The organism is Tropicimonas sp. IMCC34011, from assembly GCF_003390865.1.
In the GTDB taxonomy this organism is placed as follows: domain Bacteria; phylum Pseudomonadota; class Alphaproteobacteria; order Rhodobacterales; family Rhodobacteraceae; genus Tropicimonas_B.
In genome coordinates, this window is the sequence record NZ_QMEJ01000003.1 from 1 (window position 1) to 55547 (window position 55547).

Genomic DNA, 55547 nt, shown 5'->3' on the forward strand with positions numbered 1-55547 from the left:
CCCGCCGCGCCTGTTGACGGGGACTCTCCCATGCGGATACCCCTTGTTTTACTGAGGCAGAGCGCCGAGGTGAGGCCTGTAACGAGAACACAACCCAAGAGTGACCGATCTCCTGGGCACCAGTTCTTCAGGTAACTCCTTGGTTCTCCTCAGCTTTTCTTGAGCTGATCAGAGGCGTAGTACCATCCCATGGCTACGCTGCTGCGGTCAGCCACTTGGCCAGCACCTCCAGCGGGTATCCTCTGCCGTAGCCATGGCCAACGCCTTCAGTCTGCCACCCGCCGATCTGGTCTACGATGTCCGAGGGGCATTCGACTGCGCGGAGACGGTCGCGCATTGAGTGGCGGAAGCTGTGCATGGTGCAACGCTCAGGGACGTGCGGTTTCAACCATTTGTTCAGCGCGGCACTGGCTGAGTTCGCGTTGGTGGTCTCGCCCTTGTTGTACCGAGGGAAGGCGAAACGGTCTTCCGTCTGGGCTGCGACGATCCGCTCTGCCGCCCAACTTGCCTCTCCGACGAGAGGGACCAGGCGAGCACTGGTTGAGGTCTTCAAGCGCCGCCACGGATGCTCCTTGATGACCACATGCTGGACGGTTGCGGTTAGCTTGATATCGTCAACCTGAAGACCAGCCGCCTCGGCCAAGCGCATCCCCGTGTCGGACACCAGAGCGACCAGCCACCGAGCCTCGTCGTCCTTCACACGGCACTTCTCTTGAATGGCCCGAATGTCATCCAAGGTCAGCGGCTCGCGCTCTTCAACGCCAGCCTTCCGGTCGTAGTAGACGCCAGCGAACGGGTTGGTCAGCGTGATGCCGATCTCTGCAGCGGCAAAGTTGATGACGGACCGGACGGTGCCGAAGACCCTCGTGATGCTACTTCCCGATAGCTTGCGGGCGATCAGGTCGTCCCGGAAGGAGTTTGCATCGGATCGCGTGTAAGCGGTGATGTCCTTGTCACCGCACTTGTCTATGACATAGCCGCAGGAGCGCTCTGCAGCGCGATGGAACGTGGCAGGACGGTTCGCTCCCTTGAGTCGCAGGTACACCGCCACAGCTTCGCTGAGTGTGATCCCTGGCTCATCCTGCGGTGATTGCTCAGCGGCACTCGCTGGTCCCGCTGGGCGGTAACCACCCATGCGCAACATGTGCTTCCCTGGCAGGTCCATGTTCTGCATCCGCAGGAAGTGCCAGTGTTCGTCGAGCTGCTGGGAGGCCTTGGTCGCTCTCGCCTTGGCGACAGCGGTCCTCCGAGTGCGGAGCGAGAAGGAGATGCGGCTGCTTGTGTATTGGTCGCGAAGGTCGTTCGGGACCTTTCTCGCGAAGTAGAAGATGCCCTGTTTCACAAATGTGAAGGGAACCGTTTGGTACTCCATTTGGTACTACGCCTCTGATCAGCTCAAAAAAGCTGAGGAGAACCAAGGATTTACCTGAAGAACTGGTGCCCAGGAGAGGACTCGAACCTCCACGTCCATACAGACACCAGCACCTGAAGCTGGCGCGTCTACCAATTCCGCCACCTGGGCAGGTGTCGTGAGCGGGGGATCTATAAGGAGGGCGGGGGGCTGTCAACGGCGATTTGAGAGCTAATCTTTCGCTGCGGCGGAGCAGCGCAGATACGAAGCTTGCGACTTGTTCCCCGACGGGCCTACCGGTAATCCCTAACCGGTCAAAAGCAGATGGAGCGCGCGGCATGACCAGGCTGGTGACGATCTTCGGCGGATCGGGATTCGTTGGACGATACATCGCGCGCCGTGCGGCCGCGGAAGGCTGGCGCGTCCGTGTCGCCTGCCGCCGACCGGAGGAAGCGGGCTTCGTCCGCACCTACGGCGTGGTCGGGCAGGTCGAGCCGATCTTCTGCAACATCAGGGACGATGCCTCCGTCGCGCAGGCCCTCAATGGCGCCGATGCGGTGGCGAACTGCGTCGGAGTTCTCGACGAATCCGGCAAGAACACCTTCGAGGCCGTTCAGGACGAGGGCGCGACCCGCATCGCGCGGCTGGCCGCGGCCGATGGGGTCCGGGACTTCGTCCAGATCTCGGCCATCGGGGCGGAGGCAGACTCGGACAGCGCCTATGCGCGCACCAAGGCCGCCGGCGAGGCGGGCGTGCTGCAGCACATGCCGCAGGCCGTGATACTGCGCCCGTCCATCGTGTTCGGTGCAGAGGACGAGTTCTTCAACCGCTTCGCCGGCATGACGCGGTTCGGCCCGGTCCTGCCGGTCGTGGGTGGCGATACGAAGTTCCAGCCGGTCTGGGTGGATGATGTCGCTCGCGCTGCGATGGCGGGCCTTTCCGGGACGGCGAAGCCGGGCATCTACGAGCTCGGCGGCCCCGATACCCATACCTTCCGGGAGCTGATGCAGCAGATGCTGCACGTCATTCGCAAGAACCGGTTCGTCGCAAACGTGCCGTTCGGCATCGCGAACCTGATGGCCAGCGGCTTCGGGGCTGTGCGAGCGCTGACCTTCGGGCTGATCAAGGGCCCGATCACCCACGATCAGGTTGCGAACCTGCGGCAGGACAACGTGGTGTCCGGCACTCACATGGGGTTCGACGATCTCGGCATTCAGCCGGCCGCCATGGAAGCTGTCCTGCCGGACTACCTGTGGCGCTTCCGCCCGTCGGGCCAGTATTCGACGGTCAAGGAATCCGCGAAGAAGCTGCGCAACCAGATCTGAGGCGCCGCCTGGCGCTCAGCCGGCGCCGAGCCGCTCCCGCAGCTCCCTCAGGACCGGTAACGCGGTACGCACGCGCTCCGGTCCGATTTCCTCCACGACCTGCGCCACGATGGGCGCGATAGCCTGTAGCGCCGCATCCCGCGCCTTGCGACCGGCAGGGGAGACGGAGACCCGCTTGCGCCGGGCATCCTCCCAATCGGGGCGGACATGGATGTGCCCCGCCCATTCCAGCTTCGCCAGAGTGTTGCTCATCGCTGCCCGCGTGAGTTGGAAGGACTGGGCGAGCTGCGCGGGGCTGCGCTCTTCTTCCAGCCGGGCAAGGTGGTTGAGGACCGCGAAGTGACTGAGTTCCATCCCCCGCGGCATCGCGCGGGAAAGACGGTTCCGTGCAAGCTGGTCGACCGTGAAGATCTCGCTGAAGAGCGCGACAGCGAGACTGTCCGTCCGTTCGCTCAACGCCTCTCCCCCATGACCCGCACGTCGAATTCCGCGTCTGCGTGCACGGAGGGGACCTTGCGGCGGGCCTCGGCGACGGCGGCGAGGTCGATCTCGGCGAAATGGACGCCGGGCTCGGTGCCGGCATCGAGCAGGACTTCGCCCCAGGGGGACACCACGAGCGAATGACCGTGCGTCCGCCGCTCCCGGCCCGATGTCGCGCTGTGCGTTCCGGTTTGTGCCGGGGCGAGGACGAAGGCCCCCGTCTCGATGGCGCGTGCGCGCAGGAGCGGCTCCCAGTGCATCGGGCCGGTGCCGGGAGAGAAGGCGGCGGGGACGGTAAGGATCTCCGCCCCTTCCTGCGCGAGCTTGCGATAGAGATGCGGGAAACGGACGTCGTAGCAGATCGTCATTCCGATCGCGCCGATCTCAGTCCGTGCCAGGATCGCCTCGCTGCCGGGACGATATCCGGCCGATTCGCGGTACGTCTCCTCTGGCGAGACGTCCACGTCGAACATGTGGATCTTGTCGTACCGGGCCCGCACCTTGCTATCCGGCCCGATCAGGAAGGAGCGGTTGGCGAAGCGTCCGTCCGGATCGCCCGATTGCAGCGCCAGCGATCCGATCAGCAACCAGATCCCGTACTCCTTCGCGGCCGCCGCGAGGGCAGACAGGGTCGGATCCTCCTCCTCCCGCCGCAGCACGGAGGTTTGCCGGCTGCGGCTGGCGGAGACGCAGTTGGTGACCTCCGGGGTCAGGACGAACGTCGCACCGCCCCTGGCGGCCTCCACGATCATGTCGCGGGTGGCGGCAAGGTTTCGGGCAGGATCGTCCGACGCGTTGGTTTGGAGGAGCGCGATGCGCATCCTCTCAAGCCGTCAGGAGAGGATCGAGCTTGCCCTCCCGCTCGAGCCCGGCCAGCTCGTCGAAGCCGCCGATGCCCTGACCGTCTATGAAGATCTGCGGCACCGTGCGGCGCCCGCCGGCCTTCTCCATCAGACGCTCCCGCGCCTCGCCGTCACCGGTCACGTCGATCTCGGTGAACGGAACGTCCTTCTGCTTCAAGAGCCGCTTCGCCGCGTGGCAGAAGCCGCAGGTCTGGGTCGTGTAGATTTCGACAATCGCCATGGGTCGCCCTTCCTGGTCCTGGTTGGGTCTTACTTAGGCGCTGGGGAGGGCCCTTGCCAACGCCAGCACCGAAACCGAGGCCGCGCCACCGGCGAGACAGGCCTCCGTCGCCGCGGCGAAGGTCGCTCCGGAGGTCATCACGTCATCGACGAGGACGATATCGCGCCCCTCCGCCGCCCCTCCGCGTCGCGGATGCAGGGCGAGGCGGTCCATCACATTGGCGAAACGCCCGTCATAGCCGCGGCCCGCCTGCGTCGGCGTGTACTGGGTGCGGGTGAGGAGGTCTGGAACGCACTCTGCTTCCGCGTGGCGCGCGACGGACTGCGCGAGAAGGGCGGCCTGATTGTACCGGCGTCCGGCGAGACGGGTCCAATGGAGGGGAATGGGCGCGATCAGGGGAGCCCCGCTCAGCAGATCCGCCCCGGCCGCGGCCATCCAGCGGCCTGCCGGGCGTGCCAGTTCCGTCCTGTCTCCGTGCTTCAGACCGAGGACGATGCGCCGCGCGCTCCCGCCATAGACGAGCGCCGCACGACCCCTCGCCCATGGTCGCGCAAGGGACAGGCAGGCGTCGCAGATCGCGCCGGTCGCCTCCTCCTCGCCCCCGACCGGAGCACCGCACAGCTCGCAGATTGCGCCCGATATCACCTCCAGTCCGGACCAGCAGCCTGCGCAGAGGCCGCCATGGTCGGCCACCGGGGCGGGGCAGCAGAGGCAGTGCGGCGGATAGACTTGGCTCAGGAGGGTTTGCATTCGCGCCAGCAATGTCTAGCTCCGCTTGCATGAGTGAACGCCCGCTTCTGGCCGACCGCCCGGCCCTCGCCCTCAGACGCGACCGCGCCCTTCGCGCCGGTCTTGCCGATTTCCTGCACTTGGCCGTCGCCGACGAGGCCGATGAAAGACTGATGGACGTTAACAGGACGTTTACAGCGCCTGCCGTCATCTCCCCCTTTCCTGAACTCTGGTCCAATCTGCGGCCCGGAAGCATGTCCGTCGCGGATGCCGAGACGCTGCCGCTGTCGTCGGGGGCTCACGATCTGGTCCTCGACGCCCTGTCCCTCCACTGGTCGAACGATCCGGTGGGGCAGATGATCCAGGCGCGCCGCGCCCTGAAACCGGACGGGCTCTACCTCGCCTGCTGTTTCGGCGGCGAGACGCTGACCGAGCTGCGCACCGCCCTCGCTGCGGCGGAGGCAGAGATCGCCGGCGGCCTGTCCCCCCGCGTGGCTCCCATGGGCGAGATCCGGGATCTCGGCGCCTTGATCCAACGCGCCGGGCTGGCCCTTCCCGTGGCCGATCAGACACGGCTGAAGGTCAGCTATGGCAGCCTGAGCGCGCTGATGCATGACCTCCGCGCGATGGGAGAGACCAACGCCCTTGCCGCACGCCACCGGGCCGTGCCGCCCCGTTCCCTGTTCGAGCGCGCCGATGCGCTTTACCCGCGGGATGCAGACGGCCGCCTGCCGGCAACGTTCGATCTCGTCTGGCTGACGGGCTGGAGCCCGGATGCCTCCCAGCAGCAGCCACTCCGGCCCGGCAGCGCGCAGGTGCGGCTCGCTGACGCGCTCGGGACGGCCGAAGAGGCGTTGCATGATGAAGCCATGCCGGGCGAGGATACCGGGCCCGCGGGACAGCGGACGCCACGCAACTCCGAGGATTCGACACGATGAACGATATGACACCGTCCACCGCGGCGCATCTTCCTGCGGACCACCCGCCCGTCAAGCGCCCCAAGGTCGGCATCCTGATCGCCAATCTCGGCACGCCCGACGGCACCGATTACCGCTCCATGCGCCGCTACCTTTCGGAGTTCCTGAGCGACAGGCGCGTGATCGACTATTCGCCCTGGCTCTGGCAGCCGCTTCTGCAGGGAATCATCCTGTCCAAGCGTCCCTTCACATCCGGGAAGGCCTACCGCTCCATCTGGAACACCGAAGCGGACGAGAGCCCGCTCGCGACGATCACCAAGGCGCAGAAGGCCGGCATCGAGGCGCGGCTGAAGGCTGCGCACGGCGATGACGTGATGATCGACTACTGCATGCGCTACGGCAATCCCTCGACCGAATCCAAGGTCCGCGCGATGACCGAGGCGGGCTGCCACCGCATCCTCTTCTTCCCGCTCTACCCGCATTACGCCGGCGCGACCTCCGCCACGGCGAACGATGCGTTTTTCCGGGCCCTGATGAAGGAGACGTGGCAACCGGTTGCGCGCGTCGTCCCGCCCTATTTCGACCGGCCCGACTACATCGACGCGCTGGCCGGATCGGTGCTCGAGACATTGGGAGAGACGCAGCCGGACGTGCTCGTCTGCTCCTATCACGGGCTGCCCGAACGCTACCTCAAGCAGGGCGATCCGTATCACTGCCAGTGCCAGAAGACGACGCGCCTCCTCCGGGATCGCCTCGGTTGGGACAAGGATAAGGTGGTCACGACCTTCCAGTCGAAATTCGGTCCCGAGGAGTGGCTTCAGCCCTACACGGTCGAGGAGGTCGCGCGGCTGGCCAAGGCGGGCAAGAAGCGCATTGCGGTCATGGCGCCTGCCTTCTCCGCCGACTGCATCGAGACGCTGGAAGAGATCAACGAGGAGATTCGGGAGAGCTTCGAGCATGCAGGCGGCGAGAGCTTCACCTACGTGCCGTGCCTCAACGAGGGCGCCGCGCATCTCGACATGCTGACCCGGGTCATCGAGGAGAACCTGCGCGGCTGGGTCGACTGATCCCGTGGCCCCCGCGCCGCGAGGCGAACGCCGGACATGAAAAAAGGCGGGGAATGCCCCCGCCTTCTTCCGTAATATACGTCGTGAACCCGTGTCTTACGAGTTGGAGACGGCGGCTGCGATCAGAACGAGCAGCAGGATCGGAACAATGATGCCGCCGTTGGAGGACGAGGTGTCCTCAACGATGACTTCCGGCTCCATGATCGGCTCGGCGAGACCGCCAGCGAACGCACCGGTTGCAGCCACGGACAGAGCGGCGGCGAGAGCGACTTTTTTCATGTCAACCTCCAGTTAACGCACGGACACGGTCAGTGAGGATGCCCGCGCACCCAAGTAGTACCTCGTGTCCAAATCTGTTGCAGAGCGACCTCGCCATTGCAATTGCGCAAAGCTCGAAATTGCGCCTCCCGAAGTCGATGTCGTCAAATTAGCAACACCTGGGCGCCGGGGCTCACAAGCGAATAAAGTTCTGCGATATGCTCGTTGTAGAGGCCGATACAACCGCTGGACGAACGCCGGCCGATCTTGCGCGTGTCATGCGTGCCATGGATTCGGTAGTACTTCCACGACAGGTAGAGCGCATGGGTGCCGAGCGGATTGTCCGGCCCCGGAGGGACGTGAGCCGGCCATTCGGGATTGCGCTTGCGCATGTTCGGTGTCGGCGACCAGGACGGCCCCTCGACCTTGCGCACCACGGATGTTCGCCCAAGCCGGGTCAGATCCTCGGACAGGGGGACGGAGCTGGGATACAGCTTGTACGTCCCGCCATCGGCGGACCAGTAATGCAAAGCGCGTGACTTGGTATCGACCAGGATCGCCCCGCCGCGCAGGGATTTGAAGTGCCCCCGCCAGCCTTGCATGATGAAGGACGACTGGTTGCGGCTGGTGGGGTTGAGACCACCGATCGGGGTCGTGCTCTGGGCAATGGCCGGGGCCGCGAGTGTCGCAAGGCCGGCCGCGAGGAGCGCGCGCCGGGACAGGCGATGTGAAAGCTCATCTGACATGGGAGCCCTCCTGACTGATTGGGGACGAGTCAGTCTACGGCGGAGGGGCGCATGCGGCAACGACCAAAGGTTAACGCCACGTCAATGCGGTGCGAATACTGGCACGTCGGCATCATTCCACCACCAACGTCGCATCACTGGCAGATTCGTTTGAAGGTTCCGTTGGGCAAGGGTATGGGATCACGGTCTCATTTTGATGCCCAATCAGGACAGGTCCATGCTGCGACTATTCCCGGCGCTCACCATCCTCGCTCTCGTTCTTGCGGCTTGCGCCCCTGTCGCTCCGATCGACACGACCACGCCGGACGGCATTCGCGTCTATAACATCAGCGCAAAGGATGCCGGGGAGATCCAGTTCCGGGTTCTCGATTCGGTCAACACGCTCCGCTCGGCGCAGGGCCTGACGCAGCTTCAGCTCGACGCCTCGCTGAACGCCGCCGCCGCCACCCATTCGCGTGACATGAGCGTTCAGAACCGGCCCTGGCATTTCGGCTCCGATGGCTCCTCCCCGCTCGACCGGGTGCGCCGCGCCGGCTTCAATCGGCAGCTTGTCGGCGAAAACATCTCCGAGACCTACGAAACCGAGCTCCAGACCCTGTCCGCATGGATGTCCGAGCCGGATACGCGGTCGGTCATCATGGATCCGCAGGCCCGGTCCCTCGGCTTCTCCTGGTTCCAGGAGCGCAACGGCAAGATCTGGTGGACGCTGATCACCGGCGCCTGATCGCGCCCTGAACAGTGGACACCACCGCTCTTCTCGTCATCGCCGCCGGCATCCTCGCCTTTGCCCTGATCTCGCGCAGGGCCGAGGCCGGAATGGTGACGGCGCCGATGGTTTTCACCGCCTTTGGCTTCGTCGCAGGAAGCGGCGTCCTCGGCGTGATCGATCCGCAGATCCAGAGCAGCAGTCTTCAGACCGTCGCGGAACTCACCCTCGTGGTCGCGCTCTTCACCGATGCCGCCCGAATCGACCTGCGCCGCCTCGGCAGCGAACACGACGTGCCACTTCGCCTCCTGGGGATCGGGCTTCCGCTGACCGTGGCGGCCGGGACGGGCGCAGCGATGCTGCTCTTCCCGAGCCTTGGTCTCTGGCCGGCCCTGCTCATCGGCGTCATCCTCGCGCCGACCGATGCGGCCCTGGGACAGGCCGTCGTGTCGGATGCCCGCGTGCCGCAGCGCATTCGCCAGGGGCTGAACGTCGAGAGCGGCCTCAACGACGGCATCGCCTTTCCCGCCCTTCTCTTCATCGCGTCCTTCGCGGGCGGCGCGGTGGAGGACCTTGGCGTCGGCAGCGGCGAGATCGGTGCAATGGGCTGGGCGTCCTTCATCCTGGGCCAGCTCATCCTCGGCCCGCTCGTCGGTCTCGGTGTCGGGCTCGGCGGGACGTTCCTCATCACGCGGGCCCATGCCCGGGAGTGGATGAACGAGATCTTCGTGCGGATCTCCACCCTCTGCCTCGCCATCATCGCCTTCACCGCCGCCGAGCTGGTGGGCGGCAATGGCTTCATCGCGGCGTTTGCCGGGGGGCTAATGGTCGGGACGCGCTCCCGCGTCGTGCTCGACGGCGTCGAGGATTTCGGCGAGACGGAGGGACAGCTTCTGACGCTGCTCGTCTTCCTGCTCTTCGGGGCGGTCCTGCTGCCGGAACTCGAATCGCTCGGGCTGCGGCACGTGCTCTACGCGATCCTGTCGTTGACGGTGCTGCGGATGGTGCCGGTTGCGCTGTCCCTTGTCGGAACGAGGATGGCGCCCGCAACGGTGCTGTTCCTCGGCTGGTTCGGGCCGCGCGGCCTCGCCTCCATCCTCTACCTGCTGCTTCTGACAGAGAGCGGTGCGGTGCCAGGGATCGAGGAAATCCAGCGCGTCGTCTTCCTGACCGTGCTGATGTCCATCGTGCTTCACGGCGCGACGGCGGCTCCGCTGGCCGGGCGTTACGGGCGCTGGATCAAGACGCAGGACGACGCTCCGGAGCATCGCCCGACCTTTCCGTTCCCGGTCAGGATGCGCAGCATGCGGCAGAAGGCGGGCAAGACGTAGCCGCCTGCGACGTCATGGGAAAATGTCGATCGGGGTTCCGTCGCGCACCATGGCGTAGATGTGTTCCATCTGCTTGTCGGAGACGGCGATGCAACCGGCCGTCCAATCGCGGACGTTCTGGGGATCGCGGCCCTTGCGCGGCCCGCCATGGATAAAGATGTCCCCACCCGGAGAGCGATTGAGCGCCCGCGCCACCTCGATATCCCGCTCGTTGGGGTAGGAAATGCCGATGGACAGATGGAAGGCGCTGTTCGGATTGCGCTTGTCGATGGTGTAGGCGCCCTCGGGCGTGCGCCCGTCCCCCTCGTAGACCTTGTGGCCCACGGGGCTGAAGCCGAGACCGACATCGTAGGTCTTTAGGGGTTTGTCGTAGTGCCAGAGCACCAGCTTCCGCTGCGATTTGTAGAGCTGAACACGAGTGACTTCCGGGCCGTTATAGGTCCGGAACTTGCCTGCGCAGCCCGCGAGGAGGGCCGCGGTGCCCGCAAGGAGCATCGATCGCCGCGTGAAGATCATTCTTCGTCTATCCACTGCCCGTGTTATTTTCCGGTAAACCTAACCGAAAATGCGCTGACGTTGAAGTTCACATGCAAGTGAGCGCTTAGCCGCGCGACAACTTCGCGACGATCTCCACATGCGGGGACCAGCGGAACTGATCCACCACCCGCAGCCACTCAATTCGAAAGCCTGCCTCCACGAGAATCGCGGCATCGCGCGCGAAGGTGGACGGGTTGCAGGAGACGGAGGCGACGACCGGAACGTCAGACGCCGCGATCTCCCTCATCTGGGCTTCGGCGCCGGCGCGCGGCGGATCGATGACGATCCCGCCCACCTTCGCAAGTTCATCGGGCAGGAGCGGTCGGCGAAACAGATCCCGCGCGATCGTGGTGACCTTCTTCAGTCCGCTCGCGTTCCGCCATGCCGCGTCGAGCGCATCGATGGAGGCCCGCTCGCCTTCCACCGCGATCACCTCGGCGGTCCGTGCCAGCGGCAGTGCGAATGTCCCGCAGCCGGCGAACAGGTCCGCCACCTGCTCTGCCCCCTCCAGGGCCTCCGCTACGTCGGCCCGGATCGCGGCTTCGCTGGATGCGGTCGCCTGCAGGAATGCGCCGGGCGGGGGCGTGACGGCGATCCCGTCCACCCGCACCACCGGCGGCTCCTCCTGCGCGATGGGCTCGCCGTTCCACGTGAAACGCACGATTCCATTGGCCCCGGCGAGCCGTGCGAGGTCCGTCCTCAGGTCCCGGTCGAGGGGTTTTCCGCCGCGGACGGACAGGTCGATGCCGTTCTCCGCATCGATCACGGTCAGGGCGACCTCCCCGCTGCGCGCCCCCCCGGCCTGGACGATCTGCGCCAGCGCCGCCCGTGCGGCGAGGAGGTTCGGCGTGAGGATCAGGCAGCCGGGAATATCAGTGACCGTATCGCTTGCGGCTGCATGGAAGCCGATGAGGGCTCCCTTCTTCAGGCGGCGCCCCGAGAGCGTCGCCCGGCGCCTGCTGTTCGGCGGGACCACGTGGATATCCCGGAAGGGCGCGTCCAGACCCTGTGCCGCCAGTGCCGTTCGCACGACCTCCTCTTTCCAGGAGGCGACGAACGCATCCGAGGCGTGTTGCAGCGAACACCCGCCGCAGGCCTTGTAGTGGCGGCAGGGCGCCGCGATCCGGTCGGCGGAGGGCGTTTCGATCCGAAGCTGCGTCAGTCGGGAGCCCTCCGGCACTGCGGAGACGACCTCCCCCGGGAGCATCCGCGCGGCAAAGAAAGGTCCGGGCGCGATGCCGTCGCCGAGATGTCCCAGCCGCTCGATCTCTACGGTGATCCGATCCGACATTGCCTTACTCCGCTGCGTCCAGTCCGAGGAAACCACCCGACTGCTTTTCCCAGAAACCGGCATAGACCCCGCCGAGACGGAGCAACTCCGTGTGCGTGCCCTGCTCCACGATCCGGCCCTCCTCCATGACGACGATCCGGTCCATGTGAGCGATGGTGGACAAACGGTGGGCGATGGCGAGAACGGTCTTGTTCTCCATCACCCTCTCCAGCGCCGTCTGGATCTGCGCCTCCACCTCGCTGTCGAGCGCGCTCGTCGCCTCGTCGAGAACGAGGATCGGCGCGTCCTTCAGGATGGCGCGGGCGAGCGCGATCCGCTGGCGTTGCCCGCCGGACAGCCGCACGCCCCGCTCGCCGAGATGCGCCTCGTACCCGGAGCGTCCCTTGAAGTCCCTCAGATCGCCGATGAAGGAATGCGCCTCGGCCCGGTCCGCCGCCTCGACCATGTTCTCCTCGCCCGCGCCCGGCCTGCCGTAGAGCAGGTTGTCCCGCGCGGACCGATTGAACATGGCGGTCTCCTGCGTGACCATCGAGATCTGCTTGCGCAGGCTCTCTTGCGTGACGTCCCGCACGTCGTGTCCGTCGATGCGGATCTCGCCTTGTTCGGTGTCGTAGAGCCGCAGGAGCAGCGACACGAGGGTCGATTTGCCGGCGCCGGACGCCCCGACGAGGCCGACCTTTTCCCCCTCGTGCAATGTCAGCGAGATATTTTTCAAGCCACCGCCCGCGCCCGGCCCGCGGCCATACGTGAAGGTGACGTCGTCGAACTCGACTAGGCCGCGCACCGGAGGAAGCGGCCGGGCATCCGGCTTGTCGGTCAGGGCGTGGGGCGGGGTCAGGGTGCGGATCCCGTCCTCGATCTCGCCGACATTGGCGTAGATCCCCATCAGCGTGAAGGACACCCAGCCCGTCATCTGCGCGATGCGGATGGCGATGGCCCCGGTGGCCGCGATGTCCCCCGCGCTCGCCCCGCCGAGGGACCAGAGCCAGAGCGTGCCGCCGATGAGAAGGACCGGCAGGAACCCCGCCACAGCCATCAGGCAGAGCCGGAATGCCGAGGAGAGGCGACCGAAGGAGATCGCATCGGTGCGGTAGCGGTCCATCGTCTCGAGCGCAGCGCCGTCCTCGTGCTCCGAATGCCCGAAGAGCTTCACGGTCTTGATGTTGGTGATCGTGTCGACGATCTGCCCCGAGACCATGGCCCGCGCCGCCGCCCGGTCCTTCGAGCGCAGGCGAATGCGCGGCATGAACCAGCCGATTAGAGCGAAATAGACAACAAGCCAGACGATCAGGGACAGGGCCACCCGCCAGTCGATCCCGAGGAGGAGCACCCCCGCACCGATGATGGAGGCGAGCGCGAAAAGGATCGTGTTGACGATCTCGCTCACCACTTCGGTCGCCGCGCGCGCCGTCTGCATCTGCTTCTGGGCGATGCGGCCGGCGAAATCGTTGTCGAAATAGGTGACGGACTGGCCGAGCGTGTAGCGGTTGATGCGGGACAGGATGAGCGGGAAGACGTTGGGCTGGATGACGATGGCGTTCGCCGCGGCCGAGGCGCCGAAGGCGATCGGGCGCAGAAGGACGAAGAAGAGCGCGGCGAAGACGATAAGCCCCAGTTGCTCCGAGAAAACCGCGTCCGGTCCCGACACGAGCGCGCCGTCTATGAGCCAGCCGAGCACGGCCGCGCTGACGACCTCCATCGTGCCGACGAGGGCTGAGACGAGACCCGCGACGACGATCACGCCCATCGACCCTTTCAGCGCCCAGCGCATGAACGCCATCAAAGAGCGGGGCGGACCTCCATCGGCCGGCGTGAAGGGCCGGATGAGATCGGCAAGAGGTGTCATGGCGTGGGTCCGTTCGTGTCGGGATCGTCGTCCGTTCCGATGAAGCCACCGGATTGCCTGCGCCAGAAGCCTGCATAGAGACCGTCCCGCGCGAGAAGCTCGGCATGGGTGCCTTCCTCGGCGATGCGTCCGTCCTCGAGGACGACGATCCGGTCCATGTGGGCGATGGTAGAGAGCCGGTGCGCCACGGCGATCACCGTCTTGCCCTCCATGACGCCGTAGAGCGCGTCCTGTATCTCCGCCTCGGCCTCGGAGTCGAGCGCACTGGTCGCCTCGTCGAGCACGAGGATCGGCGCGTCCTCCAGGATCACCCGCGCCAGGGCGATCCTTTGCCGCTGGCCGCCAGAGAGCTTCACGCCCCGCTCGCCGACATGCGCGTCATAGCCAGTGCGCCCGTCGCTGTCCGACAGCTCCGGGATGAACCCGTCCGCGAAGGCGCGGGCCGCCGCGGCGTGCATCTCCGCCTCGGTCGCATCGGGGCGGCCGTAGAGGATGTTCTCGCGGATGGAGCGATGCAGGAGCGAGCTGTCCTGTTGCACCATGCCGATGGTGCGCCGAAGGGAGTCCTGCGTCACGCGGGAGATGTCCTGCCCGTCGATCTCGATCCGCCCGCCTTCGGTGTCGTAGAACCGCAGGAGCAGCTTCACGAGGGTCGATTTGCCCGTCCCGGAGCGCCCCACGAGGCCGACCTTCTCGCCCGCCGCAATCCTGAGCGTGAGCTGATCGAGCCCGCCCTGCCCCCGCCCGTAGTGATGGGAGACCCCCTCGAACGCGATCCTCCCGGGCCCGGGCAACAGCGGGGCGGCATTGCGGCGATCCGTCAGTTCCACCGGCTGCGCGATGGTCTCCATCCCTTCGGACACGACGCCGAGCTCGCGGAAGAAGGAGGACAAGGCCCACATGATCCAGCCCGTCATCGAGTTCAGCCGAAGCGTCAGCGCCGTCGCTGCCGCCACCACGCCCACCGTCGCCGTCCCGCCGGTCCACAGAAGAAGCGCCCAGCCCACCACGCCGACGATCAGAAGGCCGTTCAGCAGGGTCAGGGACAGGTCCATGACCGTGATGATCCGCATCTCCGTCATGAAGGTGCGCCGCGAGGTCTCTATCGCATCCTTGGCATAGCTCAGCTCGGTCTCGTGATGGGCGAACATCTTCACCGAGTGGATGTTCGTATAGCTGTCCACGATGCGCCCAGTCAGATGGCTCCGCGCATCGCTCGCCGCCTTGGAGGCCGGACCGACGCGCCTGATCGTCCACGTCACGAGAAGCGAATAGAGCGCGAACCAGATCAGCAGGGGCAGGACGAGCCTGGGATCGGAGCCAGACAAGAGGACGGCCGCGCCGATGAGGTAGCTGACGGAGTAGGTCAGCGCGTCGAACACCTGGAAGACCGCCTCGCCGGCAGCGGGCGGCGTCTGCATGATCCGGTTGGCGATGCGCCCCGCGAAGTCGTTCTCGAACCAGCCGACGGACTGGCGCAGGACGTGCTTGTGCGCCCGCCAGCGGATGAGCGCGGTCAGGTTCGGCAGGAGCGTGTTGTTCAGGACCGCAACGCCGATGCCCTGGACGAGCGGCCGCACCGTCAGGATGCCGAGCGCGACGAGAACCAGTTCGGTCCCGTGTTCCGACCAGGCCTCTCCCGGGTCCGTGCCGCCCAGCATGTCGACCAGCCGCCCCATGTACCAGATCAGGCCGACCTCGATGACCGCCACCAGCACGGACAGGATCGTCGCCACCGCCATGATGCCGTTGAAGGGCCGGGTATAGCTCTTCAGGAACGGCCAGAGCCGTTTCGGTGGCGTATCGGTCTCATCGGAGGACTGATACGGGTCGATCAGGGTCTCGAAATAGCGGAACACGGCGAACACGTCTCGTGGCTGGGAGTGTCTTGCGGAGAGCCGCTGATGTAGCGCGCGCCCGCCGGGGGGACATGGCGCCTAACCTTCCCCCGATGCAAGCAGAGCCTCGCGGGAGAGGGCGAAGCCGCTGTCGATCCATCTCTGTTCCAGCTCGGCGATCCGCTCGCCGAGGGCGCGGCCCTCCCAGGCCGGCATCAGGTCCCGCGCGGTGACGGGAAACCGGGCCGCCGCGCCTCCGCTCACCGCTGCCTCGCTGCCCGGCGCCGGGTGCGTGCCGATCAGGGCCGCGCGGAGCCGGAGGGCGGACAGTCCGTCCGCGGCGCCGAGCCGATAGCCCAGCGCGGCCGGGCGCTCCTCCTCCCGCGCGGCATCCGTTATCGCGCGGAGCCGTCGGCTCTCCGCCTTGGACAGCCTGAGCCGATCGGCCACGTCCTCCCCGCCGAGGGAGGCAAGACGTACGATCGGATCGCACTCGCCGAGATGCACGAGCCGCGGCAACGCTTCAGGATCCGCGCCGGGCAGGATCCTCCCGAGCGCGCCGCACCCGGCCATGGCGGCCACCGCGGGGCCCGGATCCGGCGCGGCGAGGAGACGCATGAATTCCGAGCCGATCCTCTCGCGGGATATGCCCTCCAGCCCCTCGGCATGGCGCGCGCAGGCATCGAGAGCGTCGGCATCCATCCCGCCGGCGGGATCCGCGTACCATGCATGAAACCGGAAGAAGCGCAGGATGCGCAGGTAGTCTTCCCGCGCGCGCTCGGACGCGATGCCGACAAACCGCACATGCCGGGCCGCCAGATCATCGAGCCCCGTTCCGAGCGGGTCGAGCACGTCCCCCTCGGGGGTCGCATAAAGCGCGTTCATGGTGAAATCCCGGCGCGCCGCATCATCCGCGGGATCGCCGGAAAAGGTGACCCGGGCATGCCGCCCGTCCGTCTCGACATCGCGCCGGAAGGTGGTGATCTCGAAGCCGCGGCCTTCGGCAACGGCCGTCACGGTGCCGTGCTCGAATCCCGTCGGCACAGCTTTCAGCCCGGCCGCCTCCAGGGCCTGCACCGTCTCTTCGGGCCGCGCATCGGTCGCGATGTCCACGTCCCCGCCGCGCCGCCCGATCAGTGCGTCCCTGACGCAGCCGCCGACGAGGAGCGCGCGGTGCCCCGCCGCCTCGAGCGCACCCGTCACCGCCAGGAGGGCCGGATCCGTCAGCCAGTCCGCATCGAGGCGCGGGCTCACGGCGTCATCCTGTCAGCCAGCGCCCGGCAGATCCGAGCCGTCGCACCCCAGACGTAATAGGGCCCGAACGGCACCGCGTAATAATGCCGCCACTTCCCCTGCCACGTCCGGCACTCCACCCGGTAGCGCGCGGGATCTGCAAGGTGGGCGAGCGGGACGGTGAAGATCTCGGCCACTTCCCCCGGTTCGGCGCGCGGCACGAAACTCCGGCGGATCCGGCCGAGGACAGGCGTGATCGAGAACCCCGTTACGGTGAGATGCTCGGGCATCGTGCCGACGATCTCGACCGCGTCCTCGGGCAATCCGATCTCCTCGCGCGCCTCGCGCAACGCCGCGGCGACCGGCCCGTCATCGCCCGGATCGACCTTGCCGCCCGGAAACGCGATCTGCCCCGGATGGTGCCTCAGCATCGGCGAGCGCGCAGTGAGCCAGACGCGCTCCGCCCCCGAAGCTCCCTCCACCGCGATCAGGACGCCGGCGGGCCGGACGGTCTGCGCGGCCGGCCGTACGGCATCCGGGTTCAGATCGTAGTCGGAGGACGGGCGCCCGGACCGCGAGAGCGCGGTCCGCAGCGGATCCGTGGCCTCAGGCGCCCTCGCCGTCATCGGGTGCCTCCTCGGCCTCGAAGCCGAGCGTCCTGGGGTCGAGTTCGTAATGCGCGCCGCAGAACTGGCAATCCGCAGTCACGATCCCCTCCTCCGTGGTCATCGTCGCGATGTCCTTGGCGGAGTAGATGGACAGGGACGTGCGGACCCGCTCCTTCGAGCAGGTGCAGCCGAAGGTGACGGGCTGACCGTCATAGACGCGCGGGCTCTCTTCGTGGAACAGCCGGACCAGAAGGTCCGTCGGCTGAACCTGCGGCCCGACGAGCTCCATCGCCTCGACCGTGTCGAGAAGCATATTGGCGCGGGTCCAGTTCTCGCCCTCATCGCCGTCCACGATGTCCGAGGCGGACAGCAGGCCCTCCTCGCCGCTGCCGCCTTCGCCAGTGACATGGGGGCTGGCCTTCGGCATGTGCTGAAGCATCACGCCGCCGGCGCGCCACGTTTCCCCCTGCCCCGGGACGCGGGAGCGGCCGAAGGTCAGCTCGAACCGGGTCGGAAGCTGCTCGGACTGGGCGAAGTAAGTCTCTGCGCAGGCTTTCAGCGAATCGCCGGCGAGCGGAGTGATGCCCTGGTACGGCGTCATGCCCTGCCCCTGGTCGATGAGGATCGCGAAATAGCCCTTGCCCACGAGGTCGAACGGCTCGCCGGAGAGATCCGCCTCCTTGTCGTAGGAAGCGTAGGCGCGGATCCGGGCGGATTGTCCGCTTTCGGTCGGGCCATAGTAATCCGTCGCGATGAGACGCACCGGCCCGTCGCCCCGCACCTGGAGGGAGAGCTTCCACCGCAGCTTGATCGTCTGGCCGATCAGTGCCGTCAGGAGGGCCATCTCGGCGACGAGCGCCTCCACGGCGGGCGGGTAATCATGTTTGGACAGGACTTGGTCGAGCGTACCGTCCAGCCGTGCGACGCGCCCGCGGATATCCGAGCGGTCGAGTTGAAAGGGCAGAACGGTATCGTCCCACGCGATTTGCGAGCCGATGGTCATGGGTTTTCCTGCTTGCCGGGGGGTGGCATATCGCAGTCCATGTAGGGCCCGCAACGTTCGGGCGAAAGGGGGCGCGATGATCCCGAGATACGGCAGGCCGCCCGTGCGCGGCACGACGTACCGCCTGCGCCCCGGCGCCTATGCGGTTCTGGTGCGGGGACGGGAGGTCCTTCTGACCGCGACGGACGAGATCCAGTTGCCCGGCGGCGGGATCGATCCGGGAGAGTCCCCCCTGCGCGCGCTGCATCGCGAGGTGTTCGAGGAAACCGGCTGGTCGCTGTCCGGTCCCAAACGTCTGGGGGCCTTTCGCCGGTTCGTCTGGATGCCCGATTACGGGTTCCACGCCGAGAAGCTCTGCCACGTCTATGTTGCGCGTCCCGGTCGGTGCCTCGGCCCGCCGACGGAACCAGACCACGTACCGCTCTGGGTGCCGCTGCGCGATGCGGTTGGCGCGCTCGACAATCCCGGGGACCGCAGCTTCCTCGCCCGGCACCTGGGAAAGGCGGGGCTGGCGGGCTGAGGATCACGGCGCCTCGTCCGGCCCGCCGAACTCGAAAAGAACCGCCGAGACGTCATCGGCGAAATCGCCGTTCCCGATCTCGCCCAGATCCCGGTAGAGCGCCTCCAGGAAGGACGTCCCGGTCAGCGCCGCATTGAGCCTGATCAGCCTGGCGATGCCCTCCTCCTCGAGCGGCCTGCCGGAACTGTCCTCCCGCTCCGTCATGCCGTCGGACATCAGGAGAAGCCGGTCGCCCGGCTCGAGTTGCGCGGAGCTTTCGGAGAAATCCGCGTCCGGCAGAAGGCCGACGGGAATGCCGCCATCGCCGATGAACTCGATCTCGCCGCCGGCGCGCAGAATCGCCGGATGCGGATGCCCGGCCTGCACGAAGCGGAGCGCGCCGCTCGCCCGTTCGATCTCCGCGTAGAGGAAGGTGAAGTAGATCTCAGTCTGGAGGTCCCTCAGAACGATCGAATTGAGAAGCGCGGCCACCTCCCCAGGCGGACGACCCTTCAGGCGGCCATTCTCGTCCTGCAGCATCGCGATGTTATGATCGGTGGCCGTTTCGGAGAGATACCCCGCGAGACGCGCCGTCATGAGCGCCGAGGTCACGCCATGCCCCGCCACGTCGATTGCGAAGAGCCCGATGCAGCCGGGGCCGGTGGGAAACACGCCGACGAGATCGCCCCCGACATGCCCGCTCGGCCGAAGGAGGAGCGAGACGGAGGAAGTTCCGAATTCCCTGTACCGCTCCGTCACCAGAGATTGCTGGAGTCGCTTCGCCTCGATCAGGTCGTCATCCAGGGCCTTGTTCAGTGCCTGGATCTCGGCCAGCGTCCTCTCGAGCTGGGCGTTCTTCCGCGTCAGCTCCCGCTCCATCTCCAGGATCCGGTGCCCGGCATTGAGGCGCGCTCTGAGTTCCGTCGCCTCCACCGGTTTCAGCAGGAAATCGTCCGCCCCGGCATCGAGGCCCTCCGCGACATCGTGCGCCTCGGTCTTCGAGGTCAGAAGCACGAAGTACCCGTAGGACACCCCTTCCCGGGCGCGGAACCGGCGGCACAGCTCGGTGCCATCCATCCCCGGCATCATCCAGTCACTCACGACGATGTCCGGCGCCCTGTCATCGCAGAGCTCGATCGCTGCCTCGCCGCTGTCGGCCTCCCGCACGTCGTAGCCCCATCGCGTCAGCATGGAGGACAGGATCCGGCGCTGGATCGGATCGTCGTCCACCACGAGGACGCAGGCGGGGGAGGACGTCCCCAGTGCAGGCGCATCGGCCCGAATCTCTATGGAAGGTTGCACGACCCGATCCTTTCGATGGACCGAGTCCTTCCACATCCACCTTAATCGCGGGTGAAAGGTAGAATGCTCAGCATCCCGGCGCGGGCGGAAACCACTCGTTCATACCTCGGCGCGATCTTCCTCGACCTGTGGGGGGCGGCTGAACGGGGACCGTGGATGATCAACTGGGAATGTATTTCGGACCTGCGCAGGGACTTGGGGCAGGACCTGTTCGAGGGCCTCTTGCCGGATATTTTCGCGGATCTGGACAACCGCGCATACCAGCTGGAAACGGCGCCGGACGAAGATCTGGCGTTCTTGTTCCACGCCATGAAGGGGTCCGCGCTCAATCTCGGCCTGACCGAGGTGATCAAGCTGGCCTCGGCCGGGGAGCGGGATGCGTATAGGCAATGCACTTCAGCGCGGCGCCACGTCGCGCCTTGCCTCGCCGCGCTCGATACCGCGCGGCAAGCCCTGAGGGAGGAGTTGCTGCGCAGTTCCGCCGCCTGATCCGGCACTCTGCCGCGCGCTCAGATGACGAACTGGACCATCGTGTCGTCATTCGTGATGTCCCGCCAGACGAGACCGTTGCCGGCGAGCCGCTCGAAGAAGCGCTCGAAATTGGCGGGGTCGGTGGTTTCGATACCGAGGAGAACGGAGCCGAAGTTGCGGTTGGACTTCTTGAGATACTCGAAGCGGGCGATGTCATCCTCCGGGCCGAGCAGGTCGAGAAAGTCCCTGAGCGCGCCGGGGCGCTGCGGCATCCGCAGGATCAGGTATTTCTTGAGACCCGCATAGCGCTGCGCCCGTTCCTTCACCTCGGGTAGGCGTTCGAAATCGAAATTGCCGCCGGACGTCACGCAGACGATCCGCCGCCCGCGCACCCAGTCGCCAAGATCGCGAAGCGCATCGACGGACAGCGCGCCCGCAGGCTCCAGAACGATCCCCTCGGCGTTCAGCAGTTCCGAGATCGTGATGCAGAGCCGGTTTTCAGGCACCCGCAGGACCTGATCGGGCCGCACGGATGACAGGACCTCGAACGGCCGCGCACCGATCCGCGCGACCGCGGCGCCGTCCACGAAGCTGTCCACCTGGCTCAACGTCTCGGGCGCGCCGCCCCTTACGGCGGCCGCGAGGCTCGCCGCACCTTCAGGTTCGACGTACCGGATTTCGATCTCGGGGGCCTCCGCCCGAAGGTAGCGGGTGATGCCGGCGGACAGGCCTCCGCCGCCAACCGGCAGGATCAGCCCGTCAGGGCGTTCGATCTGGCTCAGGATCTCGGCCGCGACGCTGGCCTGCCCCTCGATCACGTCCGGATCGTCGAAGGGGGACAGGAAATGCCCGCCCTCTGCCGCGCACCACTCCTGCGCCTCGTCCAGCGTGTCGTCGAAATAATCCCCCGTCATGCGGACTTCGACGTGATCGCCGCCGAGCGTCACCGTCTTGTCGACCTTCTGGCGCGGCGTTGTCACCGGCATGAAGATGACCGCACGCACGCCGAAATGCCGGCAGGCATACGCCACGCCCTGCGCGTGGTTCCCGGCGGAGGCGCATACGAACAGGTTCTGCCCCGGATCGGCCTGCCGTACCTTGCGCATGGCGTTGAAGGCGCCGCGCAGCTTGTAGGAGCGCACCGGCGTCAGGTCCTCGCGCTTCAGCAGGATCTCACCACCGAACCGGTCCGACAGATAATCGTTGCGCAGCAGAGGCGTGGGGGGAAAGAGTTCCCGCATCGCGGCCTCTGCGGCCTGCGCACCTTGAATGAAATCGTCCATGCAAACCCCGTTAGCACCGCCGGGGCCCGCCCGAAACCGCCTTGCCGCGCCCCATGGGCGGCATTACACCGCTGCCGCCGGATGCAACGAGGAAAGAGGAAGCCGAAGATGACCGCGCCGAAGAAAGTCGTTCTCGCCTATTCGGGCGGCCTGGACACCTCGATCATCCTGAAATGGTTGCAGACCGAGTATGGTTGCGAGGTCGTGACCTTCACCGCCGACCTCGGCCAGGGCGAGGAACTGGACCCCGCCCGGCAGAAGGCCGAACTCCTCGGCATCAAGCCCGAGAACATCTTCATCGAAGACGTGCGCGAGGAATTCGTGCGGGACTTCGTCTTTCCGATGTTCCGCGCCAATGCCGTATATGAGGGGCTTTACCTGCTCGGCACCTCCATCGCGCGGCCGCTGATCTCCAAGCGCCTCGTCGAGATTGCGGAGGAAACCGGCGCCGATGCAGTCGCCCATGGTGCGACGGGCAAGGGCAACGACCAGGTCCGCTTCGAGCTGTCCGCCTACGCGCTCAACCCCGATATCAAGGTCATCGCGCCCTGGCGGGAATGGGACCTGTCGAGCCGCACGAAGCTCATCGAGTTCGCCGAAGCGCACCAGATCCCGATCGCGAAGAACAAGCGCGGCGAGGCGCCGTTCAGTGTCGATGCCAACCTTCTGCACACCTCTTCCGAAGGTCGCGTGCTGGAGGATCCGGCCGTGGATGCGCCGGATTACGTCTACCAGCGCACGACCCATCCCGAGGACGCACCGAACGAGCCGCAATATGTCGAGATCGGCTTCGAACAGGGCGACGCCGTCTCGATCGACGGGCAGCGGATGTCCCCCGCCGAGATCCTCACGAAACTGAACGAGCTGGGCGGCAAGCACGGATGCGGCCGGCTGGACCTCGTGGAAGGCCGTTTCGTCGGTATGAAATCCCGCGGGATCTACGAAACGCCCGGCGGCACGCTCCTGCTGGAGGCGCATCGCGGCATCGAGCAGATCACGCTCGACCGTGGCGAGGCGCATCTGAAGGACGAGCTGATGCCGCGCTATGCCGAACTGATCTACAATGGGTTCTGGTTCTCGCCCGAGCGCGAGATGCTGCAGGCCGCCATCGACCGCTCCCAGCGTCACGTAACGGGCACGGTGCGTCTGAAGCTCTACAAGGGGTCCGCGCGCACTGTTGGTCGCTGGTCCGACCACAGCCTCTATTCCGAGGCGCACGTCACCTTCGAGGACGACGCGGGCGCCTATGACCAGAAGGACGCGGCGGGCTTCATCCAGCTCAACGCCCTGCGCCTCAAGCTTCTCGCCGCTCGGGACCGTCGCCTGAAGGGCTGATGCGAAAGGGGCGGTCCCCCGAAAGGAACCGCCCCGTCGCTGCGCCGAGGTTGGCGCGGGTGCTCAAACGTTCAGTCGAGCTCTTATTCAGCCGTGATCACGGTGGTGACGAGGTCGCCATCCACGCGGATCGGGCCATCCTCTTCCGCGCCGAGGGTGTATTCGAAGATACCCGTCTCGTTGCCGCCGGCCTCGGAGTGGACCATGAGCATCAGCATGTCGCCTGCGGCGACCTCTTCGGTGAGGATCGCGGCAACGTCCTCGGTCGTGCCCATGCGGATCGGCGCGTGACCGACCACGGGACCGGGTGCCATTTCGGAATCGGTGCGGTGCACGACGAGCCAGCCATTCTCGGCGGCGGTGATGCTCTCCGCACTCACGACGCCGTTTTCGAGCGGCTGGTCGGATGCGGTGATGGAGGGGGTCATGTCCTCCTGGGCGAACGCGGCGCCCGCGGTGAGGGTGGCGATTGCGGTGATGGTTGTAAGGCGCATCATCTGTGATCGTCTCCTGATCTATGTGTCGACCCCCGGCCATCCTGGCCAGCGGCTTGCCCTAAGACACGCAGAGCCGCGCAAGGGAGTTGCGCCGGCGCCTTCAACTCTTTCGTGATCGTCACCCTTGCGTGAGTTTCAGGTCGCACTTGTTGCCGTGAGGAGGGCCGGGCCGCATCTTTCGAGACAAGGAATAAAAGGGAGATACACAATGACCTTCAAACCGCAAATCGCGGCAGCCGCCTTTGCCGCGCTGTCTGGCTTCGCCGGGCCTGCGCTCGCGCAGCAGACCGAAACCGCCGTCGTCGCCGGGGGATGCTTCTGGTGCGTCGAGGCGGACTTCGAGAAGGTTCAGGGCGTGAGCGAAGTCGTCTCCGGCTATTCCGGCGGCACGGTGGAGAATCCGACCTACAAGCAGGTGGTGCGAGGCGGCACCGGACATCGGGAAGCGGCGCGGATCGTGTACGATCCGGCCCAGATCGACTACGCCACGCTCATCAATCTCTTCCTGCGGTCCGTCGATCCGCTCGATGCGGGCGGTCAGTTCTGCGACAGGGGCGAGAGCTACACCACCGCCATCTTCGTTGGGAACGAGGAAGAGCGCCGCATCGCCGAGGAGCAGATCGCCGCGGCGGAGCAGGAACTTGGCAAGGAGATCGTGACGCCGGTCCTCGATGAGGTCGCGTTCTACGACGCGGAAGATTACCACCAGGATTACTACAAGTCCGACGAGCGTCTTCCGGTGACGTCGGTCGGACTCGCCGTGCCGAAATCGGTGGCCTACGAGCGCTATCGCAAGGGCTGCGGACGCGACGCGCGCCTCCGGCAGATCTGGGGCGCGGACAATCCCTTCATCAAGGGCGCGTCCTGACCGCCCGCCGCGCCTGACGGACAGGCCCGCGCCGGATGGTCGGCGCGGGCCTTTCTTCATGGCGACTAGGGGGCGACACCGATCTTGCAGGCCGCGATGGCAGCCATGTTGTAGATGTCGTTCACGGTGGAACCGGTCGAGCAGATCTGGATCGACGCATCGAGCCCCGCGAGGATCGGGCCCACCACGGTCGCCCCGGCCATTTCCTGCATCAGCTTGACAGAGATGGACGCCGAGTGCCGCGCGGGCACGACGAGGACGTTCGCGGGCCCGGTCAGCCGGCTGAACGGATAGGCGCGCATCTGCTCGGGGTTCAGCGCGACGTCCACGGTCATCTCGCCCTCGTACTCGAAATCGACACCCTTTGCGTCGAGCACCTTCGAGGCCAGCGTCATCTTCTCGGCCCGCTCCGAGACGGGATAGCCGAAGGTCGAGAAGCTGACGAACGCGACGCGCGGCTCGAGACCGAGCCCGCGGGCGACCTCTGCGGCACGCTGGGCGATGATCGCAAGGTCCTTCTCGTCCGGCCATTCGGCGACGAGGGTATCCGAGATCAGCACGATGCGACCTCGATGAAGAACCGCCGTCACGCCGGCGACGCCGGCCGCCGTCGTCGTGTCGTAGACCATAGAAATCTGCCGGAGCGCGTGGGCCGACTTGCGGGTGGCGCCCGTCACGAGGCCGTCGCCGTGACCATGGGCCAGCATCAGGGCCGAGAAGACATGCCGGTCCCGCGCGGCGAGGCGGTGGACGTCCTGCGCATCGTAGCCCTGCCGCTGGAGCCGCTCGTAGAGGAAGGACTTGTAGGTATCGAGATGCCGCGTGTTGGCGGCGTTCACCACCTCCAGCTCACGGACGGCTTCGCCGAGGCCCGCCGTCTCCAGCTTCTCCCGGACGTCAGGCTCGCGCCCGACGACCAGCGCCTTGCCGAGACCGGCGCGCTGATAGGCGATCGCGGCGCGCAACACCCGAAGATCGTCTCCCTCCGCGAAGATCATCCGCGCCTGCGCCGCGCGTGCCCGTGCCGCGATGGAGGACAGGACCGAGGCGGTCGGGTCCATCCGGGCCTGTAGCGTGTGGCGATAGCCGTCCATGTCGACGATGGGGCGGCGGGCGACACGGGTTGCCATGCCCGCTTCCGCGACGGCCGGCGGCACACGCCAGATCAGACGGGGATCGAACGGCGTGGGAATGATGTAATCGCGACCGAAGGAGAGCTTGCGCCCGTAGGCGATGGCAACCTCGTCGGGGACGTCCTCCCGCGCGAGTTCCGCCAGAGCCTCGGCGCAGGCGATCTTCATCTCGTCGTTGATCGCCGTCGCGTTGATGTCGAGCGCACCGCGAAAGAGGTAGGGAAACCCGAGGACGTTGTTGACCTGGTTGGGATAATCCGAGCGGCCAGTCGCGACGATTGCGTCGGGTCGGACCTCGTGAGCATCCTCGGCGGTGATTTCGGGATCGGGATTCGCCATCGCGAAGATCACCGGGTTCTCCGCCATGCTGGCGACCATTTGCTGTGTCACCGCACCTTTGACGGACACCCCGAGAAACACGTCCGCCCCGTCCATCGCCTCTTCGAGAGTGCGCAGGTCGGTCCGCGCGGCATGGGCGCTCTTCCACTGGTTCATGCCGTCCGTGCGCCCCTGGTAGATGACGCCCTTCGTATCGCACATGATGCAATTGTCGTGCTTCGCGCCCATTGCCTTGATCAGTTCGAGGCAGGCGATCCCCGCCGCACCCGCACCGTTCAGGACGATGCGGCACTCCTCCAGCTTCTTGCCGGTCAGATGCAGCGCATTGATGAGGCCGGCCGCACAGATCACGGCGGTGCCGTGCTGGTCGTCATGGAAGACGGGGATGTCCATCTCTTCCTTGAGGCGCTGCTCGATGATGAAGCACTCGGGCGCCTTGATGTCTTCGAGGTTGATGCCGCCGAAGGAGGGACCCATCAGCTTCACCGCCGCGATGAACGCCTCCGGATCCTCCGTATCGAGTTCCAGGTCTATGGAGTTCACGTCGGCGAAGCGTTTGAAGAGGACGGACTTGCCTTCCATCACCGGCTTCGAGGCGAGAGCGCCGAGGTTTCCGAGGCCGAGAACGGCCGTACCGTTCGAGATGACGGCGACGAGGTTGCCCTTGGCCGTGTAGTCGTAGGCGGTCTCGGGGTTCGCCGCGATCTCCTCGCACGGCACGGCGACACCCGGAGAATAGGCGAGCGAGAGGTCCCGCTGCGTGGTCATCGGCACCGTGGCGTTGATTTCGAGCTTGCCGGGCACCGGCTCGAGGTGAAACGTCAGTGCCTCTTCGCGCGTGATCCTCGATTTCGACATTGGCCTACCGGCTCCTCCCATCGGTGCTCAGGACCACCGTCATACCGCAGATCGGCCGTCGGGGAAGGCACTTATCTCGTGCCGACATAGCCAGAAATCGCGTGTGATGCCTTCAAACCGGAAGCCGGGACGCGGTAAGGTGCGCCTCGCTGCAATGGAGGCGAGATGACCGCGCAAATCACGCCGATGATGGCCCAGTATCTCGACCTGAAGGCCGCCAATCCCGGGACCCTGCTGTTCTACCGGATGGGCGACTTCTACGAGATGTTCTTCGAGGACGCGATCGCCGCCGCGTCCGCCCTCGACATCGCCCTCACCAAGCGGGGCAAGCATGACGGCCGCGACATCGAGATGTGCGGCGTGCCTGCCCATTCGGCGGAGAGCTACCTTCTCACGCTAATCCGCAAGGGGTTCCGAGTGGCCGTCTGCGAGCAGATGGAAGATCCCGCAGAGGCGAAGAAGCGCGGGTCCAAATCAGTGGTGAAGCGCGACGTGGTGCGCCTCGTGACCCCCGGCACCCTGACCGAGGACACGCTTCTCGAGGCACGGCGGCATAACTTCCTCGCCGCCTGGACGGAGATCCGCGGGGAAGGCGCTCTCACCTGGGCGGATATCTCGACAGGCGAGATCCGCGTTGCGCCCTGCCCCGCCGTGCGTCTCGGTCCTGAACTCGCCCGGCTCGGGCCACGCGAGGTCCTTGTCATGGACGGCACCGGGACCGAACTGGCCGAGATCGTGGAGGACAGCGGCGCCGCCCTGACCCCCATCGCCCGGTCCGCCTTCGACAGCTCGGGCGCCGAGGCGCGGCTCAAGGCGCTCTACAAGGTCGGCGATCTGGCCGCGTTCGGGACGTTCGGGCGGGCGGAACTGGGGGCGCTCGGGGCTGTCGTCTCCTATCTCGAAATCACCCAACGCGGCAGGCTTCCGCTCCTGCGCGCGCCGCTTCGTGAATCGGGCGCGCAGACGATGCAGATCGACGCGGCCACCCGGCGGAACCTCGAACTCGTGCGCGGCCCGGACGGGCGACGGGACGGCTCTCTGCTGGCAACGATCGACCGTACGCTCACGGCGCCGGGCGCCCGCCTCCTCGAACGCCGGATCTCCGCGCCGTCCCGCACCGTGGCGACAATCGCGGCGCGGCTCGATGCGGTGAGCTGGTTCTGCGAGGACACCGGGCGGGCGGAAAAGCTGCGGAGCGCCCTTGGAAAGGTGCCGGACATGGACCGTGCCCTGTCGCGACTCGCGCTCGACCGTGGCGGCCCGAGGGACCTTGCCGCCATTCGCGCGGGCCTCACACAGGGCGAAGCCCTGTCGCCGCACCTCGAAGACGCGCCCGAGCTTCTCAAGGAGCAGGCCGGCGCTCTCCATGGGCATGGCGAGCTGATCGACCTTCTGGATGCGGCCCTCGTCGCCGAGCCGCCCCTCCTCGCACGGGACGGCGGCATGATCGCGCCCGGCTATGACTCAGACCTCGACGAGGCTCGCACCCTTCGGGACGAGGGCCGTGGCGTGATCGCCGGGATGCAGGCGGAGTATGCCGAGGCAACCGGCATCGCGTCCCTGAAGATCAAGCACAACAACGTCCTCGGCTACTTCATCGAGACCACCGCGGCCCATGCCGAACGCCTCCGGGCGAGCCCCGAAGCGAGCCGCTTCATCCACCGCCAGACCACGGCCAGCGCCGTTCGCTTCACCACGACGGAGCTTTCCGAACTGGAGACGCGTATCCTCAATGCAGGCGGGCGCGCGCTGGAGACGGAGAAACGGATCTTCGAGACCCTCCGCAAAGCCGTCATCGACGCCGCGCCCGCCATCGGCACCGCAGCCCGGGCCCTGGCGGAGATCGACGTCGCCGCTGCGCTGGCCGACCTTGCGCGCGGGGAGAACTGGTCCCGCCCTAGAGTCGACGACAGCCGCGCGTTCGATATCGCGGATGGGCGGCATCCGGTGGTCGAACGCGCGCTCAAGCGCTCCGGCGAAAGCTTTGTCGCGAATGACTGCGATCTCACGGCCGAGGACGGCGCGACGATCCGGCTCCTGACCGGTCCGAACATGGCCGGTAAATCCACGTGGCTCCGGCAGAACGCCCTTATCGCCCTCCTGGCACAGGCGGGCAGCTACGTTCCGGCCTCGAGCGCCCATATCGGCCTTGTATCGAGCCTGTTTTCCCGCGTCGGGGCGGCGGACGATCTGGCGCGCGGCCGCTCCACCTTCATGGTCGAAATGGTCGAGACCGCCGCGATCCTCAATCAGGCCGACGAGCGCGCCCTCGTCATTCTCGACGAGATAGGCCGCGGCACGGCCACCTATGACGGCCTCTCGATCGCCTGGGCGACGCTCGAGCATCTGCACGAGGTGAACGGCTGCCGCGCCCTCTTCGCCACTCACTACCACGAGCTGACGGCCCTGGCGTCGAAGCTGCCGGGGCTGCGCAATGCGACCGTGGCGGTCAAGGAATGGGAGGGAGAGGTCATCTTCCTGCACGAGGTCCGGGACGGCGCTGCGGACCGGTCCTACGGCGTTCAGGTCGGGCGTCTCGCTGGCCTTCCGGCCTCTGTCGTGGCACGGGCGAGCGAGGTCCTCGAACGGCTCGAAGCCGGGGACAGGGAAGCGGGGCACAAGCCGGGCGCGATGATCGACGATCTGCCGCTGTTCTCGGCGGCGCCGCCAAGGCCGGCTCCTGCCCCGCGCCCCGAAGCCTCGCCGCTTCTCGAGCGGATTGCCGGGATCTCTCCCGACAATCTGAGCCCGCGAGAGGCGCTTGATCTGGTCTACGAGCTTCGGGCGCTCGCAGATCCGGACGCTTAGCCCGGATTGGACGACACGCCGACCTGAGCGGGGCGCAAGAGGCGGTCGTGCAGCATGAAGCCGGTCGCCATCACCTGGATGATCTCGCCGGCCTTCGTGTCAGGCACGGGGGCTTCGAACATCGCCTGATGCTGGTTCGGGTCGAACTTCTCGCCGGTCTCGGGCTCGATCGGGACGATGCCGTGCTTCGAGAAGACCGAGATCAGCTCCTTCATCGTCAGCTCGACACCCTCGATCAGCGCCTTGTTCGCCTCGCGCTGCTCCTCCGTCACCGTATCGACCGCGCGGCGCAGGTTGTCATAGACCGGCAGGATATCCCGCGACAGCTTGGAGCCACCGTAATTCTCGGCCTCCTTGCGATCCCGCTCGGAGCGCTTCCGGGCGTTCTCGGCATCGGCAAGCGCGCGCATGAAGCGGTCGCGCATCTCGTCGCGCTCCGCCCGCAGCGTCTCCACCTCGTCATCCGCCGGCGCGTCCAGGGGCGGTTCGGCCCCGGGCTCTTCCGGTGTCTCGTTCATCATTTCGTCCAACGTCTGGTGCTTTTCCGAATTCGACATTCCAAGTCCTTATGTCCGGTCCGCCATCAGCCGCCCAAGAAGCTGGGCGGTATAGTCCACGATCGGAACGATGCGGCCATAATTGAGCCGCGTCGGTCCGATCACGCCGACGGCCCCCACGATCTTTCGGTCGTTGTTCATATATGGAGAGACCACCAGAGAGGAACCCGAAAGTGAGAAGAGTTTGTTCTCCGAGCCGATGAAAATCCGCACGCCGTCACCGTGCTCCGCCAGGGACAGGAACTCGGCTATATCCCGCTTGCGCTCCAGCTCGTCGAACAGGTCCTTGATTCGCTCCAGCTCCTCCGGTGCCGTCCCCTCCCCGAGCAGATGTGCGCGGCCCCGCACGATGAGGCGATCGGAAGAGCCGCCCGGATCCTCGGACCAGGCGGCGAGGCCGCTTTCGATCAGGTCCCTCGCGAGGCCGTCGATCTCCTGCCGGCGCGCTGCGATCTCCTTTTCCATCATGCCCCGGACTTCGGTGAGGGTTCTGCCCTCGATCAGCGCATTCAGAAAATTCGCTGCCTCCCGCATGGAGGACGGCGTCTGTCCCGGCGGCGGCGCGAAGAGGCGATTCTCCACATGTCCGTCGGCGAAGACGAGAACGACGAGCCCTCGATCGTGGCCGAGCTGAACAAACTCGATATGTCGGATCGGCGCTTCGTGCTTGGGCGCGAGGACGAGGCTTGCGCCCTGCGTCGCGCCCGACAACGCAAGCCCGATGCGGGACATCACATCAGCGAGATCGTGCGAATTGTTCCCGAGCGTGGCGTCGAGCCGCTCGCGGTCTGATCCGTCCGGCTCGCGCATTTCCAGAAGCCCGTCCACGAACAGCCGCAGGCCAAGCTGGGTCGGAACGCGTCCGGCGGAGACATGCGGCGAATTGAGCAGCCCCAGATATTCGAGATCCTGCATCACGTTGCGGATCGTCGCGGCGGAGACCTTCTCGGTCAGATGGCGCGTCAGCGTCCGCGAGCCGACAGGCTCCCCCGAGGCAAGGTAGGATTCGACGACACGCCGGAAGACTTCCCGGGAGCGGTCGTTCATTTCTGAGAGCAGGGTGGATGCGTCGCCCATGAGACGTCGATTTCCTCCGTATATGGCGTGGCATGACCTCACGAATCTTGGGGTCTCGCGTCGCCGGGCGCAAGGTATCCGGAGCCGCACGAGGGGTTTCCCCCGTGCCGCCTTGGTGTCAGAAGAGCGGCGCCAGCGAGACATCAGGAGCCCCAGACATGCGTCCTTCCGGCCGGTCCCTCGACCAGATCCGCCCCGTCAGCATCGAGACGAACTTCACGCTCCACGCCGAAGGCTCCTGCCTGATCCGGATGGGCGACACGCACGTGCTGTGCACCGCGTCCATCGAGGACCGCGTGCCGCCCTTCATGAGGAACAGCGGCCTCGGGTGGGTGACGGCGGAGTACGGCATGTTGCCCCGCGCGACGCATACCCGCGGGCGCCGCGAGGCGAAGAACGGTCAGTCCGGCAGGACGCAGGAGATTCAACGCCTGATCGGCCGCGCCCTGCGCGCCGGCATCGACCGGGTCGCGCTCGGTGAACGCCAGATCACGGTCGACTGCGACGTCATCCAGGCCGACGGTGGCACGCGCTGCGCCTCCATCACCGGCGGCTGGGTTGCCCTGCGGCTCGCCATCGACAAGCTCATGGACAAGAAGCTGATCACGACGGACCCGATGACGGACAACGTCGCCGCCATCTCCTGCGGCATATACGGCGGTCAGCCGGTCGCCGATCTGGACTATGCCGAGGACAGCGAAGCGGGGACCGACGGCAACTTCGTCATGACCGGCAAGGGCCGCCTGATCGAGCTTCAGGCCTCCGCCGAGGGCGCAACCTTCTCGCGCGACGAACTGGACGCGCTTCTCGGTCTCGCCGAGGGCGGCATCGCCGAGCTGGTGAAGGCCCAGAACGCGGCGACCGGCCGATGAGCGTCGCGCGGAAGATCGGAGCGGAGCGGCTCCTCCTCGCCACTCACAACGCGGGCAAGGCCGCCGAGATCTCCGCGCTTCTCGCGCCCTATGGCACGGAGGTCGTGACCGCCGGGGATCTGGGTCTCCCGGTGCCCGACGAAACAGGCACGACCTTTGCCGAGAACGCCCGGATCAAGGCGCTTGCGGGCGCCGAAGCCAGCGGCCTTCCCGCCCTCGCCGACGACAGCGGCCTCAGCGTGGAGCCTCTCGGGGGCGAGCCCGGCGTCTATACCGCCGATTGGGCGGAAACACCGGACGGCCGGGACTTTGCCATGGCGATGGAAAAGGTCCGCAAGGCCTGTGCGGAGAAGGGCGCGGAGCACCTCCCCGCCGCCGCGTTCCATTGCACGCTGTGTCTTGCGTGGCCTGATGGCGTGACGTCGCTGGTCGAAGGGACCGTCAGCGGGCACCTCGAATGGCCACCCCGCGGAGAGAACGGGCATGGATACGACCCGATCTTTGTCATGGACGGTGAAACCATGACGTTCGGGGAGATGGACCCGGACCGGAAGGCAGAGGTCAGCCACAGGGCGGACGCCTTCGCAAAGCTGGTGAAAGCGCATTTTGGCTGAGATCGTCGAAGGCGGGTTCGGACTATATATCCACTGGCCATTCTGTGCGGCCAAATGCCCGTATTGCGACTTCAACTCCCACGTCACACGAACGGTGGACCATGGGGCGTGGGCGGATGCGTACGTCCGGGAGATCGCCCGTCTGGCCGCCGAGACGGGCGACCAACGCCTTGATAGTGTCTATTTTGGGGGCGGAACACCGTCACTCATGGAGCCTGCCACCGTCCAGGCAATCCTCGATGCTGTCCGCGCCGGCTGGTCTGTGGCCAATGACTGGGAGGTGACGCTTGAAGCGAACCCGACATCGGTCGAGGCCGCGCGCTTTGCCGGCTACAGGGAAGCCGGGGTAAACCGCGTCTCCGTCGGCGTTCAGGCGCTCGACGATGCATCGCTGAAGGCTCTCGGACGGCTCCACAGCAAGGACGAAGCGCTCGCCGCGTTGGAGGTGGCGCGGAGCACGTTCGACCGCGTGTCCTTCGATCTGATCTACGCTCGACAGGGCCAGTCCCTCTCCGACTGGCGGGACGAACTCCTGCGCGGTTTGGACCTGGGTACGGACCACCTCTCGCTCTACCAACTGACCATCGAGCCGGGCACGGCCTTCTGGGATCGCAAACAAGCCGGTGGACTAAAGGGTCTTCCGGACGAGGATCTGGGCGCGGACCTTTACGAAGCGACCGCCGAGCTTTGTGCTGAACACGGCTTCGAGGCCTACGAAGTGTCGAATTTCGCTCGTGACGGCGCCCGTTCGACCCATAATCTGATCTACTGGAACGCCGGCGACTGGGGCGGGATCGGTCCGGGCGCTCACGGTCGGCTCACGCTTGGCGGTGAACGGATCGCGACGGAACAAACGCTCTTGCCGAAGGACTGGCTTGCCGGCGTGCCCGACGGACGACATGAATCCCGTCACTTGCTGAGCAGCCTAGACCGGGCGAACGAGTATCTCATGATGGGCTTGCGCCTCCGGGACGGGATATCGCTCACGAGGCTGGAGAGCATGGCCGGGCGTCCGCTGGATGCCAACCGTCTGACGGACCTCGAAGGCTATGGCTTGGTTGAGCGATCGGGCTCACGCCTTGCGGTCACAGAAGCTGGCCGCATGGTCCTGAACCGCGTGGTGTCGGAGCTGTTGCTGGAATAGTGCAATGAAGGCTGTGTGGATCCTTGCCGGATGGACCGCGATGATACTCGCGATCCTCGGCGTCGTCCTGCCGCTACTTCCGGCGACACCCTTCCTGCTTCTTGCGGCACTTTGCTTCTCCCGCTCCTCCCCGCGCCTCCACCGCTGGCTGACGGAGCACAGGCACTTCGGACCACCGATACGGAACTGGGAGGCACATGGCGCGATCTCGAGGCGCGCCAAGGCCTTCGCGATCGGCTCGATGTTGGCCGTACTCGCGTTTTCGATCATCATCGGCCTGCCGGCCTACGCCATCGCTCTACAGGGCAGCCTCATGGCAATCGGTGCCCTCTTCATCCTCACTCGCCCAGGGGGGCCGAGCTGAGGATCCTGCAAAGAGCGTCCAGCTGGTCGAGATTGCGATAGTTCAGCGTCAAGGACCCTCCCCCGTCGCCATCCTGATGTCGGATGTCGACCTTCAGCCCGAGGTTGGCAGACAGGTCGGATTCCAGCGCCTGGGTGTCGGCATCCTTCTCGACCTTGGCAGAGGAACGCGCCTTCTGCTTGGCAGGCGCCTCGGCCTTTGCAAGCCGTTCCGTTTCGCGCACGGACAGGCCCTTGGCGATCACCTTCCGCGCAAGTTCCGCAGGATTGTCCGCGGTAATCAAAGCGCGGGCGTGGCCAGACGTCAGCGAGCCATCCCGCACCATCGAAAGAACCTCGTCGGGAAGGTTCAGAAGGCGCATCGAGTTGGCGATATGCGAGCGGCTCTTGCCAAGCGAACTTGCGAGCTTCTCCTGCGTATGTCCGAACCTGTCGATCAAGGCACGGTAGCCTAACCCTTCCTCTACTGGGTTCAGGTCCGCGCGCTGAACGTTTTCGATGATCGCGATCTCGAGCACCGCAAGGTCGTCCAGCTCCCGCTCGATGATCGGGACCTCGTGAAGCTTCGCAAGCTGCGCGGCGCGCCAACGGCGTTCGCCTGCGACGATCTCAAACTTTCCGGACGCTCGCGGGCTTGGGCGGACGATCAGCGGTTGAAGGATGCCCTTCGCGCGGATCGAACTTGCGAGATCCTCGAGGGCATCACGCTTGAAATCTTTCCGGGGCTGGTCTGGGTTCGGCTCGACTGCTTCGATCGGAACGGTCCGGTCGGCCGTTTGAACCTTCTCGGGCGACCCGGTCGCTGTATCTTCATCAACCGGAACCTCCGCCATCAACGCGGACAGGCCCCGGCCCAAGCCTCTGTTTTTGCTCATCTTATTTACCTATGCCGCAATTGGGGCGTTGCGTTCCAAAAGCTCTTCGGCCAGCGCCAGATAAGCCTGACTGCCTTTCGAAACGGGATCGTAGTCTAGAACCGGCATCGCATAGCTCGGCGCCTCGCTGATGCGCACGTTCCGAGGGACGCGGGTCCGGAACACGAGATCGCCAAGCGCATCCCGGGCGTCCTGCTCGACCTGCTGAGACAGGCGATTGCGACCGTCATACATCGTCAGAACGATGCCCTCGGTTCTGAGAGCCGGATTTGCGGACTGCCGTATCTGCTTCAATGTCAGCATGAGTTGCGAGAGACCTTCGAGCGCGAAGAATTCGCTCTGAAGGGGAACGAGAACTGAATGGGCAGCGACCATGGCATTGACGGTCAGAAGATTTAGTGAAGGAGGACAATCGACCAGGATGTGATCGTAAGGCTCGCTCGCCTGCCCCACCAAGGCTTTGCGCAGCAGACGGATCCGGCCCTCCCGCTGGCCGAGTTCGATATCGGCGGACGCCAGATCCTGCGTTGCGGGCGCGATCATCAGGTTGTCCACCTGCGTCGGCAGCGCGATCTCCGCGAGCGTTCGGTCCCCCATCAGAAGGTCGAACGTCGTGTGCTGGCGGCTGCTCGGCTGGATTCCGAGCCCGGTCGAGGCGTTGCCCTGGGGATCAAGGTCGAGAATCAGGACGCGCTTGCCCAGACGCGCGAGCGCGGCCGACAGGTTGATCGCCGTAGTGGTCTTTCCGACGCCACCTTTCTGGTTGGCAACTGCCATGATTTTCGGCTTGCGGATGGGCTGCTCAGGCACGTTCGATGTCCTTCACGATCAGGATCGAGGCGTTTTCATTGGTTATAGAGGGGTAGGTGCTCAGATTGAAGCGCCACGTCTCCCGCGCGATGCCGATTTCGTCGTGCGCCTTGGCCCCCTTGGGAAAGAGACAAACCGTACTATCATGGCGAAGATGCTCGCTGAGGGTCAGAAGCTCTGTCAGCGGTGCGAGCGCGCGCGCGGACAGGATATCATACCCGGCAACGTGCAGATCCTCGACGCGTTTTGCCTCGACCTTGATCGGAAGTTGGAAGGTGCGAGCGGCGGTCAGTAGGAAGGCCGCCTTGCGCTTGTCCGACTCGACCAACGTGATCTGTGGGGGGTTCTGCATTGCGATCGCGCACGGAATGGCAGGAAATCCACCACCGGAACCAAGATCAATCCACGTTCCGGCATCGGCGGGTATGTGATCGATCAGCTGAAGTGAGTCTTCAATGTGCCTTGTTGCGACTTCTGGCTCACTGGCTCGCCCGATCAGGTTAATTGTACGGTTCCACTTGAGCAGAAGCTCAGAGAAGGCGTCTAGCCGAGATTCTGTTTCACGTGAAACATCGATTGCGTACGTCATGCGCTGTGGGCCAGCCCATCAATCGCCTGGCGCCGGCGCAGTCGTGCAAGGATGAGCGAGAGAGCGGCCGGCGTTATGCCGGAGATCCGTCCGGCCTGCCCCAGAGTTTCCGGCCGAGCCGCCTTCAACTTCGATCGCAGCTCCGACGTGAGGCCAGACATGGTGTCGTAATCAAGATCGGCGGGAATCCGGAGTCCCTCTTCGCGCTGCAGAGCCTGCTGATCGCGCATCTGCCGCTCGATATACGGCTCATACAGAGCTTCCGCGGCCAAGAACTCAATCACGGGGGCCGCCTCCTGCGGGACCTCCACGCCCCTTTCGGTCAACTCGTCCAGTGGCGTCTGACCCAACATCTCCCAGAGAGAGCGTCTCGCCGGCCCGGGTTTGCCGCCGGTAATACTCGCAGCCTCGGTCGCGCTCAGTGAACGGGCCCGTAGGGCATCCCGCCCCGCATCGAGCATTCCCCGCTTACGATCCCATGCTTCGATCAGCGTATCGCTTATTAATCCAAGCGAGCGACCCTTCTCGGTGAGGCGTTGATCTGCGTTGTCCGCGCGTAGGTTGAGGCGAAACTCCGCGCGCGAGGTGAACATCCGGTAAGGTTCGGTCACCCCTTGCGTCACTAGGTCGTCGATCAAAACTCCGATATAAGCTTCGGATCTCGACAGAACGGCGTGATTCTCCTGCCGGACGTAGCGAACAGCATTGAGACCCGCCATGAGACCCTGGGCCCCGGCCTCCTCGTATCCCGTCGTTCCATTAATCTGACCGGCCAAAAACAAGCCCGGGAGATTGCGAACCATCAGGCCGCGGGTCAGTGCTCTTGGATCGACGTAATCGTATTCGATCGCATATCCCGGCCGGAGCACTTCGACCTGTTCCAGTCCGACGATGGAGCGGACGTAGTCCAGCTGGACGTCCTCAGGGAGCGAGGTCGAGATTCCGTTCGGATAAACGGTCGGATCGTCGAGACCCTCGGGCTCAAGAAAAATCTGGTGCGAGTCCTTGTCCCCGAACCGGACGACTTTGTCTTCGATGGACGGGCAGTAGCGTGGCCCCACGCTTTCAATGTGCCCGCCATACATAGCCGATCGATCGAGATTTGCACGTATGATGTCGTGGGTCTTCGGGTTCGTGTGGGTGATGCCGCACGAAACCTGCCGCAGATGCGTTTTTGCAGTGCGGAACGAAAGGTACGTCGGAACCTCGTCACCCGGCTGCTTCTCCAGATCGTCCCAGCGAATGGTGCGCCCATCTAGCCGCGGTGGCGTCCCGGTTTTTAGGCGCCCGACGGGCAGGTCGTGGTCACGGATGAGGGACGCGAGACGTTGAGACGCGGGCGAATCCGCGCGACCGGCTGGATAGGACACGTCTCCGATGTGAACCACGCCGTTGAGGAAAGTTCCGGTTGTGAGAACGATGGCGCGTCCGTTGATCTCGCTGTCATCCGCCAGGACGACCCGAGCAGCACCGTCTTTGATCGAAAGGTCGACAACCTCGCCTTCAATCAGCGTCACACCGGGCGTGGCATCTAGGAGCGCGGACGTCGCTGCGCGGAACTGTTTCCGATCAGCCTGCGTCCGCGGCCCCTGAACGGCGGGACCCTTGCGTCGGTTCAGCAGCCGATATTGGATCGCCCCACGGTCTCCCGCTTCGGCCATGATCCCGCCAAGTGCATCAATCTCTCGAACGAGGTGGCCCTTCCCCAATCCGCCAATTGCAGGGTTGCAGGACATCACGCCGATGTCCGAGCGACGCATCGTGATCAGAGCCACATTTGCGCCCATACGGCCAGCAGCCGCAGCGGCCTCGACGCCGGCGTGACCGCCACCCACAACAAGAATGTCGAAATGTTTCACGTGAAACACCTACTTTCCGATGCAGAACGATGAGAATATCTTGTCCAGAAGGTCTTCTACCCCGATGCGACCAAGCAGGCAATCGAGGGCATGGGCGGCATTTCGCAGATCTTCGCCGATCAGCTCGATATGAGCGGCCGACCGCGTCATGGCGGATTCGAGCGAAACGAGACCATCTTCCAACGCGCGACGATGACGCTCTCGGGAGGCCAAGCCCGTGCCCGCAATCCTCTGCCCAAGTTCATTCGAGACCAAGGACAGAAGCTCCTCGACCCCCTGCCCCGTCAAGCCAGATACACGGAGAGCATGACTGTCGAATACGGACGCCAAATCAGCCTTGCCAAGTGCTTCGACGTCGCCTGGCCGACGTTCTACCCCCTCACTCTCGCTGCCGAGAAAGATCCGAAGATCCGCGCGTTCGGCTCTTGCCCTGCTGCGCGCAACACCGATCCGCTCGACCTCGTCGTCCGTATCCCGGAGCCCCGCGGTATCTAGAAACGTGACAGGCAGTCCGTCCACGTCCATACGTACTTCGATCACATCCCGCGTCGTCCCGGCGATTGACGAGGTGATAGCCGCATCGCGGCCGGCCAACCGATTGAGCAAGGTCGACTTGCCGACGTTCGGAGCCCCGACGATGGCGACCTCGAAGCCGTCCCGGATACGTTCCCGCGCAGAGACGCCGTCGAGCTCGCTCCGAATTGCTTCCTTCAACGCGGTTACTTCTGAAAGCGCTCCCTCGATCAACCCCTCCGGCAGTTCTTCGTCCGAGAAGTCGACAGACGCTTCGATCAGGGCGGCGGCCTGCACCAACCGCTCCCGCCAGGAACTGACCTGATTGGAAAGATCGCCGCCGAACGTGGCCATTGCCAGTCGGTGCTGCTCCGCGGTCTCGGCTTCGAGGAGATCGGAAAGACCTTCGACGCGCGTCAGGTCCAGACGTTCATTCTCGAGCGCGCGGCCGGTGAATTCCCCCGCATCCGCGGGCCTCAGACCCTCCATCCGCGACAGCGCATCGGACACGAGACGGATGACGGCGATACTGCCGTGCGTGTGAAATTCCACGACGTCTTCGCCGGTGAAGCTTGCCCCTTGCGGAAAGGTAAGGACGAGGGCCTGATCTAACACCCTGCCCGCCTCCCGGAGCGTACGGACACGCGCACGGTGGGCCTCCGGGACGTCACCGGCCAGCGCCCGACATGCGGAGAAAGCATCCGGTCCGGAGACACGGATCACGGCAACGCCCGATCGCCCTGGCGGCGTGGCTACAGCATATATAGTATCTGCGCCCAAGGACGCCACCAAATCAGGTATTCATGGAGTCGAAGAAGTCGGAGTTCGTCTTCGTCTGCTTCAGCTTGGAAATCAGGAACTCGATTGCATCCGTGGTGCCCATCGGGTTCAGGATCCGCCGGAGCACGAAGGTCTTCTGGAGGTCCGACTTGTCGGTCAGAAGCTCTTCCTTCCGGGTACCGGACTTCAGGATATCCATCGCCGGGAAGACGCGTTTGTCGGACACCTTGCGATCAAGGACGATCTCGGAGTTACCCGTGCCCTTGAACTCTTCGAAGATCACCTCGTCCATCCGGCTGCCCGTATCGATCAGCGCGGTTGCGATGATTGTGAGCGAGCCGCCCTCCTCGATGTTCCGGGCGGCGCCGAAGAAACGCTTCGGGCGCTGGAGCGCATTGGCATCCACACCGCCCGTAAGGACCTTGCCGGAGGACGGCACGACGGTGTTGTAGGCGCGGCCGAGACGCGTGATCGAATCCAGAAGGATCACGACGTCCCTCTTGTGCTCGACGAGCCGCTTGGCCTTCTCGATCACCATTTCGGACACCGCGACGTGGCGCGTGGCGGGCTCGTCGAAGGTCGATGAAATGACCTCACCCTTGACCGAGCGCTGCATGTCAGTGACTTCCTCGGGCCGCTCGTCGATCAGAAGGACGATCAGGTAGCATTCCGGGTGGTTCTGCTCGATGCTCGTGGCGATGTTCTGCAGAAGGACGGTCTTGCCGGTCCGCGGCGGCGCCACGATGAGGCTTCGCTGGCCCTTCCCGATGGGTGCAACAAGATCGATGATACGCGCGGAACGATCCTTCACCGTCGGGTCGCTCAGCTCCATCTGAAGCCGCTCGTTGGGATAGAGCGGCGTCAGGTTGTCGAAGTTGATCTTGTGCCGGGCGTTCTCGGGCGGCTGGAAGTTGATCTCCGCGACTCGCACCAGGCAGAAATACCGCTCGTTCTCCCGCGGGGCGGCGATGACGCCGTACACCGTATCCCCCGTGCGGAGGCCGTGCTGGCGGATCATCTCGGGCGAGACGTAGATGTCGTCCGGACCCGGGAGGTAGTTCGCCTCGGGGGAGCGGAGGAAGCCAAAGCCGTCCTGCATCACCTCGAGAACGCCATCTCCGGAGATTTCCCAACCGTCCTCGGCGCGTTCCTTGAGGATGGCGAACATCATGTCGCCCTTGCGCATCGTGGAGGCGTTGTCGATCTCCAGCTCTTCGGCCATCGCGAGAAGGTCCGCCGGCGTCCTGGATTTCAGGTCGGCGAGCGTCAGCGACTCTTGGGTGTCATCGTCAAGCATGGGATCACGTCTCTCCGGGCGTCCCGAACATTCGGGCAGCGCACATCGGTTCTGGCAGGAAAAGGCAACGGCCGGACGGCCGCGTCAGCTCGCACCTAGGAAACCCCGGCCGCCTTGTCAACGGAATCACGCGTAGCGGGTGATGACGGAGACCACGATGACGACGAGCGCGAGCGTCGGCAGCTCGTTCATCATCCTGTAGGATCGCCCCGAGATACGGTTCTTACCGCGCTCGAAATCCTTCCTGCGCTTCCCCAGCCAATGATGCAGCCAGGTGAGCGTCAAGACGCCCGCCGCCTTCGTCCATGGCCAGACCTGCGACCAGTCCACGATCCCCGGCGTGAAGACGAGGCAGAGCCCGAAGATCCACGTCGCGATCATCGCAGGGTTCATGATCGCCCGGAGGAGCCGGCGTTCCATGGTCTGGAAGAGCGCGTCGGTCCCGCTGCCAGTCTCCACCGCCTCGACGTGGTAGACGAAAAGCCGTGGCAGATAGAACAGCCCCGCCATCCACGCGACGACGGCGATGACGTGGGCGGATTTCACCCATGGATACGCGGCTGAGAGCAGATCGGTCATCGGTTGGCCTCGTCCGTTTGTACACGGCTGCGGTGAAGGGGCTTCGCTACTCTTCAATAAAGAAAGATTAAAGAAGGGTGGTTGTAATAGGGGGGTCTAACATCGGGATAAGTCAGATGGGGATCGGCTCATCCCCACAGCCCGGACAACTCGGGAGCATCTTATCCACAGGCTGGGACAAAGGGTAAAACTCCGCCGCGATTCCAAGCCCTTGGTAGATTAACACTTCGTTAACATGTTGGCGGAACGCTGTGCAGGACATCCAGGACGCGCTCCGAGTCGTCCACCGGGGTCGCACAGAGTCATTAAGACAGGACAACTTGGGCTCTCAGGCTCCCTTCTCCCCAGATCGGCCGGGGCTGGACGAGCGGGCTCACGGAAGTCACACAGATGCCAACAGCTATCCTCAGACTTATCCACAGGTTTGTACAATGACCGAGATCGTTCTCGCTTCCGGCTCGCGGACCCGGACGGAGATGCTGGCGAAGGCCGGCGTCGCGCACCGCGTGAGCCCAGTTCGCGTGGACGAAGACGCCGTGAAGATGGCGCTTACCGCCGAGGGCGCCCGGCCGCGGGACGTTGCGGACGCGCTTGCGGAGCACAAGGCGCGGCGGGGAGCGCAGCGGGATCCGGACGCTCTGGTCATCGGGTCGGACCAGGTTCTGGATCTGGAGGGCGAGATCCTGTCGAAGCCCGCAACTGAGGAGGCCGCGCGCGACCAGCTCGCCCGCCTGTCGGGAAAAACGCATTTCCTGCATTCGTCCGCGGTGATCTATCGCGGCGGCGAGCCCGTGTGGCGGCAGATCACGTCCGCCCGGATGACCATGCGGCAGCCGTCGGAGGCTTATCTTGATGCGTATGTCGCCCGGAACTGGGAGACGATTCGCCATTCCGTCGGCGGTTACCTGATCGAGGCGGAGGGCGCCCGGCTCTTCGCGCAGGTGCAGGGCGATCCGTTCACCATCCTCGGTTTGCCCCTCTTGCCCCTGTTGTCGTATCTCGCGCTGACAGGAGACATCGAAGCATGAGCGAGCGCATTCCCCTTGCCGGCGTCATCGGATCGCCGATCGGGCATTCGAAATCCCCGGCGGTTCACGGCTACTGGCTGAAGAGCCTTGGCCTGCGGGGCCACTACATTCCGATGCAGGTCAGTCATTCCGACCTGCCGCAGGTCATCCGGACGTTGCCGAAGATGGGCTTCGTGGGGCTGAACGTGACGTTGCCGCACAAGGAGGCCGTCCTCTCCCTAGCCGATCTCGTCACTGATCGCGCGTCCCTGATCGGAGCAGCCAACACCTTGATATTTCGGGAAGACGGCAAGGTTCACGCGGACAATACCGACGGCTACGGCTTCCTCGCCAACCTCCGCCAGAACGCGCCCGGCTGGGATCCTAAGGCAGGCCCGGCGGCCGTCTTCGGCGCAGGCGGCGCGTCCCGCGCGGTGATCACGGCGCTGATCGATGCCGGCGTTTCCGAAATCCGCCTGTCGAACCGCGGTCGCGCGCGCGCGGATGCCCTGCGCTCGGAGTTCGGCCCAAAGATCACCGTGGTGGACTGGGTGAAGGCCGGCACGATCCTCGAAGGAGCGGCGACCGTGGTGAACACGACGTCGCTCGGCATGGTCGGCAAGCCGGAGTTTCGCGTCCCGCTGGACGGGATCGAGCCGGGCGCGGTCGTCAATGACCTCGTCTACGCGCCGCTTCGCACCGACTTTCTGGATCGTGCCGAGGCGCGGGGCGCCCGCATCGTGGACGGGCTCGGGATGTTGCTGCATCAGGCCGTGCCCGGCTTCGAGCGTTGGTTCGGCACGCGCCCGCTCGTGGACGACGCGTTGCGTGACGCTGCACTCTCGGCATGAGCCGCCCGTTCCGCATCGGCCTCACCGGCTCCATCGGTATGGGCAAGTCCACCACCGCGCGCATGTTCGCCGAGGAGGGCGTCGCCGTGTGGGATGCGGACGCCGCCGTGCATCGCCTCTACGGCAGGGATGGGGCCGCCGTCGCGCCCATGAAGGCGCTTCGGCCGGACGCCATCGTGGACGGTGCCGTGAGCCGCGAGCGGCTGAAGACGTGGATCGCCGGGGATGACTCGGCGCTCGCGCAGATCGAGGCGGTCGTGCATCCCCTCGTTGCCGAGGATCGAAACCGATTTGCGCGCGAGGCCGCCGCGCCCCTCCTGCTCTTCGACATCCCGCTTCTGTTCGAGAATGGATCGGATCGCTGGATGGACATGACCGTTTGCGTGTCCACCTCCGCGCGGGAGCAGCGACGCCGCGTCCTGGAGCGGGAGGGGATGACGGAGGCGGCCTTCGAGCGCATCCTGTCGAAGCAGATGCCCGATTCCGAGAAGCGCGTCCGGGCGGACCGCATCATCGACACGACGACGCTGGACAGCGCGCGGGCCGGGGTGCGAGAGGTGATGAAAGACGTGGAGACCCGCCTTGCGTGAGATCGTGCTCGATACCGAAACCACGGGACTCGATCCCCATGACGGTCACCGGATCGTCGAAATCGGGGCCGTCGAGCTTCATAACCACATGCCCACCGGGAAGACGTTCCACGTCTACATCAATCCGCTGAGGGACATGCCCGAAGGCGCGTTCAACGTCCACGGCATCAGTTCGGAGTTCCTCGCGGACAAGCCCGTCTTCGAGAAGATCGCCCAACAGTTTCTGGACTTCGTTCAGGACGCCAAGCTCGTCATCCACAATGCCGAGTTCGACATGCGCTTTCTCAATGCCGAGCTTGGATGGTGCGGCAAGCGGACCTTGCCTGCGGATCAGGCGCTCGACACGCTCGCCATCGCACGGCGCCGCTTTCCCGGCTCGCCGTCCTCGCTCGATGCGCTCTGCCGCCGGTTCGGGATCGACAACTCCGCGCGCACGAAGCACGGCGCGCTGCTCGACAGCGAGATCCTCGCCGAAGTCTATCTGGAACTGATCGGGGGGCGTCAGCCGGACCTTGTCCTCGCGCCGGAGCGGGACGCGGCGTCCCGTGACCGGGAGGAGGCGAAGGCGCGGGCGCAACCGGGCTGGACGCCGCTGTCCCGCCCTGAGCCTCTTCCCCCGCGGCTGACGGAGGAAGAGATCGCGGCCCATGCCGCTCTCGTGGAGCGGCTGGGATCGGACGCCCTCTGGGCCAGCTTCGAGATGCCGGCGGCGAAGGCGTCCTGAGAGATCAGGCGGTGCCGACCGGCGCGTCCTGCGCCTCGGCGGCCTTCGCCTTGCTGCGGCGGACGAGATCCTGCCGGTACAGCTGGACGAAGTCGATGTTCTCCATGTTGAGCGGCGGGAAGCCACCGTCCCGCGTCACGTCTCCGACGATGCGGCGGACATAGGGGAACAGCATCCGCGGGCATTCGATCAGCAGGAACGGGTGCATCTGCTCGTTCGGAACGTTCTCGATCTGGAAGATGCCGGCATATTCGAGCTCGAGGAGGAAGAGCGTGGAGTCGCCTTCCTTGTTCTTGCTCTCCACACGGAACTTGAGGATCACCTCGAACTGGTTCTCGACGTTCCGCTTCTTGGCATCGAGATTCACCTGGATCTGGACGTCCGGCTTCACGTCGCCCTGCGCACCCTTCTGCGCGAGCATGTTCTCGAAGGACATGTCGCGAATGTATTGCGCGAGGACCTGCATCTTCGGCGCGGCCGGGGCGCTGCCATTGGTCTGGGGCTGCTGCGCGTCGGTGCCGGTATCGGCGGGGGTGTCGGACATGGGAACTCCTCGGGTTGTTCTGTAAAATCGTGAAAGTCGGGCGAGGGCATATCAAACCCTCGATGATCCCTCAACTGAAGGGCATTCGCGGCTCAATTTGCGGGATCAGGTCTTCGTCCAGCCGGATGAGCCCGAACGCGGAGGATCGGAGGGCGTCTCCTCGGGATCGGTCTCTTCGTAGTCGCCTTCGATGATCGGGCCGGGCCGGGGCGGCGTCCGCCCTCCCGGGCCCGCACCGAACCGCGGATCTCCGCCGGGCCGGGGGCCGGGACCGCCGCGCGGCGGTGCGCCGGGGCCGGCCCGCCGCGCGCCGCCGGCGCTCATCACGACAACGCGCTTGCCGATGCGGGACCAGGCCCAGTCCCGCACGGCGGGGATGCACAGAAGCAGACCCACCGTGTCCGTGAAGAAACCCGGTGTCAGAAGAAGCGCCCCGGCGAAGAGGATCATCGCCCCATGCGCCAGGGGCCGGGAGGGATCGCGCATCTCGCTCATGGAGAGCTGGAGCTCCCTGAGCACGCCGCGTCCCTGCTTCTTGACCAGCCAGGTCCCGGCGATCGCGGTCACGATCACGGTGAGCAGGATCCACCCGAGGCCGACGATCTCTCCGGCCTGAATGAAGAGTGCGATCTCGATCAGCGGCACGACGAGAAAGAGCAGGAATAGCGGCATCGTGATCCTTAAATGTCGTCAGCCGGGACTTCGCGTTGCGAAGCCGTGCCGGCCTCGGTGGACTTGGGCATGTGCCGACCTTACATAGGGAACGCGATGGGGGCTTACCAACCCCGACCCGAAACGAGGTTCCAATGAGTGCTGCCGTGATCCAGCTTCTCGTGCTGGCAGGAATTGCGATATTCTTGATTGTGCGCCTGAAATCCGTTCTCGGGACGCGGGAGGGGTACGAGAAACCCACACTCCCCGCGGGCGAGACGCCGAACAGCCGCCCGGCGAACCGGCCGGAATTCGAGGTGATCGAGGGCGGACCGGACCGTGACATCATCGACCACGTTCCCGAGGACAGCGAGAGCGCCAAGGCGATCGCGGCCATGAAGAACGCCGAGCCGTCCTTCAACGTCGGCGAGTTCCTGTCGGGTGCGCGCGGAGCCTACGAGATGATCCTGATGGCCTTCGAGCAGGGCGATCTGACGGAGGTGCGTCCCTTCCTCGCCGACGACGTCTACCAGGCCTTTGCCGATGTTGTCGCCGAACGCGACGCGCAGGGGCTGACCGTCGATGCGAACTTCGTCGGCCTGCGGGAAATCGGGATCGTCGAGGCGACCTACGATCGGGCCGAAGAGATGGCGGAGATCACCGTGCGCTTCGTCGGCGAGCTGACCTCTGTCGTGAAGGACGCCGCGGGCGAGGTCATCGAGGGCGATGCCCAGACGATCCGCCGCCAGCGCGATGTCTGGAGCTTTGCACGGAAGATGGGCGTCGGCGATCCGAACTGGAAGCTGGTCGCCACCGGAGAATGAGGCAGGGGCAGTCCCTGCCGGGCGATACCTTTGCACAGGTTGCGGTCGTGACCGGGCCGGCCTCCCACGCGGGGCCGGTCTTTTGCTGTGACGTGAGCGCATCGTGAGCCGGCGGCGGAAGCTCAGCGACGACGACCTCGCTGTCTGGCGCGAGGTGTCCGCCTCCGTCCGCCGCACGGCGCCGCTTCCAAAATCGATGCGCGCGCATGAGAAACCGTCCGAGGGGCCGCAGCCGCAGAAAGACTTCGCCCCCGACGCCCTGGCCCCGCCGATCCCGCCGTTCCGCCTCGGTGAGAGGTCAAAGGCGCCCCGCGGTCCCGCAACGACCAGCGCGCCGGCCATCGAGAGCCGCCTGCGCGCCGCGCCCGTCACGATGGATGCTAAGGCGCATCGCCGCATGGTGCGCGGAAAGCTGAGGCCCGAGGCGAAGATCGATCTGCACGGAATGACGCTGTCGGCGGCGCACCCGGTGCTCGTTTCCTTCATCCTGCGCGCGGCGTCGGACGGAAAGCGCCTCGTTCTCGTGGTCACCGGAAAGGGCAGGGACAGGCCGGGTGACGGACCTATCCCGGTGCCTCGCGGCATCCTGCGCCATCAGGTGCCGGACTGGCTCCGGCTTCCGCCGCTCGGACCGGTGGTTCAGCAGATCACCCCGGCCCATGAACGCCACGGCGGATCAGGGGCCTACTACGTCTACCTCGCCCGCAGGCGGGGGTAGGGGCTGCGACGGTCCGCGCTGTGCGGTCCGCCGCCGCGAGACCGGCGGGCATCGGGGAGAGGCCCGGACCCTATCCGATGACGCCGGCGAGACGGGCCCTCAGAGCACGTAGCGGCTGAGATCCGTGGAGCGGGACAGCTCGCCGATGTTCCTCTCGACGTAGTCCGCGTCGATGGTCACGTCCTCGCCGGCCTTGTCCGCCGCGGCGAAGCTCAGCTCCTCGAACACGCGTTCGATGACGGTATAGAGCCGCCGGGCGCCGATATTCTCGACGCTGCCGTTCACCTCCGCCGCGATGCGGGCGATGGCGTGGATGCCCTCGTCGGTGAACTCGACGGCGACGCCCTCGGTCTTCATCAGGGCGGCATATTGCCGGGTGAGAGCATTGTCCGTCTCCGTGAGGATCCGGACGAAGTCGCCTTCCGTCAGGGCGCTCAGTTCCACCCGGATCGGCAGCCGGCCCTGAAGCTCCGGAAGCAGGTCCGAGGGCTTGGCGACGTGGAAGGCACCGGAGGCGATGAAGAGGATGTGGTCCGTCTTGATCGGCCCGTGCTTGGTGGAGACGGTCGTCCCTTCGATCAGGGGCAGCAGGTCCCGCTGCACGCCCTCGCGGGAGACATCGCCGCCGCGCGCATCGGACCGGGCGCAGACCTTGTCGATCTCGTCGATGAAGACGATGCCGTTCTCCTCGACCGCCTCCTTCGCGGCGGCTTTCACGGTCTCGTCGTCGAGCAGCTTGTCGGCCTCCTCGCCGATCAGCACCTCGTAGCTGGCGGCGACGGTCATGCGCTTCTTCACGGTGCGCCCGCCGAAGGCCTTCCCGAAGATGTCGCCGAGATTCATGCCGCCCATTCCGCCGCCGGGCTGGCCGGGAATCTCCATCATCGGCATCGAGGGCGGCGCCTCGGCGATCTCCAGCTCGATCTCGGTATCGTCCAGTTCACCGGCGTGAAGCTTGCGGCGGAACATCTCCAGCGTCTGCGCCCGTGCGCCTTCGCCGGCGACGGCAGCCAGGACGCGGTCCTCGGCGGCCTCGCGAGCGCGGGTCTTGACCTCCTCGCGCATGTGTTCGCGGGTCATCGCGATGGCGGCATCCATCAGATCCCGGATGATCTGCTCCACGTCCCGGCCGACATAGCCGACCTCGGTGAACTTCGTCGCCTCGACCTTCATGAAGGGCGCCCGTGCCAGCTTGGCGAGGCGGCGGCTGATCTCGGTCTTGCCGACGCCGGTGGGGCCGATCATCAGGATATTCTTGGGATACACCTCGTCCCGCAGCTCCGGGCCGAGCTGGCTGCGGCGCCAGCGGTTGCGCAGGGCGACAGCGACGGCGCGCTTGGCGTCCTTCTGTCCGATGACGAAACGGTCGAGCTCGCTGACGATCTCGCGTGGGGTCAGGTCGGTCATTGGGCCTCCTTGGAAGCGATCAGGGTCCATGGCGGCAAGCGATCCTTGCCGGGAAAACGGGGTAGGGCGTTCATCAATCCGGCGCGCAGGCGTTCCCAGAACGCGCCCAGAAGGACGAGCCCGGCACCAAGCGCGATGACCGCGAGCGGCGCGGACTCGTCGAGGACGGTGAACGACAGCGCCACGACGTAGCCCACACCCGAAACGAGGAAGGAGCGGCGGTCGATGACCACGGCGAAGAGCGCGGCAATGGCGATGAAAAGCAGCAGAACGGCGTCGGAGCCGGCCCACTCCGCGTCGAGGAGAGACAAAGCCACGGAATTGACGATTGCGGGCGCCGCGACAACGTGCAGCCAGAAGGCCGTCGCCGCCCGCCGGGTGACGCGGTGCGGATCGGACAGGTCGAGCCGGAGCGCGAGAACGAGGGTGCAAAGGCCCACGCCGATGGTGATCCAGGCTGCGGGCCCGCTTTGCGACAGTAGAAGCAGGTCCGGCATCCGCGGCACTTCACCGACGAGGGCGGCGGAGAGCGTTGCGATGATACCGAGCGAAATGACGGCCGCGCCGAAGGGAACCCGGAAGAACAGGAAATGCACCAGCGCCGCCAGCGTCGCCGTACCCAGCATCACGGGCAGCCTGTAGGCGTATCCCGTGGCATCCATCAGCGAGGCGCCGAGCGCGACCCCGGTCAGCGTCGTCATGACGACGAGCGCGATGGAGGGCGCGACCATCCGGCGCCGGAGCGTGAAATAGACCGAAAGCCCGAAGAGCCCCGCGAGGAGGGCGAGCGCCCCGATCAGGTCGCCATTGCCGGTGAAGAACCGCGCCGCGAGGACGCTGATGCATCCGCCGTAGAGGATGCCGAGGCCGACGACGATGAAGATTTCGTTGAACCCCCGGAAGAGCTCGAACGGCTCGTCCAGCCCGTCCAGATTTTCCCGCGCGCCGCGCCGCGCATCGGACAGCGCCATCAAAGACGCGGCCTGCGCCTCGGAGATCATGCCGGCGCGCACGGCGGCGCGGATGTCCTCGGCGCCGACGCTCACGAAGAGGCGCCCTCGATCGTTTCCACGAGGACATTGCCGTTGGTGTAGACGCAGATGTCGGCCGCGATCGCCATGGCCTTCCGGGCGATCTCCTCGGCATCGAAATCGCCTTCCATCAGACCGCGGGCGGCAGCGAGGGCGAAGTTGCCGCCCGATCCGATGGCGGCGACATCGTGTTCCGGCTCAAGCACGTCCCCCGCGCCGGTGATGACCAGAAGTTCCGTCCCGTCGGTGACGATCAGCATGGCTTCGAGCTTTTGGAGGTACTTGTCCGTCCGCCAGTCCTTGGCGAGTTCGACCGAGGCGCGCTGGAGCTGACCGGGCGTCTTTTCCAGCTTGGCTTCCAGCCGCTCGAGAAGCGCGAAGGCATCGGCGGTCGATCCGGCGAACCCGGCCACGACGTCGGAGCCGCCGGGGGACAGGCGGCGGACCTTGCGGGCGGTACCCTTGATCACGGTCTGCCCCAGGGAAACCTGTCCGTCGCCTGCGACGACGACGCGGCCGCCCTTGCGCACGCCGATGATTGTCGTGCCGTGCCAGCCGGGAAAGTCGCTCATGAAGTCGCTCCGTTAATCAGTGCAGGGCGCTATATGGCCCCCCCTTAGGCTCCTCGCAACCGGGCGGGCCGGACGGACGGCGATCGGCAGCGCATTGAAAACGGGGGGTTCCAGCCGGTGGGGCGCGCGGGGCTGCCGGGGCGCGGCATGAAAAAAGGGGCGCCGAAGCGCCCCTTTCCATCAACTCGGATCAGCCTCGGTGGGCTCAGATCGACTCTTCGATCCAGTCCTTGAGCGCGGCCTTGGGCGCGGCACCGATCTTGTTGGAGACGACTTCGCCATCCTTGAAGAGGAAGAGCGCCGGAATGCCGCGGACGCCCATCGCCTGCGGCGATTGCGGGTTCTCGTCGACGTTGACCTTAACGATCTTCACTTTGTCGCCCATCTCTTCACTGATTTCCTCGAGCGAGGGGCCGATCTGCTTGCAGGGCCCGCACCATTCGGCCCAGAAATCGACGACCACGGGCAGGTCGGATTGCTTCACTTCGGCGTCGAAGGTCGCGTCGGTCACGGCTTGGGTTGCCATCGCGCTGTCTCCTGAAATTGAGGCGTTCATCGCCGGGAGGACCCCGGCTGAACTGACATGTTCAGAGGCCGAGATATGTCCGCCCCCCTGATGCGTCAAGCGAGCGGCGTCCGGGCGAGGGCATCGCGGGTGAGCCCGGCGGGCAGCGGCATGAGCTCGGGGGTGCGGGTCCAGAGGATCGCGGTGTCGATGCGCCGTCCGGGGTAAAGCGTTTGCAGCGCGGCGGAATAGGCGCCCATCTGGCGCAGCAGGCCGTCCGGGACGTCCTCCGCGCGCGCAGGAACGATGGCGTTCGTCTTGAAGTCCACCGCGGTCACGACTTCGGGCGTCACGATCAGCCGGTCGATCACACCGCGGAGACGCTCGGGGCGTCCCGGCAGATCCGCCGTGATCTCCACTTCCGCCAGCGCCTCGCTTGAAAAGAGCGGGGCGAGCAATTCGTCCGAAAGAACGCGCGCGGCCTCGTCCAGAAGGGCGTCCCACTCCTCCGTCTCCTCGCCGGCACTCCGCAGGATCGCCGGCGCGAGCCGTGGCCATTCGCCCCTCGGGTAAGCGGGCAGGTGTTCCAGCAGGAGGTGGATGCGGCGGCCGCGTTGCAGCGCCTCTTCTTCGGGCAGGGGAAGCGCGCCCTCCGGACCCGGCTCCGCCACCGGCAGGAACAGGACCTTCGCTCCGCCCATGTCGGACGGTGTCAGGACCGCCCGCGGGGCAGGCGGCGGGAAGGGTCGGCCGGGATCTCTGGCGTCCGGTGGTGTCTGCGCCACGGTCTCGGGGGCGGGTGGCAGCACTTCATCGCGCCAGAATTCCTCGAGCCGCAGCCCCTCGCCGCCAGGCATCTCGATCGAGACCGCACCGGCCGCCTCCAACCCTTCGGCCACCTCGGCGTACCAGGACGCGTCCTTCGGCTCCTTTCCGGCATGGCCGACGATCAGCCATTGCTCCGCCCGCGTCATGGCGACGTAGAGGAGCCGTCTGCGCTCCTGCCGCTCCTTCTCGAGGGCGGCTTCCCGGAACTCGGCGATGCTGCTGGACGCCTCCGCCTTGCTTGAGGCCCAAACGGGCAGGCCATCCGGCGTCGCGACCAGTCTCCCCCGCATCCGCTCGGGACGGAGCGATGTATCCGGCAGGAACACGACGGGCGCTTCGAGACCCTTCGCGCCGTGCACCGTCATCACGCGCAGTTTCCCGCCCCGCGCCTCGGGGCGGCGTTTCACCTTGAGATCCGTCCCCTCCACGGAGGCGAGGAAGGCGGTCAGCCCCGGTATGCCCTCCTCCTCGAACCTCAGCGCGCGGGTCAGCAGCGCCTCGATCGCATCCTCGGTTTCCCGGCCGAGACGGGCGACGAGGCGGCGGCGCCCGTCATGGCGCACGAGGATGCGGGTCAGAAGCTCGAAGGGGCGGAGGTAGTCGGCCTGATCGAGAAGGTCCCGCAGGATGGCATGGGTCTCGGGGTGAACCTCCTGCCGTTCCCGAAGCACGGCCCAGAGCGGCACGCGCCGTCCGTGCGCAAGGCGGAAGAGGTCGTCCTCGGACCAGCCAAAGAGGGGAGAGCGCAGGATCGCGGCCAGCGAGAGGTCGTCCTCCGGCAACGAGACGAAGGACAGAAGCGCAAGCAGGTCCCTGACCGCGAGGTCCTCCGTCAGCCGCAGCACATCCGCCCCGGCCACCTCCAGCTCCGCCTCCTTGCAGGCCGAGATGATCTCGTGGAACAGCGGCCCGCGGCCCTGGACGAGGATCAGGATGTCCCCCGGTCCGATCCGCCGCGGCGGATGCCCCTCCCGGGCCGGCCCCCACAGCACCTCCTCCCGGATCATCCGCTGCACTTCGGACGCGATCCGGCGGGCGAGGATCACGGGGGCCGAATGGCTGCCGGGCAGGTCCACGGGATCCGTCCAGTCCTCGTCCGCGGCGCTCTCCTCGGGCTCCACGTTGGGCCACAGATCGACGCGCCCCGGCATCTCGCTGTTGAAAGCGATATGATCGGTATAATCCCCCATCCCCTCGCGCCGGTCGCTTCGGAAGACGGTGTCCACGGTGCGAAGGATCGCCGGCGCAGAGCGGAACGAATGGGTCAGTTCGCTGCGCTGGAACGCGCGTCCGGCTGCCGTCAGGCGCTCCGAGAACCGCGCGCGCATCCGCTCGAAGCCCGAGGGGTCCGCGCCCTGGAAGGAATAGATCGACTGCTTGGGGTCTCCCACGGCGAAGACGGTGCGGGGCCGGTCCTCTCCCGCGCCGAGGCCTGCCGCGAACTCCGCCGTTAGACGGTCGATCACCCGCCATTGCTCGGGGCTCGTATCCTGCGCCTCGTCCACCAGGACGTGATCCAGCGAGCCGTCGAGCCTGTAGAGCACCCAGTCCGCAACGCCCTCCCGCGTCAGAAGCCGCTCGGCGCCCCGGGTCAGGTCGTCGAAATCGAGCCATCCGCGGGACAGCTTCGCCGCCCGCCACTCGGGCAGGAACAGCGCCGCGAAGGCGTGAAGCGTCAGCGTCTTTTCCGCGGCATCGAGGCATCGGAGCGTGTCGCCCGAGGCGATGCAGTCCTCGACGAGCTGATCGAACGTCTCCAGCCACGGCTCGATGTTCGGCCGGCGCTTCTCGGAGAGGACATTCTTGTTCATCCGGTCCCCGTCCCGGACGAGGAGCGCCTTCGTCAGCGCGCTTATCCGCTCGGGGGACGGGCCGTTGTTCTCCAGGTCGACCAGCGCGTCCGCCACCTTCTTCGAGGTCGCCGTCTGCGCGGCAAGACGTTCGGCCAGCCCTTCGGCCCCGCCGGGCGGGATCGCATCGAACGGGGCGGTGAGAGCTGCGTCCCGCGTCGTCCCTTCAGGCAGCCCGAGCGCGCGGAAGACCGCGGCCTCGCTGGCGTCGCCCGGCAGCTCGTCCTGAAGGCCGGTGATCTCGAGCGCGAGCGACATCGGGTCGCCGCCCCCGGGCAGCCGCGCAAGGCCGGCGAAGGCATCCGGATGGTCTTCCGCGAGGCGCCCGACGATACCCGCGACCAGCTCCGCCCCCGCCTCGTCATCGATCTCGGAGAAGCCGGGCGGAATGCCGGCCTCGACCGGAAAGCGGCGGAGGAGCCCCGCACAGAAGGAGTGGATCGTCTGGGTCTTCAGCCCGCCCGGCGCGTCGATGGCGCGGGCGAAGAGGCGGCGGGCCTCGGCGAGGGAGGCGGCGCGGTCCGGCGGCTCCTCCTCCAGATCGGCGAGCTTCGCCAGGAGCTCCGCATCCGGCATCATCGCCCACTCGCCGAGCCGCTTGAACAGGCGGTTCTGCATCTCCGACGCGGCGGCCTTGGTGTAGGTCAGGCACAGGATGTTCTGCGGCGGCACACCCCGCAGGAGGAGCCGCGCCACGCGATCCGTCAGCACCCGCGTCTTGCCGGAGCCCGCATTGGCGGCGACCCAGGTGGAGCGGTCCGGATCGCCCGCGCGGATCTGCCGGAGCGTCGCGTCGTCGAACCGGCTCATGGGCCGACCTCCTCGGGCCGTGCCTCATCCGCGATGGTCCATTCCCCATGGCGGGAGAGGTGGTCGTAATCGCCTTCCCGGGCGGTCGTCATCAGGGCGCGGCGGGCGGTGTAGCCCTGCGCGCGGCGGGCATAGCGCGCGATCAGCCGGTGCAGGCCCTCCCACGCGACGTCGGCGCGGCGCCGGCCTTCCTTGTCGAGCTCCCCGACGTTTCGGTCCTCGCCGTCCATCTTCAGGTAGGCGAGCGTCGCCACCTCCGCGGCGGGCAGCCCGTCGAACCCGCCACGCTCGAGCAGGGCGGCCGTCAGGGGCAGCTGGAAGTCGAACGCGGCAACCACCTTCTCGGACGGCACGGTCCCCGTCTTGTAGTCGTAGAGCGCGTATCGCCCGTCCGTCAGCCGGTCCACCCGGTCGGGCGTCGCGGTCAGGGTGAAGTCCTGCCCGGTGAGCGAGGCCCGGCCCTTGCGTTCCTGAAGCGCAGGTTCCCCGAGGGAGAGCCGCGCGACCTCGGCGGAGGCGAGCGCGGGGAGGTCGTCCGACAGCTGGGCGGCCCAGACAGCGCGCTCCATCGGCCAGTCCTCCGCCTCGGTCAGCATCTCCTGCGAGATCCGTTCGAGCACCACGGCGGCCTTTGCAGGATCGCCGCGCCACTCCTCCCGCGCCTTGAGAAACGCTTCCATCATCCTGTGCAGCAGGCTTCCCTTCATCCCGGCATCGGCAAGCGGAGCCAGCGGAGGCATCGGCTGGAGGCCAAGGATCCGGCGGGCGTAAATCTCGTAGGGGTCGCGGATCAGGCGCTGGACCGAGGTAACGGGCAGCTCCGTCGGCCGCGCATCCTCCGGTGGGCGCGGGGACGGGCGCTCGGCGGGCGGGACGGTCTCCACGGGCAGATCGAGGGCCTTCGCCTCCGCCAGCAGCGTCGCGCCTCGCCCGCGCATTCCCTCGAGGGCGGCTTCGCCGGACG

55 protein-coding genes and 1 tRNA gene (1 of these 56 running past the window's edge) are annotated in these 55547 nt (G+C 66.1%); 20 read left to right on the forward strand and 36 right to left on the reverse strand.

The features are described 5' to 3' along the window. Positions 1–193 precede the first annotated feature (193 nt). Both DQG15_RS09420 and DQG15_RS09425 read right to left on the reverse strand, forming a co-directional pair. On the reverse strand, positions 194–1372 hold the full coding sequence (locus DQG15_RS09420; protein WP_116084769.1) for a DUF6538 domain-containing protein: 1179 nt from the start codon (positions 1370–1372) through the stop codon (positions 194–196). 63 nt (positions 1373–1435) lie between these two features. Then, a tRNA-Leu gene (locus DQG15_RS09425) sits at positions 1436–1522 on the reverse strand. 167 nt (positions 1523–1689) lie between these two features. On the opposite strand from DQG15_RS09425, the gene DQG15_RS09430 reads away from it, so the two are divergent. Next, positions 1690–2676: a complex I NDUFA9 subunit family protein gene (locus tag DQG15_RS09430; RefSeq protein WP_116084770.1), complete on the forward strand. Its 987-nt coding sequence runs from the start codon at positions 1690–1692 to the stop codon at positions 2674–2676. 15 nt (positions 2677–2691) lie between these two features. Here the strand turns inward: DQG15_RS09430 and DQG15_RS09435 are convergent, their stop codons facing one another. Genes DQG15_RS09435 through DQG15_RS09450 form a run of 4 tightly spaced genes read right to left on the reverse strand, consistent with a single transcriptional unit; the run spans position 2692 to position 4989 of the window. Then, complete coding sequence (locus DQG15_RS09435; RefSeq protein WP_116084772.1) at positions 2692–3132, reverse strand: MarR family winged helix-turn-helix transcriptional regulator; 441 nt, start codon at positions 3130–3132, stop codon at positions 2692–2694. After that, complete coding sequence (locus DQG15_RS09440) at positions 3129–3977, reverse strand: carbon-nitrogen hydrolase family protein (RefSeq protein ID WP_116084773.1); 849 nt, start codon at positions 3975–3977, stop codon at positions 3129–3131. Before DQG15_RS09440 ends, DQG15_RS09435 begins: the two co-directional genes overlap by 4 nt. 4 nt (positions 3978–3981) lie before the next feature. After that, positions 3982–4239 carry a glutaredoxin 3 gene (gene grxC, locus DQG15_RS09445; protein ID WP_116084775.1) on the reverse strand — a complete coding sequence of 86 codons (258 nt, stop codon included), beginning with the start codon at positions 4237–4239 and terminating at the stop codon, positions 3982–3984. A gap of 33 nt (positions 4240–4272) precedes the next feature. Beyond that, positions 4273–4989, reverse strand: a complete 717-nt coding sequence (locus DQG15_RS09450; protein ID WP_116084777.1) for a ComF family protein — start codon at positions 4987–4989, stop codon at positions 4273–4275. A gap of 29 nt (positions 4990–5018) precedes the next feature. On the opposite strand from DQG15_RS09450, the gene DQG15_RS09455 reads away from it, so the two are divergent. Continuing rightward, positions 5019–5906, forward strand: coding sequence for a methyltransferase domain-containing protein (locus tag DQG15_RS09455; protein WP_116084778.1), 888 nt, complete (start codon positions 5019–5021; stop codon positions 5904–5906). Between the two features lie 5 nt (positions 5907–5911). Beyond that, a complete protein-coding gene (gene hemH, locus DQG15_RS09460; protein ID WP_116085548.1) occupies positions 5912–6952 on the forward strand; it encodes a ferrochelatase in 1041 nt (346 codons plus the stop codon). Between the two features lie 96 nt (positions 6953–7048). On the opposite strand, the gene DQG15_RS09465 is transcribed toward hemH, so the two are convergent. Together DQG15_RS09465 and DQG15_RS09470 are read right to left on the reverse strand one after the other, a co-directional pair. Beyond that, positions 7049–7231: a hypothetical protein gene (locus DQG15_RS09465; RefSeq protein WP_116084780.1), complete on the reverse strand. Its 183-nt coding sequence runs from the start codon at positions 7229–7231 to the stop codon at positions 7049–7051. A gap of 143 nt (positions 7232–7374) precedes the next feature. Beyond that, positions 7375–7956, reverse strand: coding sequence for a L,D-transpeptidase (locus tag DQG15_RS09470; protein ID WP_116084782.1), 582 nt, complete (start codon positions 7954–7956; stop codon positions 7375–7377). A 217-nt stretch (positions 7957–8173) separates the two neighbouring features. Here DQG15_RS09470 and DQG15_RS09475 point away from each other — a divergent pair, with 217 nt between their 5' ends. Then, positions 8174–8680, forward strand: coding sequence for a CAP domain-containing protein (locus DQG15_RS09475; protein WP_116084783.1), 507 nt, complete (start codon positions 8174–8176; stop codon positions 8678–8680). Positions 8681–8694: 14 nt separating this feature from the next. Continuing rightward, positions 8695–9993, forward strand: coding sequence for a sodium:proton antiporter (locus DQG15_RS09480; protein WP_116084785.1), 1299 nt, complete (start codon positions 8695–8697; stop codon positions 9991–9993). Positions 9994–10005: 12 nt separating this feature from the next. Here the strand turns inward: DQG15_RS09480 and DQG15_RS09485 are convergent, their stop codons facing one another. The 7 genes from DQG15_RS09485 to DQG15_RS09515 form a co-directional block, all read right to left on the reverse strand. Then, the gene (locus DQG15_RS09485) at positions 10006–10509 is read right to left on the reverse strand and encodes a murein L,D-transpeptidase family protein (protein WP_232830786.1); all 504 of its coding nucleotides are present in this window, start codon (positions 10507–10509) and stop codon (positions 10006–10008) included. 85 nt (positions 10510–10594) lie between these two features. Continuing rightward, a complete protein-coding gene (locus DQG15_RS09490; RefSeq protein WP_116084787.1) occupies positions 10595–11821 on the reverse strand; it encodes a class I SAM-dependent RNA methyltransferase in 1227 nt (408 codons plus the stop codon). Positions 11822–11825: 4 nt separating this feature from the next. Beyond that, positions 11826–13667: an ABC transporter ATP-binding protein gene (locus DQG15_RS09495; RefSeq protein ID WP_116084788.1), complete on the reverse strand. Its 1842-nt coding sequence runs from the start codon at positions 13665–13667 to the stop codon at positions 11826–11828. Then, positions 13664–15526 carry an ABC transporter ATP-binding protein gene (locus tag DQG15_RS09500; protein ID WP_116085552.1) on the reverse strand — a complete coding sequence of 621 codons (1863 nt, stop codon included), beginning with the start codon at positions 15524–15526 and terminating at the stop codon, positions 13664–13666. Before DQG15_RS09500 ends, DQG15_RS09495 begins: the two co-directional genes overlap by 4 nt. 78 nt (positions 15527–15604) lie before the next feature. Next, a complete protein-coding gene (locus tag DQG15_RS09505) occupies positions 15605–16759 on the reverse strand; it encodes a CCA tRNA nucleotidyltransferase (RefSeq protein WP_116084790.1) in 1155 nt (384 codons plus the stop codon). Next, positions 16756–17364, reverse strand: a complete 609-nt coding sequence (locus DQG15_RS09510; RefSeq protein WP_116084792.1) for a CoA pyrophosphatase — start codon at positions 17362–17364, stop codon at positions 16756–16758. The genes DQG15_RS09505 and DQG15_RS09510 overlap by 4 nt, the downstream gene beginning before the upstream one ends. Next, positions 17345–18349 (reverse strand): Hsp33 family molecular chaperone HslO, encoded by a 1005-nt coding sequence (locus DQG15_RS09515; protein ID WP_116084793.1) that lies wholly within the window; start codon positions 18347–18349, stop codon positions 17345–17347. Before DQG15_RS09515 ends, DQG15_RS09510 begins: the two co-directional genes overlap by 20 nt. Before the next feature lie 76 nt (positions 18350–18425). Between DQG15_RS09515 and DQG15_RS09520 the strand changes: the two genes are divergently transcribed. Beyond that, complete coding sequence (locus DQG15_RS09520) at positions 18426–18869, forward strand: NUDIX domain-containing protein (RefSeq protein ID WP_116084795.1); 444 nt, start codon at positions 18426–18428, stop codon at positions 18867–18869. 3 nt (positions 18870–18872) lie between these two features. Here the strand turns inward: DQG15_RS09520 and DQG15_RS09525 are convergent, their stop codons facing one another. After that, a complete protein-coding gene (locus DQG15_RS09525; RefSeq protein ID WP_232830787.1) occupies positions 18873–20150 on the reverse strand; it encodes a SpoIIE family protein phosphatase in 1278 nt (425 codons plus the stop codon). 63 nt (positions 20151–20213) lie between these two features. On the opposite strand from DQG15_RS09525, the gene DQG15_RS09530 reads away from it, so the two are divergent. Continuing rightward, a complete protein-coding gene (locus tag DQG15_RS09530; protein WP_116084798.1) occupies positions 20214–20639 on the forward strand; it encodes an Hpt domain-containing protein in 426 nt (141 codons plus the stop codon). A 20-nt stretch (positions 20640–20659) separates the two neighbouring features. Here the strand turns inward: DQG15_RS09530 and ilvA are convergent, their stop codons facing one another. Next, positions 20660–21904: a threonine ammonia-lyase IlvA gene (ilvA, locus tag DQG15_RS09535; protein ID WP_116084800.1), complete on the reverse strand. Its 1245-nt coding sequence runs from the start codon at positions 21902–21904 to the stop codon at positions 20660–20662. 108 nt (positions 21905–22012) lie between these two features. On the opposite strand from ilvA, the gene DQG15_RS09540 reads away from it, so the two are divergent. Further along, positions 22013–23239 carry an argininosuccinate synthase gene (locus DQG15_RS09540; protein ID WP_116084801.1) on the forward strand — a complete coding sequence of 409 codons (1227 nt, stop codon included), beginning with the start codon at positions 22013–22015 and terminating at the stop codon, positions 23237–23239. An 83-nt stretch (positions 23240–23322) separates the two neighbouring features. Here DQG15_RS09540 and DQG15_RS09545 read toward each other — a convergent pair whose 3' ends face one another. Further along, positions 23323–23733: a hypothetical protein gene (locus DQG15_RS09545; RefSeq protein ID WP_116085553.1), complete on the reverse strand. Its 411-nt coding sequence runs from the start codon at positions 23731–23733 to the stop codon at positions 23323–23325. A 211-nt stretch (positions 23734–23944) separates the two neighbouring features. Between DQG15_RS09545 and msrA the strand changes: the two genes are divergently transcribed. Further along, positions 23945–24604: a peptide-methionine (S)-S-oxide reductase MsrA gene (msrA, locus tag DQG15_RS09550; protein WP_116084803.1), complete on the forward strand. Its 660-nt coding sequence runs from the start codon at positions 23945–23947 to the stop codon at positions 24602–24604. 65 nt (positions 24605–24669) lie between these two features. Here msrA and DQG15_RS09555 read toward each other — a convergent pair whose 3' ends face one another. Continuing rightward, the gene (locus DQG15_RS09555) at positions 24670–26934 is read right to left on the reverse strand and encodes an NADP-dependent malic enzyme (protein WP_116084804.1); all 2265 of its coding nucleotides are present in this window, start codon (positions 26932–26934) and stop codon (positions 24670–24672) included. A gap of 165 nt (positions 26935–27099) precedes the next feature. Here DQG15_RS09555 and mutS point away from each other — a divergent pair, with 165 nt between their 5' ends. Further along, positions 27100–29742, forward strand: a complete 2643-nt coding sequence (gene mutS / locus DQG15_RS09560) for a DNA mismatch repair protein MutS (RefSeq protein ID WP_116084806.1) — start codon at positions 27100–27102, stop codon at positions 29740–29742. On the opposite strand, the gene DQG15_RS09565 is transcribed toward mutS, so the two are convergent. Together DQG15_RS09565 and hrcA are read right to left on the reverse strand one after the other, a co-directional pair. Then, positions 29739–30299: a nucleotide exchange factor GrpE gene (locus DQG15_RS09565; protein ID WP_116084807.1), complete on the reverse strand. Its 561-nt coding sequence runs from the start codon at positions 30297–30299 to the stop codon at positions 29739–29741. The genes mutS and DQG15_RS09565 overlap by 4 nt on opposite strands. A gap of 9 nt (positions 30300–30308) precedes the next feature. Further along, positions 30309–31376, reverse strand: a complete 1068-nt coding sequence (hrcA, locus tag DQG15_RS09570) for a heat-inducible transcriptional repressor HrcA (protein WP_116084809.1) — start codon at positions 31374–31376, stop codon at positions 30309–30311. Positions 31377–31534: 158 nt separating this feature from the next. Here hrcA and rph point away from each other — a divergent pair, with 158 nt between their 5' ends. The 4 genes from rph to DQG15_RS09590 are packed head-to-tail and all read left to right on the forward strand — an operon-like array spanning position 31535 to position 34370. After that, complete coding sequence (rph, locus tag DQG15_RS09575; RefSeq protein ID WP_116084811.1) at positions 31535–32248, forward strand: ribonuclease PH; 714 nt, start codon at positions 31535–31537, stop codon at positions 32246–32248. Continuing rightward, positions 32245–32862 (forward strand): non-canonical purine NTP pyrophosphatase, encoded by a 618-nt coding sequence (locus DQG15_RS09580; protein ID WP_116084812.1) that lies wholly within the window; start codon positions 32245–32247, stop codon positions 32860–32862. The genes rph and DQG15_RS09580 overlap by 4 nt, the downstream gene beginning before the upstream one ends. After that, on the forward strand, positions 32855–34006 hold the full coding sequence (gene hemW, locus DQG15_RS09585) for a radical SAM family heme chaperone HemW (RefSeq protein WP_116084814.1): 1152 nt from the start codon (positions 32855–32857) through the stop codon (positions 34004–34006). The genes DQG15_RS09580 and hemW overlap by 8 nt, the downstream gene beginning before the upstream one ends. A gap of 4 nt (positions 34007–34010) precedes the next feature. Further along, positions 34011–34370, forward strand: coding sequence for a YbaN family protein (locus tag DQG15_RS09590; protein ID WP_116084815.1), 360 nt, complete (start codon positions 34011–34013; stop codon positions 34368–34370). On the opposite strand, the gene DQG15_RS09595 is transcribed toward DQG15_RS09590, so the two are convergent. From DQG15_RS09595 to hemJ, 7 genes are all read right to left on the reverse strand, one after another. Continuing rightward, positions 34345–35244 carry a ParB/RepB/Spo0J family partition protein gene (locus tag DQG15_RS09595; RefSeq protein ID WP_116084817.1) on the reverse strand — a complete coding sequence of 300 codons (900 nt, stop codon included), beginning with the start codon at positions 35242–35244 and terminating at the stop codon, positions 34345–34347. The two genes, DQG15_RS09590 and DQG15_RS09595, sit on opposite strands and share 26 nt — an antisense overlap. Positions 35245–35253: 9 nt before the next feature. Beyond that, positions 35254–36021, reverse strand: coding sequence for a ParA family protein (locus tag DQG15_RS09600; RefSeq protein WP_198665137.1), 768 nt, complete (start codon positions 36019–36021; stop codon positions 35254–35256). A 25-nt stretch (positions 36022–36046) separates the two neighbouring features. Then, entirely contained in the window at positions 36047–36643 is a 597-nt protein-coding gene (gene rsmG, locus DQG15_RS09605; protein WP_116084820.1) for a 16S rRNA (guanine(527)-N(7))-methyltransferase RsmG, read from the reverse strand. Continuing rightward, the gene (mnmG, locus tag DQG15_RS09610) at positions 36640–38502 is read right to left on the reverse strand and encodes a tRNA uridine-5-carboxymethylaminomethyl(34) synthesis enzyme MnmG (protein WP_198665121.1); all 1863 of its coding nucleotides are present in this window, start codon (positions 38500–38502) and stop codon (positions 36640–36642) included. Before mnmG ends, rsmG begins: the two co-directional genes overlap by 4 nt. A 9-nt stretch (positions 38503–38511) precedes the next feature. Continuing rightward, positions 38512–39804, reverse strand: coding sequence for a tRNA uridine-5-carboxymethylaminomethyl(34) synthesis GTPase MnmE (gene mnmE / locus DQG15_RS09615; protein WP_370454177.1), 1293 nt, complete (start codon positions 39802–39804; stop codon positions 38512–38514). Positions 39805–39808: 4 nt separating this feature from the next. Next, positions 39809–41092 carry a transcription termination factor Rho gene (gene rho, locus DQG15_RS09620; protein ID WP_116084824.1) on the reverse strand — a complete coding sequence of 428 codons (1284 nt, stop codon included), beginning with the start codon at positions 41090–41092 and terminating at the stop codon, positions 39809–39811. 126 nt (positions 41093–41218) lie between these two features. Next, complete coding sequence (gene hemJ, locus DQG15_RS09625; protein WP_116084825.1) at positions 41219–41671, reverse strand: protoporphyrinogen oxidase HemJ; 453 nt, start codon at positions 41669–41671, stop codon at positions 41219–41221. Between the two features lie 431 nt (positions 41672–42102). On the opposite strand from hemJ, the gene DQG15_RS09630 reads away from it, so the two are divergent. The 4 genes from DQG15_RS09630 to dnaQ are packed head-to-tail and all read left to right on the forward strand — an operon-like array spanning position 42103 to position 44843. Further along, positions 42103–42699, forward strand: coding sequence for a nucleoside triphosphate pyrophosphatase (locus tag DQG15_RS09630; protein WP_116084827.1), 597 nt, complete (start codon positions 42103–42105; stop codon positions 42697–42699). Then, positions 42696–43529 (forward strand): shikimate dehydrogenase, encoded by an 834-nt coding sequence (locus DQG15_RS09635; protein ID WP_116084829.1) that lies wholly within the window; start codon positions 42696–42698, stop codon positions 43527–43529. Before DQG15_RS09630 ends, DQG15_RS09635 begins: the two co-directional genes overlap by 4 nt. Continuing rightward, on the forward strand, positions 43526–44119 hold the full coding sequence (gene coaE / locus DQG15_RS09640) for a dephospho-CoA kinase (protein ID WP_116084830.1): 594 nt from the start codon (positions 43526–43528) through the stop codon (positions 44117–44119). The genes DQG15_RS09635 and coaE overlap by 4 nt, the downstream gene beginning before the upstream one ends. Further along, the gene (gene dnaQ / locus DQG15_RS09645) at positions 44112–44843 is read left to right on the forward strand and encodes a DNA polymerase III subunit epsilon (RefSeq protein ID WP_116084832.1); all 732 of its coding nucleotides are present in this window, start codon (positions 44112–44114) and stop codon (positions 44841–44843) included. Before coaE ends, dnaQ begins: the two co-directional genes overlap by 8 nt. Positions 44844–44847: 4 nt before the next feature. Here the strand turns inward: dnaQ and secB are convergent, their stop codons facing one another. Further along, a complete protein-coding gene (gene secB, locus DQG15_RS09650; RefSeq protein ID WP_116084833.1) occupies positions 44848–45387 on the reverse strand; it encodes a protein-export chaperone SecB in 540 nt (179 codons plus the stop codon). Positions 45388–45492: 105 nt separating this feature from the next. After that, on the reverse strand, positions 45493–46059 hold the full coding sequence (locus DQG15_RS09655; RefSeq protein ID WP_116084835.1) for an FxsA family protein: 567 nt from the start codon (positions 46057–46059) through the stop codon (positions 45493–45495). Positions 46060–46193: 134 nt separating this feature from the next. On the opposite strand from DQG15_RS09655, the gene DQG15_RS09660 reads away from it, so the two are divergent. Both DQG15_RS09660 and DQG15_RS09665 read left to right on the forward strand, forming a co-directional pair. Next, positions 46194–46862: a Tim44/TimA family putative adaptor protein gene (locus tag DQG15_RS09660; RefSeq protein WP_116084837.1), complete on the forward strand. Its 669-nt coding sequence runs from the start codon at positions 46194–46196 to the stop codon at positions 46860–46862. Between the two features lie 103 nt (positions 46863–46965). Then, complete coding sequence (locus tag DQG15_RS09665; RefSeq protein WP_232830789.1) at positions 46966–47580, forward strand: Smr/MutS family protein; 615 nt, start codon at positions 46966–46968, stop codon at positions 47578–47580. Positions 47581–47679: 99 nt separating this feature from the next. Here the strand turns inward: DQG15_RS09665 and hslU are convergent, their stop codons facing one another. From hslU to addB, 6 genes are all read right to left on the reverse strand, one after another. After that, positions 47680–48987 (reverse strand): ATP-dependent protease ATPase subunit HslU, encoded by a 1308-nt coding sequence (hslU, locus tag DQG15_RS09670; protein WP_116084838.1) that lies wholly within the window; start codon positions 48985–48987, stop codon positions 47680–47682. Further along, positions 48984–50033: a hypothetical protein gene (locus tag DQG15_RS09675; protein WP_232830790.1), complete on the reverse strand. Its 1050-nt coding sequence runs from the start codon at positions 50031–50033 to the stop codon at positions 48984–48986. The genes hslU and DQG15_RS09675 overlap by 4 nt, the downstream gene beginning before the upstream one ends. Further along, complete coding sequence (hslV, locus tag DQG15_RS09680) at positions 50030–50590, reverse strand: ATP-dependent protease subunit HslV (RefSeq protein WP_116084840.1); 561 nt, start codon at positions 50588–50590, stop codon at positions 50030–50032. Before hslV ends, DQG15_RS09675 begins: the two co-directional genes overlap by 4 nt. A gap of 205 nt (positions 50591–50795) precedes the next feature. Further along, entirely contained in the window at positions 50796–51116 is a 321-nt protein-coding gene (trxA, locus tag DQG15_RS09685) for a thioredoxin (protein ID WP_116084841.1), read from the reverse strand. 95 nt (positions 51117–51211) lie between these two features. Continuing rightward, positions 51212–54583, reverse strand: a complete 3372-nt coding sequence (gene addA, locus DQG15_RS09690) for a double-strand break repair helicase AddA (protein WP_116084843.1) — start codon at positions 54581–54583, stop codon at positions 51212–51214. Further along, positions 54580–55547: the end of a double-strand break repair protein AddB gene (addB, locus tag DQG15_RS09695; RefSeq protein ID WP_116084844.1), read on the reverse strand. It continues 1975 nt past the right edge of the window; 968 of the gene's 2943 nt are visible here — the last part of the coding sequence; its start codon lies beyond the right edge, outside the window — the gene reads right to left on this strand; the stop codon is at positions 54580–54582. Before addB ends, addA begins: the two co-directional genes overlap by 4 nt.

Excerpts from the sequence above, each read along its gene's own strand:
- hemH (WP_116085548.1), top strand. The coding sequence starts at position 5,912 with ATGACACCGTCCACCGCGGCGCATCTTCCTGCGGACCACCCGCCCGTC.
- DQG15_RS09530 (WP_116084798.1), top strand. The coding sequence starts at position 20,214 with ATGCTCAGCATCCCGGCGCGGGCGGAAACCACTCGTTCATACCTCGGC.
- DQG15_RS09545 (WP_116085553.1), bottom strand. The coding sequence starts at position 23,733 with ATGCGCCTTACAACCATCACCGCAATCGCCACCCTCACCGCGGGCGCC.
- DQG15_RS09470 (WP_116084782.1), bottom strand. The coding sequence starts at position 7,956 with ATGTCAGATGAGCTTTCACATCGCCTGTCCCGGCGCGCGCTCCTCGCG.
- mutS (WP_116084806.1), top strand. The coding sequence starts at position 27,100 with ATGACCGCGCAAATCACGCCGATGATGGCCCAGTATCTCGACCTGAAG.
- DQG15_RS09520 (WP_116084795.1), top strand. The coding sequence starts at position 18,426 with ATGATCCCGAGATACGGCAGGCCGCCCGTGCGCGGCACGACGTACCGC.
- coaE (WP_116084830.1), top strand. The coding sequence starts at position 43,526 with ATGAGCCGCCCGTTCCGCATCGGCCTCACCGGCTCCATCGGTATGGGC.
- DQG15_RS09635 (WP_116084829.1), top strand. The coding sequence starts at position 42,696 with ATGAGCGAGCGCATTCCCCTTGCCGGCGTCATCGGATCGCCGATCGGG.
- trxA (WP_116084841.1), bottom strand. The coding sequence starts at position 51,116 with ATGGCAACCCAAGCCGTGACCGACGCGACCTTCGACGCCGAAGTGAAG.
- hemJ (WP_116084825.1), bottom strand. The coding sequence starts at position 41,671 with ATGACCGATCTGCTCTCAGCCGCGTATCCATGGGTGAAATCCGCCCAC.
- DQG15_RS09430 (WP_116084770.1), top strand. The coding sequence starts at position 1,690 with ATGACCAGGCTGGTGACGATCTTCGGCGGATCGGGATTCGTTGGACGA.
- DQG15_RS09590 (WP_116084815.1), top strand. The coding sequence starts at position 34,011 with ATGAAGGCTGTGTGGATCCTTGCCGGATGGACCGCGATGATACTCGCG.
- DQG15_RS09450 (WP_116084777.1), bottom strand. The coding sequence starts at position 4,989 with ATGCAAACCCTCCTGAGCCAAGTCTATCCGCCGCACTGCCTCTGCTGC.
- DQG15_RS09465 (WP_116084780.1), bottom strand. The coding sequence starts at position 7,231 with ATGAAAAAAGTCGCTCTCGCCGCCGCTCTGTCCGTGGCTGCAACCGGT.
- DQG15_RS09565 (WP_116084807.1), bottom strand. The coding sequence starts at position 30,299 with ATGTCGAATTCGGAAAAGCACCAGACGTTGGACGAAATGATGAACGAG.
- DQG15_RS09660 (WP_116084837.1), top strand. The coding sequence starts at position 46,194 with ATGAGTGCTGCCGTGATCCAGCTTCTCGTGCTGGCAGGAATTGCGATA.
- grxC (WP_116084775.1), bottom strand. The coding sequence starts at position 4,239 with ATGGCGATTGTCGAAATCTACACGACCCAGACCTGCGGCTTCTGCCAC.
- DQG15_RS09440 (WP_116084773.1), bottom strand. The coding sequence starts at position 3,977 with ATGCGCATCGCGCTCCTCCAAACCAACGCGTCGGACGATCCTGCCCGA.
- DQG15_RS09490 (WP_116084787.1), bottom strand. The coding sequence starts at position 11,821 with ATGTCGGATCGGATCACCGTAGAGATCGAGCGGCTGGGACATCTCGGC.
- DQG15_RS09540 (WP_116084801.1), top strand. The coding sequence starts at position 22,013 with ATGACCGCGCCGAAGAAAGTCGTTCTCGCCTATTCGGGCGGCCTGGAC.
- hslU (WP_116084838.1), bottom strand. The coding sequence starts at position 48,987 with ATGACCGACCTGACCCCACGCGAGATCGTCAGCGAGCTCGACCGTTTC.
- rho (WP_116084824.1), bottom strand. The coding sequence starts at position 41,092 with ATGCTTGACGATGACACCCAAGAGTCGCTGACGCTCGCCGACCTGAAA.
- DQG15_RS09475 (WP_116084783.1), top strand. The coding sequence starts at position 8,174 with ATGCTGCGACTATTCCCGGCGCTCACCATCCTCGCTCTCGTTCTTGCG.
- DQG15_RS09420 (WP_116084769.1), bottom strand. The coding sequence starts at position 1,372 with ATGGAGTACCAAACGGTTCCCTTCACATTTGTGAAACAGGGCATCTTC.
- addA (WP_116084843.1), bottom strand. The coding sequence starts at position 54,583 with ATGAGCCGGTTCGACGACGCGACGCTCCGGCAGATCCGCGCGGGCGAT.
- ilvA (WP_116084800.1), bottom strand. The coding sequence starts at position 21,904 with ATGGACGATTTCATTCAAGGTGCGCAGGCCGCAGAGGCCGCGATGCGG.
- msrA (WP_116084803.1), top strand. The coding sequence starts at position 23,945 with ATGACCTTCAAACCGCAAATCGCGGCAGCCGCCTTTGCCGCGCTGTCT.
- DQG15_RS09655 (WP_116084835.1), bottom strand. The coding sequence starts at position 46,059 with ATGCCGCTATTCCTGCTCTTTCTCGTCGTGCCGCTGATCGAGATCGCA.
- rsmG (WP_116084820.1), bottom strand. The coding sequence starts at position 36,643 with ATGACGTACGCAATCGATGTTTCACGTGAAACAGAATCTCGGCTAGAC.
- hslV (WP_116084840.1), bottom strand. The coding sequence starts at position 50,590 with ATGAGCGACTTTCCCGGCTGGCACGGCACGACAATCATCGGCGTGCGC.
- rph (WP_116084811.1), top strand. The coding sequence starts at position 31,535 with ATGCGTCCTTCCGGCCGGTCCCTCGACCAGATCCGCCCCGTCAGCATC.
- DQG15_RS09595 (WP_116084817.1), bottom strand. The coding sequence starts at position 35,244 with ATGAGCAAAAACAGAGGCTTGGGCCGGGGCCTGTCCGCGTTGATGGCG.
- DQG15_RS09600 (WP_198665137.1), bottom strand. The coding sequence starts at position 36,021 with ATGGCAGTTGCCAACCAGAAAGGTGGCGTCGGAAAGACCACTACGGCG.
- DQG15_RS09455 (WP_116084778.1), top strand. The coding sequence starts at position 5,019 with ATGAGTGAACGCCCGCTTCTGGCCGACCGCCCGGCCCTCGCCCTCAGA.
- DQG15_RS09580 (WP_116084812.1), top strand. The coding sequence starts at position 32,245 with ATGAGCGTCGCGCGGAAGATCGGAGCGGAGCGGCTCCTCCTCGCCACT.
- DQG15_RS09510 (WP_116084792.1), bottom strand. The coding sequence starts at position 17,364 with ATGACGGCGAGGGCGCCTGAGGCCACGGATCCGCTGCGGACCGCGCTC.
- DQG15_RS09495 (WP_116084788.1), bottom strand. The coding sequence starts at position 13,667 with ATGACACCTCTTGCCGATCTCATCCGGCCCTTCACGCCGGCCGATGGA.
- hrcA (WP_116084809.1), bottom strand. The coding sequence starts at position 31,376 with ATGGGCGACGCATCCACCCTGCTCTCAGAAATGAACGACCGCTCCCGG.
- DQG15_RS09485 (WP_232830786.1), bottom strand. The coding sequence starts at position 10,509 with ATGATCTTCACGCGGCGATCGATGCTCCTTGCGGGCACCGCGGCCCTC.
- DQG15_RS09515 (WP_116084793.1), bottom strand. The coding sequence starts at position 18,349 with ATGACCATCGGCTCGCAAATCGCGTGGGACGATACCGTTCTGCCCTTT.
- secB (WP_116084833.1), bottom strand. The coding sequence starts at position 45,387 with ATGTCCGACACCCCCGCCGATACCGGCACCGACGCGCAGCAGCCCCAG.
- DQG15_RS09630 (WP_116084827.1), top strand. The coding sequence starts at position 42,103 with ATGACCGAGATCGTTCTCGCTTCCGGCTCGCGGACCCGGACGGAGATG.
- DQG15_RS09555 (WP_116084804.1), bottom strand. The coding sequence starts at position 26,934 with ATGTCGAAATCGAGGATCACGCGCGAAGAGGCACTGACGTTTCACCTC.